The sequence below is a fragment of the Salipaludibacillus sp. CF4.18 genome, from assembly GCF_051262595.1.
GTDB classification, from domain to species: Bacteria; Bacillota; Bacilli; order Bacillales; family Salisediminibacteriaceae; genus Salipaludibacillus; species Salipaludibacillus neizhouensis.
Genome location: NZ_JBIMEV010000041.1, coordinates 1 through 41,175 on the forward strand (window position 1 = coordinate 1; position 41,175 = coordinate 41,175).

40 protein-coding genes, 16 tRNA genes, 1 pseudogene and 1 riboswitch are annotated in these 41,175 nt (G+C 37.7%); of the genes and pseudogenes, 50 read left to right on the plus strand and 7 right to left on the minus strand.

Going from position 1 to position 41,175, the window contains the following annotated elements:
- The first annotated feature begins 81 nt into the window (after positions 1–81).
- The 16 genes from ACHABW_RS19020 to ACHABW_RS19095 all read left to right on the plus strand — a co-directional run bounded on the left by ACHABW_RS19020 (position 82) and on the right by ACHABW_RS19095 (position 3,310).
- Positions 82–157: transfer RNA gene (locus ACHABW_RS19020), tRNA-Ala, on the plus strand.
- 35 nt (positions 158–192) lie between these two features.
- Positions 193–269 (plus strand) — tRNA-Met (locus ACHABW_RS19025).
- Positions 270–280: 11 nt separating this feature from the next.
- Positions 281–373: transfer RNA gene (locus tag ACHABW_RS19030), tRNA-Ser, on the plus strand.
- 21 nt (positions 374–394) lie between these two features.
- Positions 395–470: transfer RNA gene (locus ACHABW_RS19035), tRNA-Asp, on the plus strand.
- Positions 471–537: 67 nt separating this feature from the next.
- Positions 538–621: transfer RNA gene (locus ACHABW_RS19040), tRNA-Tyr, on the plus strand.
- Between the two features lie 6 nt (positions 622–627).
- Positions 628–701: transfer RNA gene (locus tag ACHABW_RS19045), tRNA-Trp, on the plus strand.
- A 14-nt stretch (positions 702–715) separates the two neighbouring features.
- Positions 716–791 (plus strand) — tRNA-His (locus ACHABW_RS19050).
- Positions 792–817: 26 nt separating this feature from the next.
- Positions 818–892, plus strand: a tRNA-Gln gene (locus ACHABW_RS19055).
- Between the two features lie 9 nt (positions 893–901).
- Positions 902–976, plus strand: a tRNA-Gly gene (locus ACHABW_RS19060).
- 118 nt (positions 977–1,094) lie between these two features.
- A tRNA-Gly gene (locus ACHABW_RS19065) sits at positions 1,095–1,168 on the plus strand.
- 23 nt (positions 1,169–1,191) lie between these two features.
- Positions 1,192–1,268: transfer RNA gene (locus tag ACHABW_RS19070), tRNA-Ile, on the plus strand.
- A gap of 4 nt (positions 1,269–1,272) precedes the next feature.
- Positions 1,273–1,347 (plus strand) — tRNA-Asn (locus ACHABW_RS19075).
- 4 nt (positions 1,348–1,351) lie between these two features.
- Positions 1,352–1,442 (plus strand) — tRNA-Ser (locus ACHABW_RS19080).
- A gap of 15 nt (positions 1,443–1,457) precedes the next feature.
- A tRNA-Glu gene (locus tag ACHABW_RS19085) sits at positions 1,458–1,532 on the plus strand.
- A 53-nt stretch (positions 1,533–1,585) separates the two neighbouring features.
- Positions 1,586–1,661: transfer RNA gene (locus tag ACHABW_RS19090), tRNA-Lys, on the plus strand.
- Between the two features lie 203 nt (positions 1,662–1,864).
- A complete protein-coding gene (locus tag ACHABW_RS19095) occupies positions 1,865–3,310 on the plus strand; it encodes an NADP-dependent glyceraldehyde-3-phosphate dehydrogenase (protein WP_435757627.1) in 1,446 nt (481 codons plus the stop codon).
- A 76-nt stretch (positions 3,311–3,386) separates the two neighbouring features.
- Here the strand turns inward: ACHABW_RS19095 and ACHABW_RS19100 are convergent, their stop codons facing one another.
- Positions 3,387–3,659: a DUF6612 family protein gene (locus ACHABW_RS19100; RefSeq protein ID WP_435757629.1), complete on the minus strand. Its 273-nt coding sequence runs from the start codon at positions 3,657–3,659 to the stop codon at positions 3,387–3,389.
- A gap of 48 nt (positions 3,660–3,707) precedes the next feature.
- Between ACHABW_RS19100 and ACHABW_RS19105 the strand changes: the two genes are divergently transcribed.
- Complete coding sequence (locus ACHABW_RS19105) at positions 3,708–4,409, plus strand: ABC transporter permease (RefSeq protein WP_435757631.1); 702 nt, start codon at positions 3,708–3,710, stop codon at positions 4,407–4,409.
- 75 nt (positions 4,410–4,484) lie between these two features.
- Here the strand turns inward: ACHABW_RS19105 and ACHABW_RS19110 are convergent, their stop codons facing one another.
- Positions 4,485–5,117 (minus strand): cysteine hydrolase family protein, encoded by a 633-nt coding sequence (locus tag ACHABW_RS19110; RefSeq protein WP_435757633.1) that lies wholly within the window; start codon positions 5,115–5,117, stop codon positions 4,485–4,487.
- Between the two features lie 388 nt (positions 5,118–5,505).
- Between ACHABW_RS19110 and ACHABW_RS19115 the strand changes: the two genes are divergently transcribed.
- Both ACHABW_RS19115 and ACHABW_RS19120 read left to right on the plus strand, forming a co-directional pair.
- On the plus strand, positions 5,506–6,003 hold the full coding sequence (locus tag ACHABW_RS19115) for an Lrp/AsnC family transcriptional regulator (RefSeq protein ID WP_110938961.1): 498 nt from the start codon (positions 5,506–5,508) through the stop codon (positions 6,001–6,003).
- Positions 6,000–7,184, plus strand: a complete 1,185-nt coding sequence (locus tag ACHABW_RS19120) for an aminotransferase (RefSeq protein WP_110938962.1) — start codon at positions 6,000–6,002, stop codon at positions 7,182–7,184. Before ACHABW_RS19115 ends, ACHABW_RS19120 begins: the two co-directional genes overlap by 4 nt.
- Before the next feature lie 294 nt (positions 7,185–7,478).
- Here the strand turns inward: ACHABW_RS19120 and ACHABW_RS19125 are convergent, their stop codons facing one another.
- Complete coding sequence (locus ACHABW_RS19125) at positions 7,479–8,825, minus strand: sodium-dependent transporter (RefSeq protein WP_435757635.1); 1,347 nt, start codon at positions 8,823–8,825, stop codon at positions 7,479–7,481.
- 186 nt (positions 8,826–9,011) lie between these two features.
- Between ACHABW_RS19125 and yugI the strand changes: the two genes are divergently transcribed.
- A complete protein-coding gene (yugI, locus tag ACHABW_RS19130; RefSeq protein WP_110938964.1) occupies positions 9,012–9,446 on the plus strand; it encodes a S1 domain-containing post-transcriptional regulator GSP13 in 435 nt (144 codons plus the stop codon).
- A 153-nt stretch (positions 9,447–9,599) separates the two neighbouring features.
- On the opposite strand, the gene ACHABW_RS19135 is transcribed toward yugI, so the two are convergent.
- Entirely contained in the window at positions 9,600–9,830 is a 231-nt protein-coding gene (locus tag ACHABW_RS19135) for a DUF378 domain-containing protein (RefSeq protein ID WP_110938965.1), read from the minus strand.
- A 367-nt stretch (positions 9,831–10,197) separates the two neighbouring features.
- On the opposite strand from ACHABW_RS19135, the gene ACHABW_RS19140 reads away from it, so the two are divergent.
- From ACHABW_RS19140 to ACHABW_RS19150, 3 genes are all read left to right on the plus strand, one after another.
- Positions 10,198–11,364, plus strand: a complete 1,167-nt coding sequence (locus tag ACHABW_RS19140; protein ID WP_435757638.1) for an iron-containing alcohol dehydrogenase — start codon at positions 10,198–10,200, stop codon at positions 11,362–11,364.
- A 173-nt stretch (positions 11,365–11,537) separates the two neighbouring features.
- Positions 11,538–12,896: a glucose-6-phosphate isomerase gene (locus ACHABW_RS19145; protein WP_435757640.1), complete on the plus strand. Its 1,359-nt coding sequence runs from the start codon at positions 11,538–11,540 to the stop codon at positions 12,894–12,896.
- A 189-nt stretch (positions 12,897–13,085) separates the two neighbouring features.
- The gene (locus ACHABW_RS19150) at positions 13,086–13,511 is read left to right on the plus strand and encodes a YugN family protein (RefSeq protein WP_435757642.1); all 426 of its coding nucleotides are present in this window, start codon (positions 13,086–13,088) and stop codon (positions 13,509–13,511) included.
- A 193-nt stretch (positions 13,512–13,704) separates the two neighbouring features.
- Here the strand turns inward: ACHABW_RS19150 and ACHABW_RS19155 are convergent, their stop codons facing one another.
- Positions 13,705–13,812, minus strand: coding sequence for a YjcZ family sporulation protein (locus tag ACHABW_RS19155; protein ID WP_435757644.1), 108 nt, complete (start codon positions 13,810–13,812; stop codon positions 13,705–13,707).
- Positions 13,813–14,099: 287 nt separating this feature from the next.
- Here ACHABW_RS19155 and ACHABW_RS19160 point away from each other — a divergent pair, with 287 nt between their 5' ends.
- Positions 14,100–14,300 (plus strand): hypothetical protein, encoded by a 201-nt coding sequence (locus ACHABW_RS19160; protein WP_435757646.1) that lies wholly within the window; start codon positions 14,100–14,102, stop codon positions 14,298–14,300.
- Positions 14,301–14,432: 132 nt separating this feature from the next.
- The gene (locus ACHABW_RS19165; RefSeq protein ID WP_435757648.1) at positions 14,433–15,086 is read left to right on the plus strand and encodes an SOS response-associated peptidase; all 654 of its coding nucleotides are present in this window, start codon (positions 14,433–14,435) and stop codon (positions 15,084–15,086) included.
- 2 nt (positions 15,087–15,088) lie between these two features.
- Here ACHABW_RS19165 and ACHABW_RS19170 read toward each other — a convergent pair whose 3' ends face one another.
- Positions 15,089–16,090 carry a potassium channel family protein gene (locus tag ACHABW_RS19170; protein ID WP_435757652.1) on the minus strand — a complete coding sequence of 334 codons (1,002 nt, stop codon included), beginning with the start codon at positions 16,088–16,090 and terminating at the stop codon, positions 15,089–15,091.
- Positions 16,091–16,188: 98 nt separating this feature from the next.
- On the opposite strand from ACHABW_RS19170, the gene ACHABW_RS19175 reads away from it, so the two are divergent.
- The 8 genes from ACHABW_RS19175 (at position 16,189) to ACHABW_RS19210 (ending at position 23,332) form a co-directional block, all read left to right on the plus strand.
- Positions 16,189–16,350 (plus strand): hypothetical protein, encoded by a 162-nt coding sequence (locus tag ACHABW_RS19175; protein WP_183041234.1) that lies wholly within the window; start codon positions 16,189–16,191, stop codon positions 16,348–16,350.
- A gap of 77 nt (positions 16,351–16,427) precedes the next feature.
- A tRNA-Ala gene (locus ACHABW_RS19180) sits at positions 16,428–16,503 on the plus strand.
- Between the two features lie 416 nt (positions 16,504–16,919).
- Complete coding sequence (gene bioW / locus ACHABW_RS19185; protein WP_435757654.1) at positions 16,920–17,699, plus strand: 6-carboxyhexanoate--CoA ligase; 780 nt, start codon at positions 16,920–16,922, stop codon at positions 17,697–17,699.
- Positions 17,689–19,035 (plus strand): adenosylmethionine--8-amino-7-oxononanoate transaminase, encoded by a 1,347-nt coding sequence (bioA, locus tag ACHABW_RS19190; RefSeq protein WP_435757656.1) that lies wholly within the window; start codon positions 17,689–17,691, stop codon positions 19,033–19,035. The genes bioW and bioA overlap by 11 nt, the downstream gene beginning before the upstream one ends.
- Complete coding sequence (gene bioF / locus ACHABW_RS19195; RefSeq protein WP_435757658.1) at positions 19,025–20,197, plus strand: 8-amino-7-oxononanoate synthase; 1,173 nt, start codon at positions 19,025–19,027, stop codon at positions 20,195–20,197. Before bioA ends, bioF begins: the two co-directional genes overlap by 11 nt.
- A complete protein-coding gene (gene bioD / locus ACHABW_RS19200) occupies positions 20,194–20,901 on the plus strand; it encodes a dethiobiotin synthase (protein ID WP_435757660.1) in 708 nt (235 codons plus the stop codon). Before bioF ends, bioD begins: the two co-directional genes overlap by 4 nt.
- Positions 20,894–21,901, plus strand: coding sequence for a biotin synthase BioB (gene bioB, locus ACHABW_RS19205; RefSeq protein WP_435757662.1), 1,008 nt, complete (start codon positions 20,894–20,896; stop codon positions 21,899–21,901). The genes bioD and bioB overlap by 8 nt, the downstream gene beginning before the upstream one ends.
- 180 nt (positions 21,902–22,081) lie before the next feature.
- Positions 22,082–23,332 carry a cytochrome P450 gene (locus ACHABW_RS19210; RefSeq protein WP_435757664.1) on the plus strand — a complete coding sequence of 417 codons (1,251 nt, stop codon included), beginning with the start codon at positions 22,082–22,084 and terminating at the stop codon, positions 23,330–23,332.
- Between the two features lie 510 nt (positions 23,333–23,842).
- Here the strand turns inward: ACHABW_RS19210 and folE2 are convergent.
- Entirely contained in the window at positions 23,843–24,757 is a 915-nt protein-coding gene (gene folE2 / locus ACHABW_RS19215; RefSeq protein WP_435757665.1) for a GTP cyclohydrolase FolE2, read from the minus strand.
- A 257-nt stretch (positions 24,758–25,014) separates the two neighbouring features.
- Here folE2 and sufU point away from each other — a divergent pair, with 257 nt between their 5' ends.
- The 17 genes and pseudogenes from sufU (at position 25,015) to ACHABW_RS19300 (ending at position 40,827) form a co-directional block, all read left to right on the plus strand.
- On the plus strand, positions 25,015–25,317 hold the full coding sequence (sufU, locus tag ACHABW_RS19220) for a Fe-S cluster assembly sulfur transfer protein SufU (RefSeq protein ID WP_435757667.1): 303 nt from the start codon (positions 25,015–25,017) through the stop codon (positions 25,315–25,317).
- Positions 25,318–25,408: 91 nt separating this feature from the next.
- Complete coding sequence (locus ACHABW_RS19225) at positions 25,409–26,362, plus strand: CobW family GTP-binding protein (RefSeq protein WP_435757669.1); 954 nt, start codon at positions 25,409–25,411, stop codon at positions 26,360–26,362.
- Positions 26,363–26,591: 229 nt separating this feature from the next.
- A pseudogene (locus ACHABW_RS19230) lies at positions 26,592–26,720 on the plus strand ((2Fe-2S) ferredoxin domain-containing protein); the annotation flags it as partial.
- A gap of 34 nt (positions 26,721–26,754) precedes the next feature.
- Complete coding sequence (locus ACHABW_RS19235; protein ID WP_435757671.1) at positions 26,755–27,813, plus strand: metal ABC transporter solute-binding protein, Zn/Mn family; 1,059 nt, start codon at positions 26,755–26,757, stop codon at positions 27,811–27,813.
- A 302-nt stretch (positions 27,814–28,115) separates the two neighbouring features.
- Positions 28,116–28,223: riboswitch (TPP riboswitch) on the plus strand.
- A 101-nt stretch (positions 28,224–28,324) separates the two neighbouring features.
- Entirely contained in the window at positions 28,325–29,443 is a 1,119-nt protein-coding gene (locus tag ACHABW_RS19240; RefSeq protein WP_435757673.1) for a long-chain fatty acid--CoA ligase, read from the plus strand.
- A gap of 1 nt (position 29,444) precedes the next feature.
- A complete protein-coding gene (locus ACHABW_RS19245; protein WP_435757675.1) occupies positions 29,445–30,929 on the plus strand; it encodes an acyl-CoA reductase in 1,485 nt (494 codons plus the stop codon).
- Between the two features lie 14 nt (positions 30,930–30,943).
- Complete coding sequence (locus tag ACHABW_RS19250) at positions 30,944–31,711, plus strand: ABC transporter ATP-binding protein (protein WP_435757677.1); 768 nt, start codon at positions 30,944–30,946, stop codon at positions 31,709–31,711.
- Entirely contained in the window at positions 31,708–32,457 is a 750-nt protein-coding gene (locus ACHABW_RS19255; RefSeq protein WP_435757679.1) for an ABC transporter permease, read from the plus strand. The genes ACHABW_RS19250 and ACHABW_RS19255 overlap by 4 nt, the downstream gene beginning before the upstream one ends.
- A 13-nt stretch (positions 32,458–32,470) precedes the next feature.
- Positions 32,471–33,517, plus strand: a complete 1,047-nt coding sequence (locus ACHABW_RS19260; RefSeq protein WP_435757681.1) for an ABC transporter substrate-binding protein — start codon at positions 32,471–32,473, stop codon at positions 33,515–33,517.
- A gap of 9 nt (positions 33,518–33,526) precedes the next feature.
- A complete protein-coding gene (locus ACHABW_RS19265; protein WP_435757683.1) occupies positions 33,527–34,303 on the plus strand; it encodes a 3-oxoacyl-ACP reductase in 777 nt (258 codons plus the stop codon).
- Positions 34,304–35,884: 1,581 nt separating this feature from the next.
- Positions 35,885–36,826 (plus strand): sugar-binding transcriptional regulator, encoded by a 942-nt coding sequence (locus ACHABW_RS19270; RefSeq protein WP_435757685.1) that lies wholly within the window; start codon positions 35,885–35,887, stop codon positions 36,824–36,826.
- A 30-nt stretch (positions 36,827–36,856) separates the two neighbouring features.
- Positions 36,857–37,300 carry a transcriptional regulator GutM gene (locus tag ACHABW_RS19275; RefSeq protein WP_435757687.1) on the plus strand — a complete coding sequence of 148 codons (444 nt, stop codon included), beginning with the start codon at positions 36,857–36,859 and terminating at the stop codon, positions 37,298–37,300.
- 4 nt (positions 37,301–37,304) lie between these two features.
- The gene (gene srlA / locus ACHABW_RS19280) at positions 37,305–37,853 is read left to right on the plus strand and encodes a PTS glucitol/sorbitol transporter subunit IIC (protein WP_435757689.1); all 549 of its coding nucleotides are present in this window, start codon (positions 37,305–37,307) and stop codon (positions 37,851–37,853) included.
- A 12-nt stretch (positions 37,854–37,865) separates the two neighbouring features.
- Positions 37,866–38,882: a PTS glucitol/sorbitol transporter subunit IIB gene (gene srlE / locus ACHABW_RS19285; protein WP_435757691.1), complete on the plus strand. Its 1,017-nt coding sequence runs from the start codon at positions 37,866–37,868 to the stop codon at positions 38,880–38,882.
- Between the two features lie 33 nt (positions 38,883–38,915).
- Positions 38,916–39,281, plus strand: coding sequence for a PTS glucitol/sorbitol transporter subunit IIA (locus tag ACHABW_RS19290; RefSeq protein WP_435757693.1), 366 nt, complete (start codon positions 38,916–38,918; stop codon positions 39,279–39,281).
- Between the two features lie 19 nt (positions 39,282–39,300).
- Positions 39,301–40,077: a sorbitol-6-phosphate dehydrogenase gene (srlD, locus tag ACHABW_RS19295; RefSeq protein WP_435757695.1), complete on the plus strand. Its 777-nt coding sequence runs from the start codon at positions 39,301–39,303 to the stop codon at positions 40,075–40,077.
- 78 nt (positions 40,078–40,155) lie between these two features.
- Positions 40,156–40,827, plus strand: a complete 672-nt coding sequence (locus ACHABW_RS19300) for a transaldolase family protein (RefSeq protein ID WP_435757697.1) — start codon at positions 40,156–40,158, stop codon at positions 40,825–40,827.
- The last annotated feature ends 348 nt before the right edge of the window (positions 40,828–41,175 follow it).

Sequence of the window (41,175 nt, forward strand, 5' to 3'; positions counted from 1 at the left end):
GCTCTCCAGCGCCGATGATAGTTGGGGGTTTCCCCCTGTGAAAGTAGGACGCCGCTGGGCGTAAATATTTTAATTAATGTTGGGGCCTTAGCTCAGCTGGGAGAGCGCCTGCCTTGCACGCAGGAGGTCAGCGGTTCGATCCCGCTAGGCTCCACCAATATTTTAAAATATATTATCTATTATTAATGTTATGGCGGTGTAGCTCAGCTGGCTAGAGCGTACGGTTCATACCCGTGAGGTCGGGGGTTCGATCCCCTCCGCCGCTACCATAATTATTTTTGGAGGAATACCCAAGTTTGGCTGAAGGGATCGGTCTTGAAAACCGACAGGGGAGTCAAATCCCGCGGGGGTTCGAATCCCTCTTCCTCCTCCATTTTTTATCTATTTAAATCAAGGTCCCGTGGTGTAGCGGTTAACATGCCTGCCTGTCACGCAGGAGATCGCGGGTTCGAATCCCGTCGGGACCGCCATTTTATAATTAAAAAGAAGTTAAAAGAAGTTGACGAAGAGATTCGTAACTTATCGATAAGAAAATATGGAGGGGTAGCGAAGTGGCTAAACGCGGCGGACTGTAAATCCGCTCCTTCGGGTTCGGCAGTTCGAATCTGCCCCCCTCCACCATGTTATAGGGGTATAGTTTAATGGTAAAACGAAGGTCTCCAAAACCTTTGATGCGGGTTCGACTCCTGCTACCCCTGCCATATTTATTATAATGGCGGTTGTGGCGAAGTGGTTAACGCACCGGATTGTGATTCCGGCACTCGTGGGTTCAATTCCCATCAGCCGCCCCATTAAAAATTAAAACAAATAAAAATATAGGGCTATAGCCAAGCGGTAAGGCATCGGATTTTGATTCCGTGACCCGCAGGTTCGAATCCTGCTAGCCCTGCCATTATTTATTGCGGAAGTAGTTCAGTGGTAGAACATCACCTTGCCAAGGTGGGGGTCGCGAGTTCGAATCTCGTCTTCCGCTCCAGGAACATACTTCCATAATTCTAAATAATCATTAAAACTTGATAGATATAGTTATTTAGGACAAGTCATACCCATACATAGGTACCTTCTAAATAACAAACATTATATTTTTATATTAAGCGGGTGTAGTTTAGTGGTAAAACCTCAGCCTTCCAAGCTGATGATGTGAGTTCGATTCTCATCACCCGCTCCATTTCTATGTATGTATTCCTTAATGGGCCTGTAGCTCAGCCGGTTAGAGCGCACGCCTGATAAGCGTGAGGTCGGTGGTTCGAGTCCACTCAGGCCCACCATTATTCCACAGTAGCTCAGTGGTAGAGCTATCGGCTGTTAACCGATCGGTCGTAGGTTCGAATCCTACCTGTGGAGCCATTAAGGAGAAGTACCCAAGTGGCTGAAGGGGCGCCCCTGCTAAGGGTGTAGGTCGTGTGAGCGGCGCGAGGGTTCAAATCCCTCCTTCTCCGCCACTTTTTATCTATAGTGGCCCGTTGGTCAAGCGGTTAAGACACCGCCCTTTCACGGCGGTATCACGGGTTCGAATCCCGTACGGGTCACCAATTTTAAAGAAAAGATAACGAACAGATTCATCGATCATACACAAGCAAATAGAGAGCCATTAGCTCAGTTGGTAGAGCATCTGACTTTTAATCAGAGGGTCGAAGGTTCGAGTCCTTCATGGCTCACCATTATATTTATTCAGTTTACCTATAAAAAGGTAGGCTTTTTTTGTACAGATATTTAATATCTTTGCTTGTAAGTTTTGTAAGTTTTTTAATTATTTAAAGTATTTTGAGCATATGACTTGCTTGTAAGTGTTTACAAATGATTTAATTATAAACATTCGTCCTATTAATTTAATTATTATAAAAACTTAAAGGAGAGATTTTGCATGAGTGTACAAAAAGAAGTGAAAATTCATCCATATCTTTATAACAATGAATGGAAGAGCAGTGACACGGGAAACACTGTTCAAATTATCTCGCCGGATGACGGCTCTGTTGTAGGGGAAGTTCCTGCAATGTCTCAAGACGAAGTTAATCGTGCAGTGGATAAGACTGCTGATGTTCAGGAGAATTGGGCAGCAACAGATGGTCACGAAAGATCTGGTCTTCTTCACAAGTGGGCTGAAGAGCTTGAAAAGATGACTGATGAGATTGGTGAAATGATTCATTTAGAAGTTGGAAAAACATTATCTGCTTCAAAGAGTGAAGTGAAACGTACAGCTCAATTAATTAGACATACTGCAGAAGAAGGTCTTCGCACTCACGGAAGCTTCATTCAAGGGGATGCATTTCCTGGTGCTTCTAAGCAAACTAAAGCGATGGTTCAAAAAGTTCCTCATGGAGTTGTTCTAGCTATATCTCCATTTAACTATCCTGTAAACTTAGCAGCATCTAAAATTGCTCCTGCGCTTATTACAGGAAACACAGTGGTCTTTAAGCCAGCTACACAAGGAGCTATCAGTGGACTTCTTATGATTAAGGCTTTAGTAAATGCCGGATTACCAGAAGGCGTCGTAAACGTGGTTACAGGACGAGGTTCAGTAATTGGTGATCTTATCGTTACTCATCCGAAAGTAAATATGATTACTTTTACTGGTGGTACAGCTACTGGTCAACATATTGCAAAGAAAGCATCAATGATTCCAGTAGTGCTTGAGTTAGGCGGTAAGGACCCTGCAATCGTCTTAGAAGATGCAGATCTAGTTAAAGCAGCAAAAGAGATTGTAAGTGGTTCATTAAGTTATTCCGGTCAACGTTGCACAGCTATTAAACGTGTGATGGTAATCGATAAGGTTGCGGACGAACTTGTTGAAAATATAAAAGCTAATATTACAAAATTAAAAGTAGGGAAATCAACTGAAGAAGTAGATATCACACCTATGATTGATCAAAAATCTGCTGATTATGTTATTTCCTTGATTGATGATGCAGTTGAAAAAGGTGCAACAATCGTAACTAAAGGGATTGTTGACGGTAATTTGCTTGGTCCAACTTTACTTGACAATGTTACGGAAGATATGAGAATTGCTTGGGAAGAGCAGTTTGGTCCAGTTTTACCAATCATGAGAGTTTCTAATGAATTAGAAGCTATTGATCTAGAGAAGCGAAATGAGTATGGTCTACAAGCAAGCATTTTCACAAAGAACTTAGAGGGTGCTTTTATAATTGCAGATCGTCTTGATGTTGGAACTGTTCAGGTGAATGGTAAAACATCTCGAGGACCGGATCACTTTCCGTTCTTAGGAGTTAAAAACTCGGGACAAGGTGTACAAGGGATCGGAAGAAGTATCGATTCTATGCTACGTGATAAAGTACTAGTCCTTAATCTATAATAAGTATAAAAAAAGGTAGGAGCACCGGTCGTGTGCTTCCTACCTTTTTTATTTTTAATTGCGACTTGAATTCAAATTAAAAGCCGCTACCCATTAGCTCATCTTCGGACATTTCTGTTGCATTATCGAGAACTTCTTGAGTAATTTCTATGGGCTCTAATTCATTAAACTCCGAGAGTGTCATATGAGTATCCTGATCGATTGTAATGCTCTGGTACATAATATCCATTCCCATGACCATATTGATTGTTGCTTCTGTTTGATAGAATGTTTCTTTATCAATGATAATCTGATAATCTATTGATTCCACTGCAACATCCTCCATCAACCCTAGAAGCATCTCATCCATTCCTCCTCCGCCTGCTCCTAGGATCCATGGATTCCTGTTGTCTTTATTTTGTTAGGGATAACGCAACCGGTTACGTCCTATTACTTTGCTGATATTATTGGACAATTTGGCGGACTTCCAGAAGGGGCAGTGATGGATCTTCCTATCCCTACTGGCGCAGAAGTGATAACGGCGACGTTAGGTCAGTTTGGTCAAATTGGATTCCTTGTTCTTGTTTTAGCTTATATGGGCATTGTCGCGAAAGAAAAGAATCATGGTACACAAATAATGGTTTTAGTAAAACCTGTTTCTTACACGAATTATTTGACGGCTAAATGGGCCCATCTGTTATGCATTTCTTTAGGTTCCTATGCTATGGGATATATTGCAGCAGTGTATTACACTTTTCTATTAATTGAAAAGATGGTGATTGCTGATTTAATATATGGAGGGATTATCTATGGTATATGGATTGCCTTTGTAATGACAGTGATTTTATGTTTAAGTGCATTGCTAAACAGCACAGCTTTTGTTGCTTTTGCGGGTCTCGGATTAACAGTTGTTTTAAGTTTGTTAAGTTCCCTCACTCCGGATCTGATGTCACTCTCACCTGCGATGCTTACCAGTCATAGTCAAAGTTTGTATCAGACTGGACAGGTAGGTAGTGGATTCGGACTTAATCTAGCATTCACGCTTGTCCTTATAATAGGGATTTTAATAGGAACAATTTTTCTTTTCCACAAAAAAGAAATTGCGCAGCATACAACGTAAAGGGCGCTTAAACTAGTGGGGCTGAAATAGTAACAATTGTCACCTCAGCCCCTCGTAAACGTGTAGAGAGGCTTTCTAATTTTTGTCGATGGTTTTGCCAGACTCATCAGTCCATTCATATTTAATTGTTTTTAGATTTAAATTTTTAGAGTGGTCTATATTAGCATGGAGAACTTCACTCATGAGATCGAGTGCTTCTTTGTTGTCCTTATTTCTGTTAGATGCTGTACAATCTGATGGGATATATAGTTTATAGCCTCTCATAAATGCATCGTTGGCAGTGAAATGTACACACATATTTCCTGCGACACCTGTAATAATCAACGATTTAACATTTAAATAGTCCAGTAATAATTCTAATGGAGTCATGAAAAATCCAGAGTATTGAGGTTTAAGAATAAAATAATCATTATCCTCGGGTTCAATTAATTCTGTTATCTTTTTACCATAGTCTGTCCGATCTTTGCAGTGATCCACCAGTGCCGGAAAATCAGATTGCCAGCGTCCGTAATTGTCATTTACATATAGTACGGGAATGTCTAGCTCTTTTGCTTGTTTTTTTAAATTAGCAATGTTTTTAGCAGCAGGTAATGCGGATTCAAAAAGCATATCTGCTTCAGGAAAATCGAAATCATTAATCATATCTACGAGTATAATAGCTACATGTTGATATTCAGTCACATGCGGGTTGTCGTTACTATTGTGCATCGTGCTAGCTCCTTTCAGGTATCAGACAAAGCTCCCTTTCTATTTAAGAGATTGTTTTTTTTTCAATGAACAGAGGTGCTCGAATCCGCTATAGGCAGATGATTTCCGCTGGGGTATAAAAGACTCTAAGTTTTAACAAATGACGCTATGCGTTTTTCTTAATAAAGTGAATATTTGCTCTAGTATGGCAGAGCTGTGTCGTGTAAAATATATAGAAGTCGATCATAGAAAAGAATGTATGATGGTTGGTATAATGAAGATTTACATGTATCATTCCCTATAGAACAAATATAAAACGAATATTAGATGGTTTGAAGTGTTCCAGGTATATATGAACCGGAATTTAACTTGAATGCGCATTATACAGAAACAATGGAGGGTAAACATGATGACTGAGAAGGAAAGAGAACTATTATTACTTATTGAAAAAGAAGGACGAATGTCAGAGAGTAAACTTGCGAAAATGTTAGACACCTCTTTGGAAAACGTCTCTGAAATGTTGGCAAATATGAAGAAGAGAAAAATAATCTTAGGTTATTCAGCGATAATTGATTGGAGTAAGGTAGATGTTACGGAGAATGTGACTGCGATGATTGATGTGAAAGTTACGCCAAAAAGAGGGGTTGGCTTTGATGAAGTAGCAGAACGGATTTATCGTTTTAAAGAAGTAAAAGCTTTGTACTTAATGTCAGGAACCTATGACCTCTCCGTAGTCATCGAAGGTCGTTCCATGTCAGATACAGCAAAATTTGTTTCAGAAAAATTATCAACGCTCGATTCAGTTATCTCTACGACGACCCATTTTCAATTGAAGAAGTATAAGCATGATGGGGTTGTGTTTGAAGCGGAAGAGGATGGAGATCATCGAATGGTGGTTTCTCCATGAGTACCATGAAAACAGATCACAAAACACAGTTATCGGAAGCAGTAAATAGTATTAAACCTTCTGGAATCCGAAGATTTTTTGATTTAGCTTCAAAGATGGATAACATTATTTCACTAGGTGTTGGAGAGCCGGATTATTCCACCCCTTGGAATGTTCGAGAAGCAAGTATTCATTCCCTTGAACGTGGCTTAACATCGTATACTGCAAATGCAGGAATGATTGAGCTTCGAGAAGCGATTGCTCAATATTTAGAAAGACGTTTTGATGTTAGTTATAACCCGGAAGATGAGATTGTCGTGACTGTCGGGGCAAGTGAAGGTATTGATTTAGCGTTAAGGGCCATTGTTAATCCAGGCGATGAAATATTAATTGTGGAACCTTGCTTTGTATCATACGCGCCATTAGTTTCTCTTGTTGGAGGGGTTCCTGTTTCCGTTCCAACGTCTTTAGATACGAATTTTGAAGTGACTTCGAAAATGATAGAGGAGAGAATCACGGACAAGACAAAAGCGGTTATGCTGTCTTTCCCTAGTAATCCAACTGGCTCTATTATGGGTGAAGAGGCATTAGCATCGATTGCACGTGTCGTGTGTGAACATGACCTTGTGGTGCTGTCCGATGAGATCTACGCGGAGTTAACCTATGACACAGAGCACGTGAGTGTCCCTTCTATTAAAGGGATGCGTGATAGAACAATCTTAATTTCAGGTTTTTCCAAAGCTTTTGCCATGACTGGCTGGAGAGTTGGATATGTCACTGCCCCTTCTACCTATGCGAAAGCTATGCTGAAAATTCATCAATATTCCATGATGTGTGCTTCGACAATGGCACAATACGCAGCATTAGAGGCATTGACTAATGGGCGAGATGAGATGGAAGAAATGATTACAAGTTACCGTCAAAGGAGAAATTATGTCGTTAAATCTTTTCGAGAAATCGGATTAACCTGTCACAACCCTGGGGGAGCTTTTTACGTGTTTCCTTCTATCATTAAAACGGGATTCACCTCTGAACAATTTGCAGAGAAACTTCTAGTGGAAGAACGTGTAGCGGTTGTTCCGGGAGATGTATTCGGTCAAGGTGGAGAAGGCCATATTCGATGCTCCTATGCTGCCTCTATGAATCAGTTGGAAGAAGCGGTAGAGCGGATAGATAGGTTTATTAATAAGAGAGTGAAATAAAGACGCTACGCGTTTTTATTAAAAGTAGAATTTATAAGCTGACAGCTATCTTTACGCCACGCGTGTCAAGGGAAACCCACCTCCTTTCGAGTAGCACCTACACGCACTACGTAGGTGCTACTCGGGGTGGCGAAAGATAACGCTGTATTTAATAAAAGACGCTACGCGTTTTTATTATAAAAAAAGCGAAGAGTCCGTGTATACGAGGACTCTTCACAAAAAGGGGGAATACTAGGTTGTATACAGCCTTTAGTATGACCCTGTAATATAAAAATATACGGAATATTACACGATTTAAATAATCCCAATAACATGTAAAAATGCGATGATAATGGCTACTGGAGTTATATATTTTAGTAATACATACCAAACATTAAACCATACTTTTTTTATGGAAGATCCTTTCGAAAGTTCATCGAAAAGGGTCTTCTTTTTTATTTTAATCGGTACAAATATAGCAATTAATAAAGCACCTAAGGGTAGAAGGATATTGCTAACAAGGTAATCAAGAAAATCAAAGAAAGTTAATCCGAAAAACAGCGTGTCTGCCAGGATTCCATAGGATAAAGCGGATGGTACACCCATAATAAAAATGAGTAAACCGGAAATCCATGCTGCTCTTTTTCGTTTCGCTTCATTACCTTTTGTAATCGATGCTACGATTATTTCTAATAACGAAAAGGCCGAAGTCAAAGTAGCGAAAAGGAGTAGTGCCATAAACAAAATAAAGAATATATTTCCAAATGGAATACTAGAAAATACAGCTGGTAAGACAATGAAAATTAATGGTGGTCCTTCGGTAGGCTCTAAACCAAAAGCAAATACAGCAGGGAAAATAGCAAGCCCGGCTAATATGGATATAAAAATGGTCAAGGCAACGATGGATGTCGCTGATTTTGGTAAACTTTCTTTGGATTTTAAATAGGAACTGTAGGTAACCATGATTGAGACACCTAGACTTAATGAAAAGAAAGCTTGTCCTAAAGCGAATAAAACGGTCTCGCCAGTTACCGAAGAAAAGTCAGGGAGCAAGAAAAAACGAACCCCTTCCATTGCCCCATCAAGTGTTAGCGATCGTATAACAATGACGATAAATAATAGGAACAAAGCTGGCATCATTATTTTTGATGATCGCTCGATACCCTTTGAAACACCCATTTGTATAACTAGTATTGTTAACAGCATAAAAATAAAATGTGCAAATATTGCTAAAGCAGGGTTGGCAATTGTTTCTTGGAACATACCCCCGAATTGATCCGGAGTCATTCCCTCTATATTTAATGTGAAAGCTCTAAATAAATAGATAAGAATCCATCCACCAACTACACTATAAAAGGAAAGAAGTAGAAATGAGGTGACGATACCTAATCTTCCAATCCAGTGCCACTTTGAGTGAGGTGCAATGGTACGGTAAGCAGTAACGGCCTCTTTTTGTGTATGACGACCAATGGTGAACTCCGCCAATAGTAAAGGAAGACCTAGAAGTACGGTAAATAATAAAAAGATGAGGAAAAAAGCTCCGCCACCGCTCGTTCCTGCTACATAAGGAAGCTTCCAAATAGCCCCTAAACCGATAGCAGATCCTGCTGCAGCTAATATAAATCCTAGTTTCGAAGACCATTGTTCCGTGTTTTTTGACATACTGATTCCTCCTGCATATGAAAAACATTCTTATTTTTCCCCTATATATAAGGGCGTTATTCACTATAAAGTGAACGCAAGTGCGTGTCAAGGAAAAAAATGAATGAGAAAATAAATAAAATTTTTGTCATCATCGTATTCCTATGTTATAATTACACAGTTAATAAATAATTAGGAGTTGTTTTCATGTCAGGTCAGTATGAAGTAGGAAGTATCGTTGAAGGAAAAGTAACAGGGATCAAGCCATTCGGTGCCTTTGTTGCGTTAGATGAAAAAAAACAAGGTCTTGTTCACATCTCTCATATAGCTCATGGGTATGTTAAAGATATTAATGAGCAACTTACTGTAGGAGACGAAGTGAAAGTTAAGGTGCTTTCTATTGATGAGGAATCTGGTAAGATTTCTTTATCTATCAAAGAAACTCAACCTAAACCTGAACGCACTGAGCGTCCTCGTCCACAGGGTGGCGGAGCTCCACGTGGGGGCGGAGGCAACAAACGCGGCGGTAGCAGTCAGCAAAGCCAACCACAAGGGTTCAACACGCTTGAAGACAAGCTTAAAGACTGGTTAAAGCAGTCTAACGAGATTCAAGCGGATCTCAACAAACGCATCAAAAAATAATTACTTTTCTTTAAATGATAAAGAGGCAGCTCATAATGGGCTACCTCTTTTTTCTGTGTCATCCTTCTGTTCAAACTAGTCAGATGAATGGATAGACTAAAATGCAAACATTCGAATGGTTCATTTACATAATCTCCAATTGGCCAGAAACAACTATCTGCCTTGCGGTTCGGGACTTCTTTCTACCTCTGCATCTGGTTTAAATAAAATAGAGATACAATACAATCCTGCCAGTCCTACGAGGGCATAAATGAAACGTGAAAATCCAGCTGCCTGCCCACCAAACATAGCAGCGACGAGGTCAAATCTGAAAAATCCGATTAAGCCCCAGTTCACTGCACCAATGATCGTTAAAACAAGCGCTGTTCGTTGGATTCCGTTCATGCGTTCCTCACCTCCTTATAAGGGGTAAATTATTTACTAACTCGAAGCAAGTGAGCTTCTTTTTATAGAGTGCTTTAAGTAACGTTGAATTATTCATATCTAAGAAAAATGCAAAGCGTATTTTATTAAATACAGCGTCAGCTTCCGCCGCCATCATTTAAGTATCAAGGGTGCTTTTCCCTTGATACGTGCGGCGTGAAGGTAGCTGCTAATTAAAAATCATAAAGAAAAAACGTAATCTTTGCTATTTAGGGAATATCTAAGAGATAATGTGAATGGTGCAAGCATGTTTTCGTGTGAGTACTTAAGCTGGATAGCATGAAAAATTCCGGTTCATTTAAATAGTATTAAAAGGAGCGTTATAAAGATGAATTCATTTGTTTATCAAAATCCAACTCGCTTGATTTTTGGAAAAGGACAAGTGCAAGAACAACTCGTTAACCAACTAAAACCATACGGTAATAAAGTACTTCTCGTTTATGGAGGAGGCAGCATTAAGAAAAACGGTCTTCATGAAGAGGTTACATCATTATTAACAAAAAATAATTTTGAAGTGAGTGAACTTTCTGGTGTTGAACCGAATCCTCGATTGTCTTCTGTTCACCGCGGAGTAGATATTTGTAAAAAAGAAAACATTGACGTTATTTTAGCTGTTGGTGGCGGAAGTGTGATCGACTGCACGAAAGCAATTGCTGCGGGAGCAAAATATGATGGAGATGTTTGGGACTTAGTGACAAAGAAAGAAACACCAAAAGACGCTGTGCCATTTGGAACTATCTTAACATTAGCGGCGACAGGATCAGAAATGAATGCTGGTTCTGTGATTACGAATTGGGAGACCCAGGAGAAATACGGCTGGGGAAGTCCACTTGTTTTCCCTAAATTTTCAATTCTTGATGCACAAAACACGGTATCGGTTCCAAAGGATCATACGATTTACGGAATCGTTGATATGATGACGCATGTATTAGAACAATATTTTCACCAAGAAACAAATACACCATTACAAGAGAGATTGTGTGAAGCGGTGTTGCACACAGTGATTGAAGCGGGTCCAAAGCTCGTAAAAGACTTGGAAAACACGGAACTTCGCGAAACAATTCTTTACTCAGGTACGATTGCGCTAAATGGCACACTGCAAATGGGGACACACGGAGATTGGGCTTCTCACAACATTGAGCACGCGGTATCTGCTGTGTATGATATTCCCCATGCAGGTGGCCTGGCAATTCTCTTCCCGCAGTGGATGAAGCATCATCAGAAGCTGGGAGAGCAAAAGCTGATAAATCTGGCTACTCGCGTTTGGGGTATTGATCCTGAAGGGAAAAGTAATCAGGAATTAGCGGAACTATCCATTCAAAAACTTGAAGAGTTCTGGACATCTTTAGGTGCACCTAGCCACTTGGCCGATTATGACATTGATGACAGTCAGTTAGATAAAATCGCTGACAAAGCAATGATTAATGGCGAGTTCGGTAATTTTAATAAGTTAAACAAAGAAGATGTGTTGTCTATTTTAAGGGCATCTCTATAACAAATATAAACCTTTAATCCAGTAGCACCTACGTTCTTTGTGTAGGTGCTACTGCTGTAAAGGCGGTCAAGCTTTTGTATAATAGGTAAAAATATGAAAAGTTTACTTGCTTATTTAAGCTTGTTTTAATAAAGTGAGAATGAAAGCAGTAATTAAATGGAGGAGAGTGTCCTATGACAAAAACGTTACACTTTGATTATTCAAAAGCAGCATCATTTTTAGCTGAACACGAAGTGGATTATATGCAAGATGCAGTGAAATCCGCGCATGAAGCACTTCACCAAGGAACAGGTGTAGGGAACGAATTTTTAGGATGGATTGATTTACCTGTAGATTATGATAAAGAAGAATTTGCACGCATTCAAAAATCAGCAGAGAAAATCAAATCGGACTCAGACGTTCTTTTAGTAATCGGTATTGGTGGTTCATATTTAGGATCTCGAGCGGCAATTGATGCACTTACACATACTTTTTATAATGAACTTAAAAAAGGCGCAAGAAAAACGCCACAAATTTTTTATGTAGGAAATAATATCAGTTCAACATATGTTCGTCATTTACTTGAAGTAATCGAAGGAAAAGACGTATCGATTAATGTTATCTCCAAGTCAGGTACAACGACTGAACCAGCAATCGCTTTTAGAATTTTCCGCGACTATGTCGAGAAAAAATACGGTGTAGAAGAAGCTCGTAAACGTATTTACGCGACAACAGACAAGGAAAAAGGGGCATTAAAGCAACTAGCGACAGAAGAAGGTTTTGAAACGTTTGTTATTCCTGATGATGTAGGGGGTCGTTTCTCTATATTTACAGCGGTTGGTCTTTTACCGATCGCCGCAGCAGGTTTAGACATTGAAGCCATGATGAATGGGGCAGCAGCAGCTCGCAAAGAATACAGCAGCCCTGATTTGAAGTCAAATGAGGCTTATCAGTATGCAGCAGTAAGAAATGCTCTATACAACAAAGGGAAAACAGTGGAACTTATGGTCAATTACGAGCCTTCGCTTCACTATGTCAGTGAATGGTGGAAACAATTGTTTGGAGAAAGTGAAGGGAAGGACCAAAAAGGAATTTTCCCGGCAGCAGCAGACTTCTCCACGGATCTTCATTCCCTTGGACAGTATGTTCAGGACGGACGTCGCGATATCTTTGAGACTGTTTTACACGTTGGTTCTACAAAAGAAGAAATTATGATTGAAGAGGCTGACAGTGATTTAGACGGCTTGAACTATTTAGCTGGAAAGACAATGAGCTTCGTGAATGATAAAGCCTATGAAGGAACACTTCTCGCTCATTTAGACGGTGGAGTACCAAACTTGATTGTAAACATTTCTGAGATTAACGAATACAATTTTGGCCACCTGATCTATTTCTTTGAAAAAGCATGCGCATTAAGCGGTTATTTGTTAGGAGTAAATCCATTCGATCAACCAGGTGTAGAAGCATACAAAAAGAATATGTTTGCACTTCTAGGTAAACCAGGATTTGAAAAAGAGAAAGCAGAACTTGAAAAACGATTAGATGAAAACTAAAAGGTATACCAGCCTGTCTTTCTTTCACGAGAAGACGGGTTTTTTAATTCGTGAAAAGGGGTCAGACCCCCCATTATTTTACAATTGATTCTTCGCAATTTAAATTGCATATGTCCACCTCGATGGGAACACTAGTTAAAAGAGAACTTGTGGAACAGTTTTATAAGTCCAATGAAGGAGGCTTTACTAATGATTGAAATAAAATCAGTGTTAGAGGACCAAACATATAAGCTTATGGATCTAGAAAATAAATTAAAGCCGTTAGGATATGTGATTGGAGGAGGATGGGAATACGATCACGGCCATTTTGATTATGAAATGGAGAGTGATGGATCTTACCTTTTTGTAAGAGTGCCGTTCCGACCAGTTGAGGGAGAAGAGTTAGATATGAAAGGAGTAAATGTAACCATCGAACGTCCATTTCTCCTTGCCCATAAATACGAAGACGGACTTGATGAGGATGTTCATGATCCAAACCCACTTCTCAATCAATTTTCTGAACCAGAAGACCCTGATGCAGAATTCCCGCAAGAATGGGTGAATACGGGAAAGGAATATGTACGTGAACTTGAAGAAGTGTTGATAAATGGTGTTCATATTTCACCTCGTAATTAAATGGTAATAAGTAAAATAATATGAAAAGCCTTCACATATTCCGTGAAGGCTTCTAAAAGGTATGAAAGTATAAATAACAAGTTTCTTCAAAAGACTCTACTTGTTTTTCTTCTGCCTCAGTAAGAAGGGAATTACCCTTCTTACTGAGGCAGAAGGGAAGTTCATGTTTTTTATCTATATGCCATTTTTAAAATTAGTATGCGGCTACTCCGCCACCGTACCAAGATGCACCTACGATAATTAATAGAATGAACAATACAACGATTAAAGCAAAGCCTCCGCCTGCATATCCTGCACTCATGAAAACCTCTCCTTTATTTAATATTTTTGTATTTCACTTACACTTGCATCCTATGGCAGTAAATAAGATTTTGATTGGGCTACTGAAGAAAACTAATAAAAAATAATTAAATTGTTCCTGTCTAACCATAAGGCTAATCGTGTTAAATGAAGATAAAAAATTGTATTTGAAAATTCAATAGAGAATAACATTTTTAAAGTGGGGAATCACTTTTTCATTTCTATGAATATAATGTAACTGAAATGTCCTTCTAATTTTTAGTGAAATGTACGAAAGAGGTGAAAAAAGTGGCTAACAAAAAAGAATCTGCTCCCTATTTGAAAAAAGAATCAATAAATGAGAATACTTCTGAGGCAAAAGAAGAAGTAAAAGCAGGGCCTGTCGAAGAAAAGACAGATGAGAAACCGGTATATAGAGATCCGTGGAATGACTTATTATTTGGAAAAAGACCTGAACCTAAAACTCCTGTTGATGAAGAAGCAAAGTAGCTGGTGAAACTGATACCTCAGGCTGGGGAAAGCTATTTTTCTCCGGTCCTGAGAGTGTTGGGTATGTTAAAATGATACATACTAGAAAAAGAGTCAATAAAAACCATCCATTAAAATTGAGGTGATGATTGTATGTGTGGACGTTTTACTTTGACAGCCAGTAAAGAACAATTAGAAGCAGAATTCGGTATTGTTTTTCCAGAGATTGAAGGAAGTTTTAATGTTGCCCCATCACAAGATGTATTGAGTTTGGTTGCCGGTAAAGATGGCATGAAAGCAGGGTTTCTAAAGTGGGGGCTTGTACCATCTTGGGCAAAAGATAAAAAAATAGGTTTTAAAATGATTAATGCTCGTGGAGAAAGCCTTGATGAAAAACCCGCATTCAAACGATTACTGACCCGCCGAAGATGTTTAATCATTGCTGATAGTTTTTATGAATGGAAAAGAGAAGGGGATGTTAAAAAACCTTTTCGAGTAACAACTGAAAACAACCTGATTACATTTGCGGGATTATGGGATCGATGGCAATCTGAGGATGAAGAAATTGTATCTTGTACCATTATTACAACCAAGCCGAATTCGTTTATGGGGCAAATCCATGATCGGATGCCGGTTATTTTAGAGGAAGGAAATCGGGAAGCTTGGTTAGATCCTTCCATTCAAGATCATGAATTATTAAAAGGAATCTTGCTTCCCTATGAACATAAAATGGGCGCCTATGAAGTAAGTACGCAGGTAAATAATCCAAAGAATAACAGCGAAGAGCTCATTGCACCATTAAATTGAAGTTATCTTTTTACATAAATTATCTCATCTTTTCTTTTTAAGATAAAATGTTTAGGGGGGTGAAGTGTATTTTCCCCCTCCCTGCGAATACCTAACAAAAATTGATCCTTATCTTCTTGGGTTTCGATCGCCTTTTCAAACGTTTTTCCTACCAATTCTTCCGATAACTGGGCAAGCCCCAAATGATCCATTTGATCATGGTCCAACATTTTTGAAATCACATCTGTTATTCCGTGGAATAGTGTACCGTTCATAAGCAATAAACTAACATGCTGAGAAGCTTTAATAATTTCATCCGCACCGGCTCGTTTAGCATTCGTGACTTGAGCTTCTGTGACGAGCTCTACTATGGCGTAAAGCTCAGGATTTATCCCCTTACACGTTATTAACGTTAAAATGGTATTTGCGTCACCCTGACGCTCCTCAATATGGAGGTTTGCGGTAATGACGACAGTTTTTGCTTGTTTTGTGTTGGCACGAAGATGCGTTTCATCCTGTCCGGGATTCCCTCTAATATAACGAACAAAGGAATAGTTTTTCGGTAAAACCTGAAGTGTTTCGTCTATAAGAACAAGCTCTTGTGAAGGATTGAGTTCATGCGTTTCCTCTAAGAGTAGTCGACTGCGCTCATTCCACCCAATCACAAGGAGATGGTTATTTTTTTTATACATGCCAAGCCCTCTTTCATTCTGCTCTTTAATTAAAATAGTAGAGGTAGCCAGATTGGTCACAAAAAATGAAAAAATAGCAATCCCTACTAGGATTAAAGAAATTCCAATCATTCTTCCAAAAACACTTTCAGGAACAAAATCACCGTAACCTACCGTGGAAATTGTCACGATTGCCCACCATATACCATCAAAAATCATTGGAAATTCTTCTGGCTCAATGCTATGCATGATTAAACCTATTGCCCATACAAACATAAGCAAAGCGGCGACAACTTTTAGAAGCAACAATCTATTCGTGTAAAACTTCATGAGTAACGTTTCTCGAAACATCATTTTTCTCCTTTATCTGTTTCTCTTCTTACATTATTGACTAAATGTAATGCAAAACATTCACCATTTTGGTACGATAGTAAAAGTGAGGAGGGACCGTCATGTTCCAAGCAATTATTTTTACGATTACGATGTTTGGAGGTTGGGTTGTTTTTGATGCCATCAAACATAAAAAAGTTTTGAAAGAAAATGTTTTATCAGGTCTCATAGCTTCAATTATCGCAGGTTTCGCCTGGTATATTTTATTTATTATTTTCGAATAAAAATAAAAGGGTTGATTATTGGCTGGAAAAACATTATAATTTAAAATTGTGAGTCACATTTATATGACTTTCATTTTGGGGCCATAGCTCAGCTGGGAGAGCGCCACGCTGGCAGCGTGGAGGTCAGGGGTTCGAGCCCCCTTGGCTCCACCATACATATGTTATCAACGACACGGTTTTTCGCAGATGCGAGGAATCGTGTCGTTTTATATTTTTTCGTGTTGTGCACCATTAGCATTAGGCAGTTAAAGTGTCTTTATGCCCGTTCTTCTAAGAGGGAGCCGGGTTTTATTAATTGAATCAAGGGAAAGGTTTATCCCTCTTTGCTCTCTTTAAACAGAGGGCATTTTTGTGTTTTAGAGAAACTGGGTGACCTAGTTACAACTATTGATAAATCAAACATAATTAGAATTCTTAGTTGAATAACTATGTTGTATCTTTCTTCTCCTTTTGCAGGGATTGACAAAAAAAATTAAAAATCATATAGTTGATTGTAAACCATTAAATAAAATAAGTTGACGATTGAAGTGGAGGTTGAGTTAAGGATTACAAAGGGGAGGATCGATGGTATGCAAGAGGAGGAATATTATAGTGTTAGAATGAGAGCTGCTAAGAATACAGTACTTAAAAAGGCTGAAAAACATATTTCTGGTGGGGAAGTACTTTCAACCTATAGCAATATAAAACAATCAGTGAATGCCTTGTTGGAAAAGGCTTTAACTCACTCAAGAGGAAAACCGGACTTTATGCAAATTCAGTTTGAATCTTTAAATGAATCTATAAAGCTAGTTAAGCCATTAAGGGTCGAAACAAATGAAGTAGAAACAGTAGAAAATGGAAAAGCTTTGGCACGGGCTATGTTAGAAAAATCAGGTGTGCCGAGAAAAATTATTGATAAAGCATATAAACAAATACCTGAATATTCGAGTATTAGAGGAGCTATATTATTTGATATTCATTCGGGTGAACGGATTGATAATAATTCAGAAAAAGGGGTCCGAGTTTCCAGAATGGATTGGTTGAATCCTAATTTTGAGAAGTGGACTGACGAGAACAATCAGCCGAAAAGTTCCAGAGTAAGGGAGGCGCTTGCTCTGGCAACAAAGGTATGCGACCATCCTTCAACGATCGCAGAATTATGTTGGTCAGATGACCCTGATTATGTTACCGGATATGTTGCCAATAAAAAGCTCGGTTATCAACGTATTACAAAGTTAAAAGAATATGGAGATGAGCAAGGCTGTCGCATCTTCTTTGTTGATGGTAAAAGAGATTTAACTACATACATCAACTATTTAGTGCAAAAGCCAATTTTTATCGAATGGGAGGAAGAAGACATTGACACATGAATTAATTGAAATAAGCAAAAAACACCTTTGGTTACCATTTACTCAGATGAAAGATTATGATGAGGACCCCTTAATTATTGAAAGTGGTGATGGGATTAAAGTAAAAGACATTCATGGTAAGGAATACTTTGATGGATTTTCTTCTGTTTGGCTTAATGTACACGGGCATCGAAAAAAAGAGTTAGATAATGCAATTAAAAATCAGCTAGAAAAGATTGCTCATTCAACATTACTAGGCATGACGAATGTTCCCGCAACTAAGCTTGCTGAAAAATTAATAGAATTAAGTCCTGAAAAATTGACACGCGTTTTTTATTCTGATAGTGGAGCAGAAGCCATGGAAATTGCTTTAAAAATGGCTTTTCAATATTGGAAGAACATAGGAAGACCAGAGAAACAAAAATTTATATCGATGAAAAATGGTTATCACGGCGATACGGTTGGTGCAGTAAGTATTGGTTCCATTGATCTTTTTAACAAAGTATATGGTGCTTTAATGTTTGAGAGTTTTAACGCACCAATTCCGAACGTGTATCGCTCGGAATTGGACGATCCTGCTCAATGTCGTGATGAATGTTTACAAACCCTCGAACAGCTACTCGTTAAAAGCCACGAAGAAATAGCTGCACTTTCGATTGAATCGATGGTCCAAGGGGCTGGGGGGATAACCGTGATGCCCGAAGGTTTTTTAGCTGGTGTCCGTGAGCTATGTACTAAATATGATGTCTTAATGATCGTTGATGAAGTTGCCACGGGCTTTGGTCGGACAGGAAAGATGTTTGCCTGTGACCATGAGGGGGTTCAACCTGATTTAATGGCAGCTGGTAAGGGAATTACAGGTGGATATTTACCGATTGCAGTGACATTTACAACAGAAGAGATTTATGAGGCATTTTATGATGACTACCAAACATTAAAGACTTTTTTCCATGGCCATTCTTACACGGGGAATCAGCTTGGATGTGCAGTAGCAATTGAAAATATCCGTTTGTTTGAATCTGAAAAAATCACTGAGCAAGTAGCTCAAAAATCAGAGGCCCTTCATGCAATTCTACATGAACTGGATACCCTCCCACATGTTGGAGATATTAGGCAGCTTGGTTTTATGTGTGGAATAGAGCTCGTTCAATCAAGAGAAACAAAAAAAGCCTATCCTAGTGAAAAGCGAGTAGGGTATCAGGTCTCTCTAAAAATGAGAGAGTTGGGGATGTTAACCAGACCAATGGGTGATGTGATTGTATTTATGCCTCCTCTTGTCAGCACAAAAGAAGAACTGGAAGCCATGGTAGCAATCATGAAAGAAGCAATCAATGAGGTAACATGTAGTGAGCTTTGATGGATGGTTAAGTGGCCGATTAGACGAGACGAAAAAAGCCGGTTTGTATCGGCACTTGCGAACCATGAACTCTGCGCCTCATCCTGAAATGTATATTGATGGGAAGAAACAAATGATCTTTTCTTCCAATAATTATTTAGGTCTGGCGAATGAGAAACAATTGATCTATGCAGCAGAAACAATTTTGCATCAGTTTGGAGTAGGGAGTAGTGGCTCCAGAATGACTACAGGTAATACGGAATGGCATGAGAAGCTCGAAGAACGTATCGCAAGCTTTAAGCAAACAGAAGCAGCCCTATTATTTTCAAGTGGATATTTAGCAAATGTCGCCGTACTTACTTCCTTACCTGAAAAAGGAGACGTACTTTTAAGTGATCAATTAAACCACGCTAGTATTATCGATGGTTGCCAGCTTTCAAAAGCAGATACAGTTGTGTACAACCATATTGATATGACTGATCTAGAGGAGAAATTGAAAGCCACAAAATCTTATGAGCGACGTTTTATTGTAACAGATGGAGTATTTAGTATGGATGGTACGATTACACCTTTAGATAAGATAATGAGTCTCGCAAAGTACTATCGAGCCTACGTTATTGTTGATGATGCCCATGCAACAGGAGTATTAGGGGGACATGGGAGAGGTACAAGTGAGCACTTCAATGTCATACCCGATGTCGTTGTTGGTACCCTAAGTAAAGCTGTGGGCACAGAAGGTGGTTTTGTCTCTGGAACGAGGGTTCTAATTGACTTCCTGCTGAATCATGCAAGAACATTTATTTTTCAAACCAGTATCCCACCATCGAGCTGCGCTGCTTCGTATGTCGCATTGGGGCTTATTTTAGACAGTGAGCAAAAACGTAAACATCTCGTTTTAAACGTGAACCAAATAAAAACGGGTTTAATAGAAATGGGCTATAAGGTCAGGGGGAATGATACACCGATAATTCCAGTAATAATTGGAGATCCCCTAAAGGCAGTGACAATTGCTAAAAAGCTGCAGGAAAAAGGAATCTATGCTCCAGCCATTCGTCCACCCAGTGTACCAAAAGGGGAGAGTCGTATTCGCTTAACAGTAACCTCTGAACATAATTCAAAAGAGATAGATTATTTGCTAGAGTCATTTAAATTAATAGGAAAGGAGATGAACATGATTAGATGAAGGGTGTTTTCGTCACAGGAACGGATACAAACGTTGGCAAAACAATTATAGCTAGTGGAATAGCGGCAGTATTAAGAGAAAAAGAGGTTGATGTAGGAGTATTTAAGCCATTTTTAAGTGGTATTTCCCGTGACCATCCAGAAAGTGATACAAGTCTACTGAAGGAGATGTCGCAAACACCCCTCTCTACTGAAGATATTACTCCTTTTGAATTTAAGGAGCCACTTGCTCCTTTAGTTGCGGGAAAACTGATGGGGAAGCTAGTTAACATGACAGAGGTCGTGCGTCATTGGGAAACCATTCGAGTAAAACATGACTTCTTTATAGTAGAAGGTGCTGGGGGAATTGCTGTACCATTGGGTGAAAATTTCTTAGTAAGTGATTTAATTAAAGTACTGCAACTTCCGATCATCATTGTGACTAGGGCTAATCTTGGTACGATCAACCACACATTTCTAACTGTCAAATACGCAAAAAGCATTGGTCTTAGTATTGCAGGTATTGTAATTAACGGAGTAAGTGAGAAAGCAGACCTATCTGAAAGAACAAGTCCTGAAATAATTGAAAAATTATGTGGTGTTCCTATTTTAGGTGTGACGCCTAAGCTTACTGATCTAACAAAAGAAAGTATTCAGCAAATGGTAAAGGAACACATAGATGTATCATTACTTTTAAATAAGATGGGGGTAGAGAAAGGTGAATAAATGGATGAAAATTGCGCAAGGAGTGTTAGAGGAACAGGAATTAACGAATAATGAGGCACTATCAATACTCGAGAGCCCGGATGAAGATATACTATTACTCATGCACGCTTCTTTTCAAATTAGAAAGCGTTTTTTTGGAAAGAAAGTAAAACTTAATATGATAATGAATGCGAAATCTGGACTATGCCCGGAAAATTGCGGGTATTGTGCTCAATCTTCCATTGCACAAGTACCGATTGATTCTTATAGAATAGTTGACAAGGAAACCCTTCTTAAAGGAGCGAAGCGTGCACATGATTTAAATATAGGAACATACTGTATCGTTGCTAGTGGTAGAGGACCTTCTAATAAAGAAGTCAATCAGGTAGTGGAAGCAGTTGAAGAAATTAAGGACACCTATGGATTGAAAATTTGTGCTTGTCTTGGTCTTTTAAAGCCGGAGCAAGCAGACCGACTAAAAGAAGCAGGAGTAGATCGCTACAACCATAATATTAATACTTCAAAGAGTAACCATTCAAACATTACAACATCACACACGTATGATGATAGAGTCAATACAATAGATGTTGCAAAAGAATCTGGAATGTCGCCATGTTCAGGAGTCATTGTGGGGATGAAAGAAACGAAGCAAGATGTTATCGATATGGCACGTAGTTTAAAAGCCTTAGATGCAGATTCGATCCCGGTCAATTTTTTACATGCGATTGATGGTACCCCACTAGAAGGGGTTAACGAGCTCACCCCTGTTTATTGCTTGAAAGTCTTGGCATTGTTTCGTTTTATCAATCCTACAAAGGAAATTCGAATTGCAGGGGGGCGAGAGGTTAACCTTCGTTCCTTACAGCCATTAGGATTATACGCAGCCAATTCCATCTTTGTGGGAGACTATTTAACAACCGAGGGACAAGAAGATACAGAAGATCATCAAATGTTACAAGATTTAGGGTTTGAAGTAGAGTCGGTACAGGAAATGAAGGAAAGTCTAGCTGCAGAAAAATAAAAGATAAACCGTTCAAAAAAAGGATACGAAATATTTAAAAAGCGGTTCTGATAATGTAGCTTGTTGATAATTTAGTTATTTATGAGACCGATAGCATAGCGTAACGAGCCGATGGACAGAGGTCCAATAATCCGTAGCGACATTAACTTCTAAAGGTATTTTGTATGAGGAGGAAAATAAATGACGAGACACACAAATTACACATTAGACGTTCAAAAAACAATACCATTTTCGCTGAATTCTTCTGAATTTTTAAAGGATCCTTACCCTTTTTACGATAAACTACGCTCTCCAAATCCAGTTTCTAAGGTAACTCTATTAAAATATTCAGGTTGGTATATCACCGGATATGACGAGGCGATAGCGATTTTAAAAGATACAAGATTTAAAAACCGTATCCCGCTACCTCAGGCTTCAAAAAAATACAACGACCTAAAAAAAATACAGAATGATATGATGGTTTTTAAGAATCCTCCTGACCATATGCGATTACGCAAGCTCGTAGGTAACGTATTTAGCACGCAAGTTGTGGAACAGTATCGTCCATATATCGAAGAAACTGTTATTGAATTAATTGATCGCGTGCAGAATAAGAAAAGTATAGATATCGTTTCAGATTTAGCGTTCCCTTTAACTAGCCTCGTCATAGCTAAAATAGTAGGAGTACCAGAAGAAGATAGGAATCAATTTAGAGAATGGACTGTGTCCTTAATACAAACTATTGATATTAAGCGAGATAGAAATATCCTAGTAAATGGTAACGATACAGCCTTAAAGGTACTAGATTACTTCAAAGAACTCATTAAAAAGAGAAAACAAAACCCTAAAGATGATCTTATAAGTATGCTAATTAAAGAGGCGGAGCAGGGAGAAAAATTAACAGACGAAGAATTACTGGCGACCTGTATTTTACTTATCATCGCAGGACATGAAACAACGGTAAATCTTATTAGCAATTCGATGCTGTCTTTATTGAATCATCCTGACCAACTAAAGAAGCTAAAGGAAACCCCACCTCTTATTAAAACAGCAGTCGAAGAGTTTTTACGCTATGAAAGCCCTACACAGATGACAGCTCGTGTTGCATCGGAAGATATTGAAATCAATAATAAAACCATTAGAGAAGGGGAACAAGTGTACATATTTATAGGAGCTGTTAATCACGACCCGAAAAAGTTCACAAATCCTAATCAACTCGATATATCAAGAAATCCTAATCCTCATCTTGCATTTGGATATGGTAGTCATTTTTGTTTAGGCTCAACCCTTGCTCGAGTAGAAGCTCAAATTGCTATTAATGTATTTCTACAACGAATGTCAAACATACAACTAACTGCATCTATCCCGAAATGGAGGGAGCTAACTGGCTTTAGATCACTACAAGAACTGCCAATTACAGCCACCATGATGAATGAAATGGATGAAAACTAAGAGTGGCAACTTTCCTTTAAATAGTGCTATCCTAAGTTTCGATAATATAATCTCTAAAGTATTTTGGGGCAGTGAACTAACCATGGTGGGACAGTGTTTGTCTGCAGCGTGGAGTCAGGGTTCGAGCCCCTGACCTCCACCATACATAAACCTATCAACGATGCTATTCTTCGTCATTACGAGGAATGGTGTCGTTTTTTTTGTTAATACGTGACCTTAATAATAATTTTCGGATGAACTTTAACGAAGGCAATTATAAAATGTGATACGGCCTAGACAACACAAATTATATGAATTCAATATGGCGTTAGGATATATTGGATAGTAGCAATAATAAAGATCTTGGCAACTTTAGAACGTTTAAGTCGACCCATTACTCCCATACCAACTCCAAGCTTAGAGTAAATAGAAAATACTACTTAATAACGAAAGAATAACAAAACTTCTTATAATAGGTTTTGTGTTATAAAACCTCTGAAGGGACCCCCTCCCTTTATCTTAACTTACATATTATCTCAATTTTTGATATGAAGTTTTAGCTGTGGCATCATGGAGATGAATGGATTCTTCATTACGACATTCTACAGTAAACGCTTGAACTGATTCCATTTCATAAAGGTCAGCACCAACTAGTCGCACCATATCCTCGACAAACCTAGGATTTTCATAAGCTTTTTCAGTCACAAACTTTTCATCTGGTCGCTTAAGAACGGGATGAATCATGGCACTGGCATTTGACTCAGCAGCTAATAACAGGCTTGCCTTCCAATCCTGTTCACACCGAATAGCATTCTCCAATACTACTGTTATGGTAACAGTCCCTCGCTGATTATGAGCACTATATTCACTGATCTCTTTAGAACATGGACATAATGTGGTGATTCCAACAGATAATTGGGCTTCGTGTGTAAATCCAATTATTTTATCATAGTTGACTTTCATTGAAGCCATCGCTCTCATTAAACCAGTTTTACCACTTTGAGGAGCATTCCTTTCAAAAAACCAAGGGAAATTAACTTCCATCTCTGCTGATTGCTGATCCATTCTTTCTGCAAGTTCTTTTGTGAATTTATAAAGATGCTGAAAATCTACCGTCCATCCTTCCCTGTGATATTGATCAAGTTGTTCCGTTAATCTACTCATGTTAATTCCTTTAGAATTACTGTCTAAACTAGTAGTCATCTTGAATTCACCTATGGTAGTTTGGATTTTTGGCGAATGAGCAGATTGGATGGTAATCGGATGTTGGACATTGGAAATCCCTACACTCTGTAAATCAAATAGGAAATCATTAGAGGTATTTTGTAAGTCGATCATTTCATCCTTATTGATCGGTTTATTACCAGTTATAGGCGATACAGAACCGAAACGTCGGTGTCGTTCTTTTTTATTTGGTAAATTTAAGTTGTTTAAATTATTTTTCATGTTCTACCCCTCCCCAAAAAATCACGATATATTGTTAAATCAGAATCATTCTTATTTAAATTCCAATTTATCGCATTGTATCAGAATAATCAAGGTATAAACAAATAATCAATTCATGATTTATTAAAATAGAGAAATATCTAAAAGAGCTCCTTTTCTATTTGATAATATTCATCGTTTCCTTTACACTGTTTTTAAATAGTAACTGTTACGTTTTGTGATGTCATGTCGCTTCTGAGAAAGAGAGGGGAACTAATATGCTTAATGACCTGTATCGCACGGTTGTTATGGATCATGCTAAATATAGGCAAAACTACGGAAAACTTGAAGGGGAAGATGTACGTAAAATCCATTATAAAAACCCTACATGTGGGGATGTTATGATCCTTTATTTACAAATTGAACAAAGTAAAATAAAAAATATATCATTTGAAGGAGAGGGATGTGCTATTAGTATGGCATCCTCATCGATGATGACTGAACTTATTCAGAATAAAGATTTAAAGGTTGTTTCAGAAATTAGAAGTGAATTTGAACAGTTAATACGCAATCTTAATTAATGGTGGGACAGGGGTGGCTATAAATAAGTTAATTTTATCTAAGATAGCGCATTATGATCAGAGAAATTAGATAGAAAGGAATTAATGTAGTATGCAAATAACGGATTCGAAAAAAGTTGACATCATTATCATAAGTGGTTTTTTGGGCAGTGGAAAAACAACGCTATTAAAGGACTTAGTCCAATTTGAAAAAAGTAAGGGTAGAAGAATAGGAGTATTGATGAATGAGATGGGGGATGTAAGTGTTGATTCTGCAATCATTCCTTCGGATACCCCATTTATAGAGATGTTAAATGGTTGTATTTGCTGTACGATACAGGGAGAGTTAAGTGTGCAATTAAACTTACTGTTAGAAGAACATGAATTAGATATCATTTTTATAGAAGCAACTGGTGCCGCTCATCCGTTAGAAGTAATGGAAGCTTGTACACACCCATTTTTAGCTAATAAGCTTCGTATTAAAGGGGTTATAACAGTTGTGAGTGCAAAACAGTGGGTGGAAAATAGATTAAGTAATAAGCTTAAAAAGCTGTTGGCAGAACAAGTTAAATATGCAGATATTGTACTTATAAATAAAAAAGATCTAGTCAGCTCGCATGTTCTCTATTCGGTAAAGGAGAATATGGAGCAGATTAATGATCGAGCGCGCATTTCAATGGTTGCTTTTGCAAAAATTGACTTTTCATGGCTTTATTCAGAGAACGAAGAAAGTAAAAGCTTAAGGAACAATAAGTTAAGTAATCATCACGAATCTCATTTACACAATCATTTACATCTCACGACATTTACTTGCTCTATTGAGAAGCCTATAGATAGACTAAAATTATTAGATTGGTTAGAAAACATTCAAGATTCCCTTTACCGCATAAAAGGATTCATACATCTAAATGAATCTCTAGGTCTTTATTTATTTAATTATGCTCAAGGTGATCCTATTTTTGAACGATACCTATCTGAAAGGCACTATAGTCCTGTTCTTGTTTTTATTGGAGAAGGATTGGACCAAACTCATATTGAAAAAGAAATAAGAAATTTACAAGTTTAAACGAATTACGAAAGAAAACGACCTTAAACAGTCGTTTTTTTTTACATAAAGTATAAGCTCACGCTGTATTTAACAAAAGAAGCTATGCGTATTTCTTAGAAAATAAAGTTAACGAGATATAGTTGACAATTAATAAAAAAATAGATAAGATCATAAAACGTAATAATTACGATTTAAAAGAATGCAGTTACTATGAATTTACTAAATAATATTCTGGGGAGTGAGGAAAGTGGCTACATGGAATTTAAGTAAAACACAACATCACATTCTTATTTGTAATGGAAGTAGCTGCAATAATGCAGGTGCAGAAGAGTTAACACAATCTATTAGAAAAGAGATCACCGTTAGATGTTTAGACAAATCATAATCATTAAGAAAAGTGGGAGAATGGAATGAAAAAAGTATCTGTTATTATTTCGACTTTAGTTGTTACCAGTGCGGTTCTATCGGCATGTGGTGAAAATGAAGTGGACACAAATTTATCAAACAACGAGGAAGTAGAAAATGTTTCAATTGAAACCATTGAAATTATGACAACGCTATTCCCGTTAGAGGATTTTGCAAATCGAATTGGTGGTGAGTATGTTGAAGTGGAGAACATAGTTCCGGTTGGATCAGATGTACATACGTTTGAACCCACAGCTAATCAGATGATTGAGTTAGCAGAAGCGGATTTATTTATTTACAACGGAGCAGACTATGAAGGCTTTTCGGATAGTATTATCGATGCAGTGGATTCTCATGACGTGAAAATAATTACGGCTTCAGAAGGAATAGATCTTATCAAATATAATCATAACAAACAAGACTCTGGTGAGATTAGAGGTCATGATGATGAGCATAATGGACATGAGAATAACGATCACGATGATGTAAATAATGATCATGGGCATGAAAACAATGATAACGACCACGACCATGAACATGGTGAAAATGATCCCCACGTTTGGTTAGATCCGATCCGTGCAATTGAAGTTGCAGAGAATATAAAAGATGCTTTAGTGGAGGCTCGTCCAGACGCTGAAGAAGAATTCAGCCTAAATTTTGAGGAACTAAAATTGGATTTGCAAGAGTTAGACGATAATTTTCAAGGCATGGTTGATGAAGTAACACAAGACACAATGATTGTCTCTCACGCCGCTTACGGATATTGGAAAGATCGATATGGCATTAATCAAATAGCTATTTCAGGTCTTTCATCCACAAATGAGCCAACTATTCAACAAATTCAAGAAGTAATAAGTTTTATGGAAAGCAATGATATTACTTACGTCATGTTCGAACAGAATATTCCAACAAATATTGCTGAAACAGTTCGTGAACAAGTGGGTGCAGAGGAGTTGTGGCTGCACAATCTTTCTGCACTAGTAGAGGAGAATATTGAAAATGAGGATGATTACTTTAGCTTAATGGAGAAAAATGTTGAAACTTTAAGAAAGGCTCTACAATAACGTTAAAGAGAAATGTTGCAGACAAAAGCAAGACAAATCATAGACCCGAATTTCATTAGGAAGGGAGTGTATTAATGAACAAAAAAATTCCAGTTACCGTATTAGAGGGAGGAAAAACAAAATGTCTACTTCAGTTATCTCAATAGTACTTTATACTATTAAAGATGAATTGAAGAGTGGCGTTTTATACTAATTCTTGTACCAATGTTGATGGTGCGTTGGAACTATCTCATTGGTTGACAAACATAAACGCCGTGATAAGATTGATATGATTATAGAATTAAAAATAAATTTCATAAAGCAATTGCCACTGGGGGGGCCAAAGTTTTGGCTGAGATTAAAGTGTAACTTTAAGACCCTTTGAACCTGATCTAACTAATTATAGCGTAGGGAAGTGGACATCAGATTAATGAGCTATTTGAATACATATAGTTTATCAATAGATGCCCGCAACCTCTTTGGAAGCGGGCTTTTTGTATGCCAAAAATTTATATCGATTGGAGTGTCCACATTGTTTAAGGATTATCTGCAATTAAAACAAGACTTGACAGAATTTATCGATCAACTAACAGCAACGGATGTTGAATTTAATACGATGGCGTTAAAAGTCTTTCAGTTTCAATATGAACATAATCAGCCTTTTCGCAAATTTTGCAGAAAACGCCGTGTTTCACCAAGGACGATAAAACATTTTACAGAGATCCCACCTATTGCAATAGATGCATTTAAATTAACAACACTGTCTTCCTTTCCAATAGAAAAAACAGAGGCACTGTTTATGACGAGTGGAACGACAAATCCGGAAAAACGCGGGAAGAATTATCATCGTGATTTGCAAATATATAATCACTCTATGATGGCTCATTTTAAACCATTCATTATGCCTGATTTTGAAAAAATGAAGATGTTTGTACTTTTCCCGCCAAAAGAGGAGATGCCGAATTCATCTTTAGCACATTATTTAAACCTTGCCAAAACAGCGTATGGTACTGATAATAGTCAATATATTTTCTCTAAAGACGGATTTCAACTTGAAAAATTGATTGAAGAACTTCGATTAGCTGAACAATCAGACGAACCGATTCTATTAATAGGTGCAACTTTTTCATTCATTCATTTATTGGATTACTGTAAAAAAGAAGGGATTTGTTTTAATCTTTCTCTTAAAAGCAGACTGATGGATACTGGAGGAGCGAAAGGACGTTCGCGTGAAATGGATCCACATGAGTTTAAACAAGAAATGTGCAATCTACTTAATATACCTTTAGAAATGTCAGTAAATATGTATGGAATGACAGAATTAAGCTCACAGATATATGACCGAAATCTTTATGATTATTTCAACCAACAGCCAATTTCTTCGGTAAAAAAGGCACCACACTGGGTAAGAACGGTTATTGTTGATGTGGAACATATGAAACAGAAACCAGTAGGTGAAAAAGGTCTCATTGTTCATTATGATTTGGCCAACCTTAATTCAATCATGAGCATTCTAACTGAGGATATAGGCGTCCAGAATGAAAATGGCTTTACGTTATTAGGCAGAGCTGAAGGGGCAGAGGCGAAAGGTTGTTCCTTAGCAGTAGAGCAATTTATCAGCTCCACACAACCAACAGGAGGAGAATCCTAATATGACTTTGAACTATTCCTGCTTTCATGTACCGGAAAGTTGTGAAGAGCATGTTAAAAACCTACCACTCAAGAAGTTGGTATTTGAGAACCATCATGAAGTGCTAGAACTACAAGTGCCGGAACTAAATCCAGAAATAATTACCTACTTAACTGATACGTTGAAATTTCAGCAACAAACCTATTTACGGAAACTCAAAACAAATGATATTATCAAGATTTTAAATGAAGCAATTCAAAAGTGGTTAGACCCTCGATATGAGTTAAGGCAGTTTGCTGAACATCTTTTACCCATTATAACTGGATATGATCCTGAAATGGTTCGTTTATTTCTCAATCAATATTTACGAGAGTTTCGTAAAGAAAAATTACAACGCATGATTGATGAGGATTTTCCTAATCCATTGATTTTAGATGAGTTTCGTCCTCGGAAATCAGGTGGCCTTTACAGAGCTTATGGACCAGAGTTAATCACACATATTTTTTCAGGGAATGTTCCTGCACTACCGCTGTGGAGTCTCACGGCAGGCTTGTTACTTAAATCAGCAACATTAGGTAAGGTCTCATCATCAGAGCCTTTATTTCCGGTTTTGTTTGCTAAAACACTAAAGGAGATTGACCCTAAACTCGCAGATGCGATGGCTGTTTTATCGTGGAAAGGCGGAGATGAAGCATTAGAAAAAGAAAGCTTTTCAAGATCGAATGCCGTGGTTGCCTATGGTGGAAAAGAATCCATTGAATCGATCAAACAGAAAGTTCCATCTCATGTTCCCCTCCAATCACATGGACATAAAGTTAGCTTTGGTGTCATAACCAACGAGTGCCTATCAGCTACGAAAGGAGCAGAAGCGGCTAAATTAGCAGCTTCTGATGTATCGTGGTTTGACCAGCAAGGGTGTCTATCACCTCATGTCTTTTTTGTTGAACGAAATGGGAAATATTCAACTAGTGACTTTGCTGAAATGCTTGCAAATGAAATGGCAAACATCCAGCATAAACATCCAAGAGCCGATTTAACTGACGAAGAACAGCATGCCATTGTGAAATTTCGTTCAACGATAGAATTGGAAAGTTTTGAAAATAATAACTTACGCATAATACAAAGTAATGATAATACAGCATGGACGGTTGTATATCGTGATTTGGAAGAGAATATACGGAAAGATACTTTTCCTTTCTCACCACTTAATCGTTTTGTAACAGTCATTCCAGTTGATTCTATCTTAGACATTAAGAAGTATATAAATAAATTAAAAGGTTACATTCAAACGGTTGGAGTAGGTTGTTCTCCTCAATCCTTTTCTTCCATTATTTCAATGTTAGGGGAATCTGGTGTAAATCGTATTTGTGCGCTAGGATCGATGCCTCATCCACAGCCTGGTTGGCATCATGATGGAAGATTTCATTTAGCTGATCTCGTTCATTTTTGTGACGTAGAGGCTTCCCTTGAGGACCTTATGGATGATTTTGACCCTTTCAGAATTTAGAGGAGAGAGAAATAATGACGATTATTATTGAGTGTCAAGATGTTGGCATACAGTTTAATGCTGGTAAGAAACCTGTTTTATCCAATATTAATATGCAGGTTCAACCTGGTGAATTTATCAGTATTATCGGGAAAAGCGGGTCTGGAAAAACGACATTACTGCAAATGATCGGTGGGTTGCTTTCCCCAACACAAGGAAAAATAAACGTTTGTGGGAAAAAAATCAACGAGCCGATTAACGAAATAACCTATGTGTTTCAAAGTCCTGTTCTTTTAGAATGGCGCAATGTACTTGAAAATGTCTTGGTCCCAATAGAGTTAAAAAGACGGCCGAATAAGTCTGATATTGATAAAGCGAAAGAGGTTATCGATTCTGTTGGGTTAGCTGGTCACGAAGAGAAATATCCCCATGAATTATCGGGAGGGATGAAGTCCAGAGTTACCTTAGCAAGATCGTTGTTGACACAGCCAAAAATTCTATTAATGGATGAGCCATTTTCGTCTTTAGATGCGATGACAAAGGAGCAGCTTCAATTAGAATTGATGGAACTGTCCATCGAATTTTCGACAACAATTATATTTATTACACATGATATTACAGAAGCTGTCTACTTATCAGATAAAGTTTTCTTATTAGAAGAACAACCAGGACAAGCAGTCAAAGAGTTTTCTGTCCCTTTTCCTAGACCAAGACGAAAAGAGTGGAAGTTCGAGCCTTCTACAACTACTATTATTAAAGATATTTATCAACATTTTGAAGGAGTAGGTGGCTCTTCTATATGAAAAAAATGAAGCTTTATTCAATCTTATTGTTCCTTGTCATGTTGATTATCTGGGAAGGAGTTGTACGCATAAAGGACATTTCACAGATCATTCTGCCAACTCCCTCAGATATTGCCTTCAACCTTGTGCAACATTTTCAAAGTGGCTATTTTTATCCACATATAATCGCAACATCCATTGAAGTATTTGGTGGCTTCTTTGCAGGCTCTTTACTTGGTATTGGTTTAGGATTTATTGTTTCTCTATCGAAGCCCGCGCAGGAAATTTTACATCCTTATATTATCGCTTCTCAAGCGATGCCGAAGCTGGCCTTAGCACCACTGCTCGTTCTTTGGTTTGGGTTTGGCTATACACCAAAAATTTTAATCGTCGCTCTCGTTTGTTTCTTTCCATTATTTGAAAATACTGTCACCGGACTATCCAATGTTAGTAGAGATAAATTAATGTTGTTTCGCTCATTAAGGGCGACTTCCTATCAAACTTTAATGAAAGTACGCTTACCTGCCGCTATGCCATACATTTTTTCCGGATTACGTGTGGCAGTTATATTAAGTGTGGTGGGTGCAGTCGTTAGTGAATTTATTGGTGCAAATAAAGGGTTAGGAGCACTGATCATTGCTTCCCAAGGAATGATGGACACGACGTTAATGTTTTCTGTTTTTATTTTACTTACAGTTAAAGGTATTTTGTTGTATCAATCTATTTGTTGGATTGAAGCTATATTTTTTAAAAAGTACATGTTTTGAAGGAGGAAATAAAATGAAGAAACTAGTAAAGAAATTAGGTCCTGCATATTTATTTACTTTATTAACACTAAGTGTTGTTGGATGTGGAACCAATGAGGAGAAACAAGAAGTCTTACAGGTAAATAATGATGCATTGGAAGAACAACCCATGGAGGAAATAAAAATGGCCTCTTGGAGTCAGTCAATTGTTGAACAAAGTAACCTTTATTTAGCAGATGAAAAAGGGTGGTTTGACGAAGCTGGTCTTGATTTTGAGTATATTCCGGGATCTGGTGGCGGAGATGCTGTCCGAAATATTATTTCTGGGAATGCTGATATTGCTTTTGCAAATGTGGAAGCTGTTCTCTTAGCTCTTGAACAAGGGGAGGAACTAAGAGTTATCTATAATATTTATCCTGAAAATGTCTTTAATATTGTTTCTCTTAAAGACAGCAACATTAATACGATGGAAGACTTACGTGGAAAAGATGTCGGTGTCTATAGTCGTGCTAGCGGAACATATCAAAATCTTCTTGTTCTTCTTCATCAAGCAGGGATGACAGAGGAAGATGTAAATATTATTGAGACAGGTGTTTTAAATTTTGGCCCATTAATGAATAACCAGGTTGTTGCAACAGCAGCAACAGATACAGGTCTTTTTGATGCACAACAAAATGATATAGGAGAAGTAGATGTTATGGAAGCAAAAGATGTGTTAAATACCCCAGCGGATGTCTTTGTTGTAACAGAAGACGTGTTCCAAGAAAAAGAAGATATGCTTCTTCGTTTCTTACAAGTTTATCGCGATAGTGTCAATTATACAATGGACCAACCAGAAGAAGCTGCTGAAATCGCTGTTGATGCTGCAATTGATGGACAAGATAAGGATAGAAATATTGAAATCATTCATATTCGGAATAAATCTTCTACGAATGATGAATTAGAAGAAAAAGGATTAGGGTGGTTAAATACCGAAGTTTTACAAGAAGTAGAAGAAGTGTACTATGATTTGGGGCTACTTGAGGAAAGAGTAAATATCGAAAACTTTACAACAAATGAATTCGTAGAACAATTAGAATAGGTGATAAATATGGATACAGAATTAAAGCGAAAAGTAGTTCTCATTACAGGATCTAGTAGAGGAATAGGAGCAGAAATAGCAAAAGGTTTCGCTCAACAAGGTGCGACGGTTATTATTAATTATGTAAAAAGCAAAGATAAGGCAGAAAACCTTGCAGAAAAATTAATGGAACATTACGATATTGATGCATTTGCAGTACAAGGTGATGTTACTATCGAGTCTGATATGAAAACGATGATTGCTCAAGTAGTCTCGGAGTTTGATACGATTGATATTGTTGTTAATAATGCCTTACCTAACTATACATTTGATCCAGAGAGACGAAAACTAGCTTGGGAACTTGAGTGGGAAGACTATCAACTTCAGCTTGATGGAGCTTTGAAAGGAACATATAATGTTTGCAAATATATTATCCCTGTGCTGAAGGAAAACGGAGCTGGTCGGATTATTAATATGGTTAGCAATCTTGTTTTCCGTCCTATCGTTCCTTACCATGATTATAATACAGCAAAAGCAGCTGTTCTTGCGTACTCTCAAAATTTAGCTGTAGATTTAGGATCTTTTGGAATAACAGTAAATTGCGTGGCACCTGGACTTGTTTATCCAACCGATGCAAGCAGATCAACAAAAGAAGAAATAAAAGAATTAATAAAAAGCCAAACACCTCTTCATCGAATTGCAAAGCCTGAAGATATTGTAGGGAGTGTGCTTTTCTTTGCAAGTAACTGGTCATCTTTTGTCACCGGACAATGTATGATAGTTGATGGTGGTTTGGTAATGAAATAGGTAGCTACTTGATTTAGTAGGGGAAGCCTGCGTTCTATTTGATGGTTTAACACATTGGGGTACCGATAATTTTTGGGGCAGTGCAACTAACCATAGTGGGAGAGCGCCACGCTGGCAGCGTGGAGGTCAGGGGTTCGAGCCCCCTTGGCTCCACCATACATAAACCTATCAACGATGCGGTTCTTCGTCTTTACGAGGAATGGTGTCGTTTTTTTTGGTTGAACAATTCTAAGAGATGTACTATTTTTAGGAGTTTAATCTTTCATTAAAACATATTGAAGACAAGAGTATTTTTATTGTTATTAAATGTCGGTGACATATTTACATATATTATGATTATAGTTTTTTTTATTTAAAATATGAGATAATCATTGCGTCTATTTAAGTGATGATCAAAAGACACTGGAACTTTCAATGCTCATGACCTATATGGAATATGGGAGATTTCTATTCCAATGATTAGAAACGCTGAATGGAAGAAGGAAAATCGTAAAGTGATTGCACTGTATAGTAAGAATTCTAAAAGTAGAAATTAACTTTTCGATTCTTCCTTCCATAGCGATCGATTTCTTTCTAGAAGTTAACACTCGAATACATTGTTTCAAACGTTTAAAACGTTTGAAACTCTCTTTTGAAATTCAGATTTTTGGATTCTTTTTGTGAAAAGTAAAAGAAAAACCAAGGAATTTTCGTTTCCATGGCAGTCTACTGCACTTTCTGTTCATTCATCTTTAATTTGAGTTTTAAATGTCGTCATGCTTTTTATTACGCGTAAACCCGCTTTTTTAGATTGAACATAGATATTACGGCAAGTAGCCAACTCCTACGTGAATTGTCCGTTCTTCTTGTGTGGTAACAGCTTTCAGCCCTTCTAATGTACCCCATGGGGATTGCGCTTATCTATCAGACCTCCCCAGGTAAAAGGACGTAACCTTTCCCTCCATCTATCTGCTTCATTTACTCTGTCACCTTTGGTAGAAAGGAATTTGTTTTGTTTTGCAAACTCTTCCAATTACACCTAGCCTTCTATGAAGCTCGTGTTCCTGTGACCGGAGGTTTTCCGCTTGCTTCCTTCAGATTCCACGTCACCGTGGACACCAGTGCGTTAAGCTATATGTTACTTCTACCTTCACAGTTCGGGACTTACACCCTATAGATTACGCCCAGCGCTGTGGACAACGAAAACCTATCTCAAAATAAGTGAGGCAGGTTAGGAGTATTAGTTATGTTTTCGTACCATTTATTCTGCAATGCCGTTCCACTCTATCTTTAGAAAATGAACCAAGAGCAATAGTTCGGATATATCTTTTAAATAGTTCAGAAATAATCAGCCCCTCTTCTCAGAATCCTATGATAACTATAATATGATCTGTATATCTTTTCTTAACCTCATGATCTACTGCATAAAATGAGGCAGCTCGCCGGATATTAATACTCCGGATCCACTAACCCTTTTATTTTTAAATTTAATTTGAAGTCTCCTTGACAAAATAAACAAGCTCCCATATAATCAGAATCATGAGTTGCACAGATATTCACACGTTGCACATATGTGCAAGTGAGAGCGAGAGGTGAAAGAATATGTCGTTATGGCAAGAACACCGTCTGTTAGTAAAAGTTTCAAAAATGTACTATGAACAAGAAATGACTCAGAGTCAGATTTCTAAAGAATTAGGAATTTATCGAACAACGATTAGTCGCATGCTTAAAAGAGCGAAACAAGAAGGTATTATTGAAATAAAAATTAATTCCGACTTTGAAGATGTATATAACCTAGAGGAAAAATTAGAAGCTAAATTCGGACTTAAGGAAGTCATTGTCGTGCCATCTTTTGATGATAATGAGAAAGTAATTAAACAAAAGCTTGGTTTGGCTACCGCTGAATATTTAAAACGCATTCTAAAAAATGGGCATACACTCGGATTTGCATGGGGGACGACAATCGTCAATGTTTCGAACCAACTTATTAACTGTGAGAAAAGAGAAATTGATATTGTTCCATTAGTTGGTGGACCGGGCGCTGTTGATGCAGACTATCACGTAAATACTATCATCTATAAAACTGCTGAAGCATTTCAAGGAAAAGCACATTTTATTGATTCAGCTGCTATTGTAAATAAAAGGGAGACTAAGGACGATACGATAAGCTCTCCACACTTTAAAAGGATTCTAGATTATTGGGCGAAGTTGGATGTAGCAGTATTAGGTATAGGAGCCCAATTAAAATCATCGAACCTCATTTGGACGGGATTCTTTGGATATGAGGAAGTAGAAGAACTAGATAAAGAAAATGCCATCGGAGATATTTGTTCAAGATTCTATGATGCAGAAGGGAAAGTTATTCATTCTGATTTAGCGGAAAGAACAATTGCAATTGAATTACCTAAACTCAGAAATGTCCCTTATTCAATTGGTGTAGCTGAATCAAAAGAGAAAGTTCCTTCAATCCTGGGAGCAATAAAAGGAAAGTTTATAAATGTGCTAGTTACAGATGAAGAAACAGCCAAAGAATTATTAAAATAACTTTTGAGAACGCTTTAAAGGAGTGGGGAAATGATCATTTATTTAATTATTTTAATCGGCTTGGCTTGGTTGGTTCAAAGCTTCCTAGGATTTCTCCAAATACAGCATTTCAATAAACATTTCGTAGAGATGAGAAGAAAAGGAAAAGTTGCGATTGGACGAAGACGTGGGTTTTTCCGGGCAGGCACAGTTGTCTTGCTAGGAGTGAATTCTCGTAAAGAAATAATAGACGCTAGAAAAATGCAGGGTATTACAGTGTTATCTAAAGTAAAGGTGCTTAAAGGATTAGAAGAGAAAAGCATCTTAAAAATCAAAGAAGTAGATTTAAAACAATATGACGTATTGACGGCTGCCTCTATACAAGACGCAGTCTTCCAATATAAAACTGTAGTTTTAGAAGGAGGTGAAGTTTTAGAACATCCGAGTTTGTTCAAGAAAATATCAAATAAGTTTTTTAAATTAAAAGAGGGGTGAAAAAATGGTAGATTTAATTACAAATTTTGCTGATGGTTTCATAGGATTGTTCGAAGCCGGTGGAGAAGTATTTGTTGATTTTGTTACAGGAATTATACCGTTATTGATTTGCTTACTAGTAGCAATGAATGCGATTGTAAAGTTTATTGGTGAAGAGAGAGTGGAGAATTTTGCTGCGAAGGCAGGGACAAATATTTTTTCGAGGTATTTCATCTTACCAGTGGTAGGAACGTTCTTTTTAGCAAATCCTATGACTTTATCACTTGGAAGGTTTTTGGCTGAAAAACATAAGCCCAGTTATTACGCAGCTGCGTCTTATTCGTGTCATTCACATAACGGATTATTTCCACACGTAAATCCTGGTGAATTGTTTGTATTTTTGGGTGTTGCGAGTGGTATTACAACACTTGGGTTACCTGTCGGTGAACTTGCTGTATTTTATTTCTTAGTTGGTATTGTTACAAACTTCTTCAGAGGTTGGATCACAGACTTTACAACTGCATTTGTAGAAAAGCAACAAGGAATTAAGCTGAAAGAGAAAATTGAATTATAAAGGGGTGTTAATATGAGTCAGAATAACTATCAATCCATTGAAGTGAAGGCAGGACCAGGTGGATTTGGCGGGCCACTTCATATCCACACAGATGAAAAGAAAAACAAAGTTGTTTATATCACAGGTGGCGACATACCCGACGTTGCGGTTCGGGTTGCTGAGCTTATTGATTGTGAATTAGTTGACGGATTTAAAACAAGTGTTCCAGACGAAGAAACGGCTTGTGTCATTATCAATTGTGGAGGCACACTACGCTGTGGTATCTATCCACAAAAGAGGATCCCGACAATAAACATCGAAGCAACAGGTCAAAGTGGCCCGTTAGCTAAGCATATCACAGAGGACATATATGTGTCAGCAGTGCGTCCTAAAGACATTACTTTATTGGACGACAAGTCTCAACTTTCTGCCACAGTCAAGACAGAAAATAAAGAACCAAAAGAACCAGTGAGAAAATATACTTCTGACAAAAAAATAAGTGAACAACAAAGACCAAGAGGACTCATGACTAAGATTGGAATGGGAATGGGTAATATTGTAAATAACCTTTTCCAAGCAGGTCGAGATACTATCGATACAGTATTGAAAACAATTCTACCTTTTATGGCTTTTGTTGCTATGCTTATCGGGGTAATTTTAGAGACAGGAATCGGTGATCTATTTGCTAAATTTTTATCACCTTACGCTGGTTCTCTACCCGGTCTATTAGTCATATCATTAGTGGTTTCTTTCCCACTGTTATCCCCATTCTTAGGACCAGGAGCCGTTATTGCTCAAGTTGTAGGGGTATTAATTGGTACGGAGATAGGAAGAGGAAATATTCCACCTCAACTTGCTTTACCCGCATTATTTGCAATCAATTCTCAAGCTGCAGCTGACTTTGTACCAGTAGGTCTTGGTCTTGCGGAAGCAGAACCGGAAACAGTAGAGGTTGGAGTTCCATCCGTTTTATACTCCAGATTTTTAACAGGGGCACCAACTGTATTCGTAGCCTGGTTGGCCAGCTTCGGATTATATACAAATTACTAGTATCAGTATCAATATTTAAAGGAGTTGTGAAAGATGACAGTCATTTATGAAACAAACGTAGTGGAACTTGGTAGTATGGTTGACTCTTTTTATGATGACCAAATGATTATTCTATTTAGCTCTAATGCACCGGAAGAAATGAAAGAATATTGTGTATTACATGAAACAAATCAACTTCATAAAGATATACAGGTTGGCGACACACTGTATATCGGTGAAGAATCCTACGACGTAACCGCAGTAGGTAGTGCTGTAAATAAAAATCTCAATCAATTGGGTCATATCACCCTGAGTTTCTACGGAAAAACTGAGCCGGAATTGCCAGGATATCTGTGCCTTGAAAATAAAAAAATTACTCCAGTTCAAGATGGAAATAAAATAAAAATCTTACGCGATTAAAATAGAGGGAGGGTTCTATATGAGTTTGAAAACAGCAATTATTGTAGGTGGAGGTCAAAGTCTCGGAGAAGCACTTTGTTACCGACTTGCTGAAGAAAATTATCAAGTGGTCGTCGTTGATATAAATAAAGAAAATGCTGAGAAAGTAGCTAACGAGGTAGCTGAAAAATACAATATTCCAACATTAGCCGTCAAAAGTGATGTCACGAAAGAGGACGATGTCAGGGAATTCGTCAATCAAGCAAAAAACAAATTTGGAACCATTGATCTTCTAGTTTACAACGCTGGCGTTGCCGTCAGCAAGAAAATTACTAGCTTTGAAGTAAATGATTGGGACAAAACAGTGGATGTCAACCTCAAAGGATACTTCCTTTGTGCGAGAGAGATCTCTAAAACTATGATTGAACAAGAATTTGGTAATATTATTCAGATTAACTCTAAATCTGGTAAAGTTGGCAGTAAACACAATTCCGCTTATTCTGCTTCTAAATTTGGGGGTATTGGACTAACACAAAGTCTTGCCCTCGACTTGGCTGAACATAACATTCGTGTCAATTCAATTTTGCCCGGGAACCTTTTGGATTCCCCTATGTTCCAAAGCCTCATCCCGCAATATGCGAAAAAGCTAGACATTCAAGAAGATGAAGTATTGGATGTTTACAAAAGTAAGGTACCATTAAATAGAGGATGTACCTATGATGATATTGCAAATGCCGTTATCTTCTATGCATCAGAAAAGGCGTCTTACATGACAGGACAATCTATTAATGTCACAGGCGGACAAGTGATGCACTAAATCAGTTTGATAAACGAGTACATATAAATTATGTGCTCGTTATTTTCTTTTATCAAATAACAAACTTGGAGTGATTAAATGAAAATTTATATTGATTCAGCTAATATTGATGAGATTAAAGAGTTAAACAACATACTGCCTATTGATGGTGTCACAACAAATCCATCGATACTAAGTAAAGAAACAAATGAATCTCCCATATCTTTGTTAAAACACATCCGAGAAGTTCTCCACAAAGACCAACTATTATTTGCACAAGTAATTGAAGATGAATATGATAAACTCATTAACCAGGCCTATCAGCTTTTAGACCAGGTTGGAAAAGATACTGTGATAAAAATCCCTGTTACTTCAAACGGGCTAAAAGCTATCCAATATCTCGAAAAAAATAATATTACTACATTGGCAACCGCAGTTTTCCATCCTCAACAAACAAACTGGGCTGCAAAAGCAGGCGCAACTTATGTTGCTCCTTACGTTAATCGTATAGACCACCACGGTGGTGATGGACTAAAAGTCGTCAAAGAAAGTCTCTTTCTAATTAATAACTTTGATTATAACTGTCAGGTGATAGCCGCAAGCTTTAAAAACTCTAAACAGGTTCATGATTGCGCGATGCTTGGAACTCATTCTATCACTGCTAGCCCAGATATTCTAAAACAATCACTTTCTCATTTGAGTACATCAAGCAGCATAGATCAGTTTCAACAAGACTGGGTTAATACATTTGGAAGTAAAAATTTAATCTGAAGTCTAAACTAAGTATTTGAGTATTAAAGGGAAATGAAATACTGGATGCTTCATTTTATTGCGCACCCTTAGAAATGAGCAAACTTATAATAAAATCAACTTTCACGCCTAGAATAATCAGATCAATTTAATTTCTGTAAAGCTCATGGACTGGCGGTACCTAGATGATTCCTTTAGAAGTTGAAAATCGCATAGCTAAGTAGTTTTTCACAGGTATTTACCTGGGGAGGCTTACCTAACTACATTAAGAGCATACCCACCTGCCTACTTCATTCTGCGAAAGTTGTGTAATAATTTTAGGTGAAACTTAATTTATGTAAGCATAATAATCATTTTCTTGATCTTCCG

Coding starts and splice junctions, on each gene's coding strand:
- ACHABW_RS19095 (WP_435757627.1), top strand. CDS start 1,865: ATGAGTGTACAAAAAGAAGTGAAAATTCATCCATATCTTTATAACAAT.
- ACHABW_RS19100 (WP_435757629.1), bottom strand. CDS start 3,659: ATGGATGAGATGCTTCTAGGGTTGATGGAGGATGTTGCAGTGGAATCA.
- ACHABW_RS19110 (WP_435757633.1), bottom strand. CDS start 5,117: ATGCACAATAGTAACGACAACCCGCATGTGACTGAATATCAACATGTA.
- ACHABW_RS19115 (WP_110938961.1), top strand. CDS start 5,506: ATGACTGAGAAGGAAAGAGAACTATTATTACTTATTGAAAAAGAAGGA.
- ACHABW_RS19120 (WP_110938962.1), top strand. CDS start 6,000: ATGAGTACCATGAAAACAGATCACAAAACACAGTTATCGGAAGCAGTA.
- ACHABW_RS19125 (WP_435757635.1), bottom strand. CDS start 8,825: ATGTCAAAAAACACGGAACAATGGTCTTCGAAACTAGGATTTATATTA.
- yugI (WP_110938964.1), top strand. CDS start 9,012: ATGTCAGGTCAGTATGAAGTAGGAAGTATCGTTGAAGGAAAAGTAACA.
- ACHABW_RS19135 (WP_110938965.1), bottom strand. CDS start 9,830: ATGAACGGAATCCAACGAACAGCGCTTGTTTTAACGATCATTGGTGCA.
- ACHABW_RS19140 (WP_435757638.1), top strand. CDS start 10,198: ATGAATTCATTTGTTTATCAAAATCCAACTCGCTTGATTTTTGGAAAA.
- ACHABW_RS19145 (WP_435757640.1), top strand. CDS start 11,538: ATGACAAAAACGTTACACTTTGATTATTCAAAAGCAGCATCATTTTTA.
- ACHABW_RS19150 (WP_435757642.1), top strand. CDS start 13,086: ATGATTGAAATAAAATCAGTGTTAGAGGACCAAACATATAAGCTTATG.
- ACHABW_RS19155 (WP_435757644.1), bottom strand. CDS start 13,812: ATGAGTGCAGGATATGCAGGCGGAGGCTTTGCTTTAATCGTTGTATTG.
- ACHABW_RS19165 (WP_435757648.1), top strand. CDS start 14,433: ATGTGTGGACGTTTTACTTTGACAGCCAGTAAAGAACAATTAGAAGCA.
- ACHABW_RS19170 (WP_435757652.1), bottom strand. CDS start 16,090: ATGATGTTTCGAGAAACGTTACTCATGAAGTTTTACACGAATAGATTG.
- ACHABW_RS19175 (WP_183041234.1), top strand. CDS start 16,189: ATGTTCCAAGCAATTATTTTTACGATTACGATGTTTGGAGGTTGGGTT.
- bioW (WP_435757654.1), top strand. CDS start 16,920: ATGCAAGAGGAGGAATATTATAGTGTTAGAATGAGAGCTGCTAAGAAT.
- bioD (WP_435757660.1), top strand. CDS start 20,194: ATGAAGGGTGTTTTCGTCACAGGAACGGATACAAACGTTGGCAAAACA.
- ACHABW_RS19210 (WP_435757664.1), top strand. CDS start 22,082: ATGACGAGACACACAAATTACACATTAGACGTTCAAAAAACAATACCA.
- folE2 (WP_435757665.1), bottom strand. CDS start 24,757: ATGAAAAATAATTTAAACAACTTAAATTTACCAAATAAAAAAGAACGA.
- sufU (WP_435757667.1), top strand. CDS start 25,015: ATGCTTAATGACCTGTATCGCACGGTTGTTATGGATCATGCTAAATAT.
- ACHABW_RS19225 (WP_435757669.1), top strand. CDS start 25,409: ATGCAAATAACGGATTCGAAAAAAGTTGACATCATTATCATAAGTGGT.
- ACHABW_RS19235 (WP_435757671.1), top strand. CDS start 26,755: ATGAAAAAAGTATCTGTTATTATTTCGACTTTAGTTGTTACCAGTGCG.
- ACHABW_RS19245 (WP_435757675.1), top strand. CDS start 29,445: ATGACTTTGAACTATTCCTGCTTTCATGTACCGGAAAGTTGTGAAGAG.
- ACHABW_RS19250 (WP_435757677.1), top strand. CDS start 30,944: ATGACGATTATTATTGAGTGTCAAGATGTTGGCATACAGTTTAATGCT.
- ACHABW_RS19255 (WP_435757679.1), top strand. CDS start 31,708: ATGAAAAAAATGAAGCTTTATTCAATCTTATTGTTCCTTGTCATGTTG.
- ACHABW_RS19260 (WP_435757681.1), top strand. CDS start 32,471: ATGAAGAAACTAGTAAAGAAATTAGGTCCTGCATATTTATTTACTTTA.
- ACHABW_RS19265 (WP_435757683.1), top strand. CDS start 33,527: ATGGATACAGAATTAAAGCGAAAAGTAGTTCTCATTACAGGATCTAGT.
- ACHABW_RS19270 (WP_435757685.1), top strand. CDS start 35,885: ATGTCGTTATGGCAAGAACACCGTCTGTTAGTAAAAGTTTCAAAAATG.
- ACHABW_RS19275 (WP_435757687.1), top strand. CDS start 36,857: ATGATCATTTATTTAATTATTTTAATCGGCTTGGCTTGGTTGGTTCAA.
- srlA (WP_435757689.1), top strand. CDS start 37,305: ATGGTAGATTTAATTACAAATTTTGCTGATGGTTTCATAGGATTGTTC.
- srlE (WP_435757691.1), top strand. CDS start 37,866: ATGAGTCAGAATAACTATCAATCCATTGAAGTGAAGGCAGGACCAGGT.
- ACHABW_RS19290 (WP_435757693.1), top strand. CDS start 38,916: ATGACAGTCATTTATGAAACAAACGTAGTGGAACTTGGTAGTATGGTT.
- srlD (WP_435757695.1), top strand. CDS start 39,301: ATGAGTTTGAAAACAGCAATTATTGTAGGTGGAGGTCAAAGTCTCGGA.
- ACHABW_RS19300 (WP_435757697.1), top strand. CDS start 40,156: ATGAAAATTTATATTGATTCAGCTAATATTGATGAGATTAAAGAGTTA.